This window comes from Pseudonocardia autotrophica (genome assembly GCF_003945385.1).
GTDB classification, from domain to species: Bacteria; Actinomycetota; Actinomycetes; order Mycobacteriales; family Pseudonocardiaceae; genus Pseudonocardia; species Pseudonocardia autotrophica.
This window is the reverse complement of record NZ_AP018920.1, coordinates 4445110-4501441: the sequence shown is the minus strand read 5'-3', so window position 1 is coordinate 4501441 and position 56332 is coordinate 4445110. Positions and strand designations below refer to the sequence as shown.

General features: G+C 73.3%; 56 protein-coding genes (2 of these 56 running past the window's edge). 37 read left to right on the top strand and 19 right to left on the bottom strand.

The features are described from left to right. The 5 genes from bioD to Pdca_RS21060 all read left to right on the top strand — a co-directional run. A protein-coding gene (bioD, locus tag Pdca_RS21080) for a dethiobiotin synthase (protein ID WP_085912975.1) crosses the window boundary here: on the top strand, positions 1-440 show its 3' portion. It extends 277 nt beyond the left edge of the window; 440 of the gene's 717 nt are visible here — the last part of the coding sequence; its start codon lies off the left edge, out of view; its stop codon occupies positions 438-440. After that, complete coding sequence (gene bioB / locus Pdca_RS21075) at positions 437-1444, top strand: biotin synthase BioB (RefSeq protein WP_085912976.1); 1008 nt, start codon at positions 437-439, stop codon at positions 1442-1444. Before bioD ends, bioB begins: the two co-directional genes overlap by 4 nt. After that, positions 1441-1659 (top strand): biotin synthase auxiliary protein BsaP, encoded by a 219-nt coding sequence (bsaP, locus tag Pdca_RS21070; RefSeq protein WP_085912977.1) that lies wholly within the window; start codon positions 1441-1443, stop codon positions 1657-1659. The genes bioB and bsaP overlap by 4 nt, the downstream gene beginning before the upstream one ends. 50 nt (positions 1660-1709) lie before the next feature. Then, the gene (locus Pdca_RS21065) at positions 1710-2246 is read left to right on the top strand and encodes a type II toxin-antitoxin system PemK/MazF family toxin (RefSeq protein WP_085912978.1); all 537 of its coding nucleotides are present in this window, start codon (positions 1710-1712) and stop codon (positions 2244-2246) included. A gap of 103 nt (positions 2247-2349) precedes the next feature. Beyond that, positions 2350-3975, top strand: coding sequence for an ABC-F family ATP-binding cassette domain-containing protein (locus Pdca_RS21060; protein WP_085913100.1), 1626 nt, complete (start codon positions 2350-2352; stop codon positions 3973-3975). A gap of 15 nt (positions 3976-3990) precedes the next feature. On the opposite strand, the gene Pdca_RS21055 is transcribed toward Pdca_RS21060, so the two are convergent. Beyond that, positions 3991-4674, bottom strand: a complete 684-nt coding sequence (locus tag Pdca_RS21055) for an LON peptidase substrate-binding domain-containing protein (protein ID WP_085912979.1) — start codon at positions 4672-4674, stop codon at positions 3991-3993. A 4-nt stretch (positions 4675-4678) separates the two neighbouring features. Next, on the bottom strand, positions 4679-5389 hold the full coding sequence (locus Pdca_RS21050; protein WP_085912980.1) for an NUDIX hydrolase: 711 nt from the start codon (positions 5387-5389) through the stop codon (positions 4679-4681). Between the two features lie 183 nt (positions 5390-5572). Here Pdca_RS21050 and nadA point away from each other — a divergent pair, with 183 nt between their 5' ends. From nadA to nadC, 3 genes are read left to right on the top strand one after another with little or no spacing between them, the layout of a single operon-like run. Next, on the top strand, positions 5573-6571 hold the full coding sequence (gene nadA, locus Pdca_RS21045; RefSeq protein ID WP_085912981.1) for a quinolinate synthase NadA: 999 nt from the start codon (positions 5573-5575) through the stop codon (positions 6569-6571). Further along, positions 6568-8154: an L-aspartate oxidase gene (locus Pdca_RS21040; RefSeq protein WP_085912982.1), complete on the top strand. Its 1587-nt coding sequence runs from the start codon at positions 6568-6570 to the stop codon at positions 8152-8154. Before nadA ends, Pdca_RS21040 begins: the two co-directional genes overlap by 4 nt. Continuing rightward, on the top strand, positions 8151-9101 hold the full coding sequence (nadC, locus tag Pdca_RS21035; RefSeq protein ID WP_085912983.1) for a carboxylating nicotinate-nucleotide diphosphorylase: 951 nt from the start codon (positions 8151-8153) through the stop codon (positions 9099-9101). The genes Pdca_RS21040 and nadC overlap by 4 nt, the downstream gene beginning before the upstream one ends. Before the next feature lie 47 nt (positions 9102-9148). Here the strand turns inward: nadC and Pdca_RS21030 are convergent, their stop codons facing one another. Beyond that, positions 9149-10384, bottom strand: a complete 1236-nt coding sequence (locus Pdca_RS21030; RefSeq protein ID WP_085912984.1) for a winged helix DNA-binding domain-containing protein — start codon at positions 10382-10384, stop codon at positions 9149-9151. Positions 10385-10437: 53 nt separating this feature from the next. Beyond that, positions 10438-10944 (bottom strand): Uma2 family endonuclease, encoded by a 507-nt coding sequence (locus tag Pdca_RS21025; RefSeq protein ID WP_085912985.1) that lies wholly within the window; start codon positions 10942-10944, stop codon positions 10438-10440. 249 nt (positions 10945-11193) lie between these two features. Between Pdca_RS21025 and hisD the strand changes: the two genes are divergently transcribed. Genes hisD through hisB form a run of 3 tightly spaced genes read left to right on the top strand, consistent with a single transcriptional unit; the run spans position 11194 to position 14236 of the window. Beyond that, positions 11194-12519, top strand: a complete 1326-nt coding sequence (hisD, locus tag Pdca_RS21020) for a histidinol dehydrogenase (RefSeq protein WP_085913101.1) — start codon at positions 11194-11196, stop codon at positions 12517-12519. Continuing rightward, positions 12516-13640 (top strand): histidinol-phosphate transaminase, encoded by a 1125-nt coding sequence (locus Pdca_RS21015; protein ID WP_085912986.1) that lies wholly within the window; start codon positions 12516-12518, stop codon positions 13638-13640. The genes hisD and Pdca_RS21015 overlap by 4 nt, the downstream gene beginning before the upstream one ends. Continuing rightward, on the top strand, positions 13637-14236 hold the full coding sequence (gene hisB, locus Pdca_RS21010; RefSeq protein WP_085912987.1) for an imidazoleglycerol-phosphate dehydratase HisB: 600 nt from the start codon (positions 13637-13639) through the stop codon (positions 14234-14236). The genes Pdca_RS21015 and hisB overlap by 4 nt, the downstream gene beginning before the upstream one ends. Positions 14237-14242: 6 nt before the next feature. On the opposite strand, the gene Pdca_RS21005 is transcribed toward hisB, so the two are convergent. Next, on the bottom strand, positions 14243-14896 hold the full coding sequence (locus Pdca_RS21005) for a response regulator transcription factor (RefSeq protein ID WP_085912988.1): 654 nt from the start codon (positions 14894-14896) through the stop codon (positions 14243-14245). Then, complete coding sequence (locus Pdca_RS21000; protein WP_085912989.1) at positions 14887-16086, bottom strand: sensor histidine kinase; 1200 nt, start codon at positions 16084-16086, stop codon at positions 14887-14889. The genes Pdca_RS21005 and Pdca_RS21000 overlap by 10 nt, the downstream gene beginning before the upstream one ends. A gap of 107 nt (positions 16087-16193) precedes the next feature. Between Pdca_RS21000 and Pdca_RS20995 the strand changes: the two genes are divergently transcribed. Both Pdca_RS20995 and Pdca_RS20990 read left to right on the top strand, forming a co-directional pair. Continuing rightward, positions 16194-16961, top strand: coding sequence for an ABC transporter ATP-binding protein (locus Pdca_RS20995; protein WP_085912990.1), 768 nt, complete (start codon positions 16194-16196; stop codon positions 16959-16961). Further along, a complete protein-coding gene (locus tag Pdca_RS20990; RefSeq protein WP_085912991.1) occupies positions 16958-19330 on the top strand; it encodes an ABC transporter permease in 2373 nt (790 codons plus the stop codon). Before Pdca_RS20995 ends, Pdca_RS20990 begins: the two co-directional genes overlap by 4 nt. On the opposite strand, the gene Pdca_RS20985 is transcribed toward Pdca_RS20990, so the two are convergent. After that, positions 19248-20123, bottom strand: coding sequence for a sulfurtransferase (locus Pdca_RS20985; RefSeq protein ID WP_232021095.1), 876 nt, complete (start codon positions 20121-20123; stop codon positions 19248-19250). The two genes, Pdca_RS20990 and Pdca_RS20985, sit on opposite strands and share 83 nt — an antisense overlap. Positions 20124-20757: 634 nt before the next feature. Between Pdca_RS20985 and hisH the strand changes: the two genes are divergently transcribed. The 4 genes from hisH to hisI all read left to right on the top strand — a co-directional run bounded on the left by hisH (position 20758) and on the right by hisI (position 23581). Beyond that, complete coding sequence (gene hisH, locus Pdca_RS20980; RefSeq protein WP_085912993.1) at positions 20758-21390, top strand: imidazole glycerol phosphate synthase subunit HisH; 633 nt, start codon at positions 20758-20760, stop codon at positions 21388-21390. A 303-nt stretch (positions 21391-21693) separates the two neighbouring features. Then, positions 21694-22440, top strand: a complete 747-nt coding sequence (gene priA, locus Pdca_RS20975) for a bifunctional 1-(5-phosphoribosyl)-5-((5-phosphoribosylamino)methylideneamino)imidazole-4-carboxamide isomerase/phosphoribosylanthranilate isomerase PriA (protein WP_085912994.1) — start codon at positions 21694-21696, stop codon at positions 22438-22440. Next, positions 22440-23213 (top strand): imidazole glycerol phosphate synthase subunit HisF, encoded by a 774-nt coding sequence (gene hisF / locus Pdca_RS20970; protein WP_085912995.1) that lies wholly within the window; start codon positions 22440-22442, stop codon positions 23211-23213. The genes priA and hisF overlap by 1 nt, the downstream gene beginning before the upstream one ends. Then, complete coding sequence (gene hisI, locus Pdca_RS20965) at positions 23210-23581, top strand: phosphoribosyl-AMP cyclohydrolase (RefSeq protein ID WP_085912996.1); 372 nt, start codon at positions 23210-23212, stop codon at positions 23579-23581. Before hisF ends, hisI begins: the two co-directional genes overlap by 4 nt. Here hisI and Pdca_RS20960 read toward each other — a convergent pair whose 3' ends face one another. From Pdca_RS20960 to Pdca_RS35690, 5 genes are all read right to left on the bottom strand, one after another. Beyond that, positions 23582-24463, bottom strand: a complete 882-nt coding sequence (locus tag Pdca_RS20960; protein ID WP_085912997.1) for an oxygenase MpaB family protein — start codon at positions 24461-24463, stop codon at positions 23582-23584. A gap of 50 nt (positions 24464-24513) precedes the next feature. Continuing rightward, positions 24514-25992, bottom strand: a complete 1479-nt coding sequence (locus tag Pdca_RS20955) for a sodium:solute symporter family protein (RefSeq protein WP_085912998.1) — start codon at positions 25990-25992, stop codon at positions 24514-24516. Then, positions 25989-26288, bottom strand: a complete 300-nt coding sequence (locus Pdca_RS20950) for a hypothetical protein (RefSeq protein WP_085912999.1) — start codon at positions 26286-26288, stop codon at positions 25989-25991. The genes Pdca_RS20955 and Pdca_RS20950 overlap by 4 nt, the downstream gene beginning before the upstream one ends. Positions 26289-26380: 92 nt before the next feature. Continuing rightward, positions 26381-27058, bottom strand: coding sequence for a GntR family transcriptional regulator (locus Pdca_RS20945; RefSeq protein WP_158092164.1), 678 nt, complete (start codon positions 27056-27058; stop codon positions 26381-26383). Between the two features lie 50 nt (positions 27059-27108). Continuing rightward, positions 27109-28011, bottom strand: a complete 903-nt coding sequence (locus tag Pdca_RS35690) for a hypothetical protein (protein ID WP_085913001.1) — start codon at positions 28009-28011, stop codon at positions 27109-27111. A gap of 108 nt (positions 28012-28119) precedes the next feature. Here Pdca_RS35690 and Pdca_RS20935 point away from each other — a divergent pair, with 108 nt between their 5' ends. The 8 genes from Pdca_RS20935 to Pdca_RS20900 all read left to right on the top strand — a co-directional run bounded on the left by Pdca_RS20935 (position 28120) and on the right by Pdca_RS20900 (position 35428). Beyond that, a complete protein-coding gene (locus Pdca_RS20935; protein WP_197719787.1) occupies positions 28120-29325 on the top strand; it encodes a sensor histidine kinase in 1206 nt (401 codons plus the stop codon). Next, positions 29322-29948 (top strand): response regulator, encoded by a 627-nt coding sequence (locus Pdca_RS20930; protein ID WP_125911500.1) that lies wholly within the window; start codon positions 29322-29324, stop codon positions 29946-29948. Before Pdca_RS20935 ends, Pdca_RS20930 begins: the two co-directional genes overlap by 4 nt. Positions 29949-30013: 65 nt before the next feature. Further along, entirely contained in the window at positions 30014-31588 is a 1575-nt protein-coding gene (locus tag Pdca_RS20925; protein ID WP_085913004.1) for an anthranilate synthase component I, read from the top strand. Then, on the top strand, positions 31585-32205 hold the full coding sequence (locus Pdca_RS20920; RefSeq protein ID WP_085913005.1) for a Trp biosynthesis-associated membrane protein: 621 nt from the start codon (positions 31585-31587) through the stop codon (positions 32203-32205). The genes Pdca_RS20925 and Pdca_RS20920 overlap by 4 nt, the downstream gene beginning before the upstream one ends. A 22-nt stretch (positions 32206-32227) precedes the next feature. Then, positions 32228-33094, top strand: a complete 867-nt coding sequence (trpC, locus tag Pdca_RS20915) for an indole-3-glycerol phosphate synthase TrpC (RefSeq protein ID WP_085913102.1) — start codon at positions 32228-32230, stop codon at positions 33092-33094. A 1-nt stretch (position 33095) separates the two neighbouring features. After that, complete coding sequence (lgt, locus tag Pdca_RS20910; RefSeq protein ID WP_085913006.1) at positions 33096-33992, top strand: prolipoprotein diacylglyceryl transferase; 897 nt, start codon at positions 33096-33098, stop codon at positions 33990-33992. Positions 33993-34434: 442 nt separating this feature from the next. Continuing rightward, positions 34435-34983, top strand: a complete 549-nt coding sequence (locus Pdca_RS20905) for a DUF3558 family protein (protein WP_158092165.1) — start codon at positions 34435-34437, stop codon at positions 34981-34983. Between the two features lie 70 nt (positions 34984-35053). Beyond that, positions 35054-35428 carry a hypothetical protein gene (locus tag Pdca_RS20900; RefSeq protein ID WP_232021094.1) on the top strand — a complete coding sequence of 125 codons (375 nt, stop codon included), beginning with the start codon at positions 35054-35056 and terminating at the stop codon, positions 35426-35428. Between the two features lie 131 nt (positions 35429-35559). Here Pdca_RS20900 and Pdca_RS20895 read toward each other — a convergent pair whose 3' ends face one another. Both Pdca_RS20895 and Pdca_RS20890 read right to left on the bottom strand, forming a co-directional pair. Beyond that, on the bottom strand, positions 35560-36201 hold the full coding sequence (locus Pdca_RS20895; RefSeq protein ID WP_085913104.1) for a DUF2461 domain-containing protein: 642 nt from the start codon (positions 36199-36201) through the stop codon (positions 35560-35562). 131 nt (positions 36202-36332) lie between these two features. Continuing rightward, complete coding sequence (locus Pdca_RS20890; RefSeq protein WP_125911499.1) at positions 36333-36599, bottom strand: hypothetical protein; 267 nt, start codon at positions 36597-36599, stop codon at positions 36333-36335. Positions 36600-37108: 509 nt separating this feature from the next. Between Pdca_RS20890 and Pdca_RS20885 the strand changes: the two genes are divergently transcribed. After that, positions 37109-37993, top strand: coding sequence for an aminoglycoside phosphotransferase family protein (locus tag Pdca_RS20885; RefSeq protein ID WP_085913009.1), 885 nt, complete (start codon positions 37109-37111; stop codon positions 37991-37993). Here the strand turns inward: Pdca_RS20885 and Pdca_RS20880 are convergent. Further along, complete coding sequence (locus Pdca_RS20880) at positions 37987-39387, bottom strand: NsdA family TPR-like regulatory protein (RefSeq protein WP_085913010.1); 1401 nt, start codon at positions 39385-39387, stop codon at positions 37987-37989. The genes Pdca_RS20885 and Pdca_RS20880 overlap by 7 nt on opposite strands. Before the next feature lie 254 nt (positions 39388-39641). Continuing rightward, positions 39642-39977, bottom strand: coding sequence for a VanZ family protein (locus Pdca_RS20875; protein ID WP_232021093.1), 336 nt, complete (start codon positions 39975-39977; stop codon positions 39642-39644). 158 nt (positions 39978-40135) lie between these two features. Between Pdca_RS20875 and pyk the strand changes: the two genes are divergently transcribed. From pyk to Pdca_RS20850, 5 genes are read left to right on the top strand one after another with little or no spacing between them, the layout of a single operon-like run. Continuing rightward, the gene (pyk, locus tag Pdca_RS20870; RefSeq protein WP_085913105.1) at positions 40136-41560 is read left to right on the top strand and encodes a pyruvate kinase; all 1425 of its coding nucleotides are present in this window, start codon (positions 40136-40138) and stop codon (positions 41558-41560) included. Positions 41561-41582: 22 nt separating this feature from the next. After that, on the top strand, positions 41583-42497 hold the full coding sequence (locus Pdca_RS20865) for an acyl-CoA thioesterase (RefSeq protein ID WP_085913012.1): 915 nt from the start codon (positions 41583-41585) through the stop codon (positions 42495-42497). Continuing rightward, complete coding sequence (locus tag Pdca_RS20860; protein ID WP_085913013.1) at positions 42494-43207, top strand: dienelactone hydrolase family protein; 714 nt, start codon at positions 42494-42496, stop codon at positions 43205-43207. Before Pdca_RS20865 ends, Pdca_RS20860 begins: the two co-directional genes overlap by 4 nt. Positions 43208-43231: 24 nt before the next feature. Next, a complete protein-coding gene (locus Pdca_RS20855) occupies positions 43232-44575 on the top strand; it encodes an O-acetylhomoserine aminocarboxypropyltransferase/cysteine synthase family protein (protein WP_085913014.1) in 1344 nt (447 codons plus the stop codon). After that, positions 44572-45063 carry a CoA-binding protein gene (locus tag Pdca_RS20850; protein WP_174824309.1) on the top strand — a complete coding sequence of 164 codons (492 nt, stop codon included), beginning with the start codon at positions 44572-44574 and terminating at the stop codon, positions 45061-45063. The genes Pdca_RS20855 and Pdca_RS20850 overlap by 4 nt, the downstream gene beginning before the upstream one ends. Here Pdca_RS20850 and Pdca_RS20845 read toward each other — a convergent pair. Genes Pdca_RS20845 through Pdca_RS20835 form a run of 3 tightly spaced genes read right to left on the bottom strand, consistent with a single transcriptional unit; the run spans position 45041 to position 49219 of the window. Further along, the gene (locus Pdca_RS20845; protein WP_125911498.1) at positions 45041-47155 is read right to left on the bottom strand and encodes an acetate--CoA ligase family protein; all 2115 of its coding nucleotides are present in this window, start codon (positions 47153-47155) and stop codon (positions 45041-45043) included. The genes Pdca_RS20850 and Pdca_RS20845 overlap by 23 nt on opposite strands. Then, on the bottom strand, positions 47148-47984 hold the full coding sequence (locus tag Pdca_RS20840) for a p-hydroxycinnamoyl CoA hydratase/lyase (RefSeq protein ID WP_085913107.1): 837 nt from the start codon (positions 47982-47984) through the stop codon (positions 47148-47150). The genes Pdca_RS20845 and Pdca_RS20840 overlap by 8 nt, the downstream gene beginning before the upstream one ends. Beyond that, entirely contained in the window at positions 47981-49219 is a 1239-nt protein-coding gene (locus Pdca_RS20835) for a cytochrome P450 (RefSeq protein WP_158092166.1), read from the bottom strand. Before Pdca_RS20835 ends, Pdca_RS20840 begins: the two co-directional genes overlap by 4 nt. Positions 49220-49633: 414 nt before the next feature. Between Pdca_RS20835 and Pdca_RS20830 the strand changes: the two genes are divergently transcribed. The 6 genes in view from Pdca_RS20830 to Pdca_RS20805 are tightly spaced (at most 47 nt apart) and all read left to right on the top strand, a layout consistent with a single transcriptional unit that may run on beyond the window. Next, on the top strand, positions 49634-51415 hold the full coding sequence (locus Pdca_RS20830) for an ABC transporter permease (RefSeq protein ID WP_125911497.1): 1782 nt from the start codon (positions 49634-49636) through the stop codon (positions 51413-51415). Beyond that, positions 51412-52569: an ABC transporter substrate-binding protein gene (locus Pdca_RS20825; protein WP_085913018.1), complete on the top strand. Its 1158-nt coding sequence runs from the start codon at positions 51412-51414 to the stop codon at positions 52567-52569. The genes Pdca_RS20830 and Pdca_RS20825 overlap by 4 nt, the downstream gene beginning before the upstream one ends. Positions 52570-52616: 47 nt before the next feature. Beyond that, complete coding sequence (locus Pdca_RS20820; protein ID WP_085913019.1) at positions 52617-53615, top strand: amidohydrolase family protein; 999 nt, start codon at positions 52617-52619, stop codon at positions 53613-53615. 28 nt (positions 53616-53643) lie between these two features. Beyond that, on the top strand, positions 53644-54669 hold the full coding sequence (locus tag Pdca_RS20815) for a DODA-type extradiol aromatic ring-opening family dioxygenase (RefSeq protein WP_085913020.1): 1026 nt from the start codon (positions 53644-53646) through the stop codon (positions 54667-54669). Continuing rightward, positions 54666-55823 carry an ABC transporter ATP-binding protein gene (locus Pdca_RS20810; RefSeq protein ID WP_125911496.1) on the top strand — a complete coding sequence of 386 codons (1158 nt, stop codon included), beginning with the start codon at positions 54666-54668 and terminating at the stop codon, positions 55821-55823. The genes Pdca_RS20815 and Pdca_RS20810 overlap by 4 nt, the downstream gene beginning before the upstream one ends. Continuing rightward, positions 55820-56332: the 5' portion of an RraA family protein gene (locus Pdca_RS20805; RefSeq protein WP_085913021.1), read on the top strand. The gene runs 162 nt beyond the window's last position; 513 of the gene's 675 nt are visible here — the first part of the coding sequence; it begins with the start codon at positions 55820-55822; its stop codon lies beyond the right edge, outside the window. Before Pdca_RS20810 ends, Pdca_RS20805 begins: the two co-directional genes overlap by 4 nt.

Sequence of the window (56332 nt, the reverse complement as noted above, 5' to 3'; positions counted from 1 at the left end):
TGACCCCGGACGACGCGGCCGCCGCCGCCCGCGAACTGGCCCGCGACCACGACCTGGTGCTGGTCGAGGGGGCCGGCGGGCTGCTCGTCCGGTTCGACGACGACGGCGGCACCCTCGCCGATGTCGCCCGCTCGCTCGGTGCACCGGTCGTGGTGGTCGCCGCGGCGGGTCTGGGCACGCTGAACCACACCGGCCTGACCGTCGAGGCGCTGCACGCGCGCGGGCTGGTCTGCGCGGGGGTCGTCGTCGGGGAGTGGCCGGACACGCCCGACCTCGCTGCCCGGTGCAATCTCGCCGATCTTCCGGCGACGACCGGGGTACCGCTGCTCGGCGCCCTGCCGGCCGGTCTCGGTGCCGCCACACCGGACGGGTTCGGGACCGTTGCGTGGCACACACTGGGCGCGATGCCGCTGGGCCGCTGGCAGGATGCCGGATCATGACGACCGCCCGGACCGACGTCCTCACCGTCGCGCGCGCCCAGGTCCTCGACCAGGGCACCGGCCTCACCCCGGCCCAGGTGCGCGAGGTGCTCGACCTTCCCGACGACCGCCTCGACGATCTGCTGGAGCTCGCCCACGAGGTGCGGATGCGCTGGTGCGGGCCGGACGTCGAGGTGGAGGGGATCATCTCGCTGAAGACCGGCGGCTGCCCGGAGGACTGCCACTTCTGCTCCCAGTCCGGGCTGTTCGCCTCGCCGGTCCGCTCGGCCTGGCTGGACATCCCGATGCTGGTGGAGGCCGCCAAGCAGACCGCGAAGACCGGGGCGACCGAGTTCTGCATCGTCGCCGCCGTCCGCGGGCCGGACGAGCGGCTGATGGCCCAGGTCGCCGCCGGGATCCAGGCGATCCGCGACGAGATCGACATCAACATCGCCTGCTCGCTGGGCATGCTGACCCAGGAGCAGGTCGACGAGCTCGCCGCGATGGGCGTGCACCGCTACAACCACAACCTGGAGACCGCCCGCTCGCACTTCCCGAACGTCGTCACCACGCACACATGGGAGGAGCGCTGGGGCACCCTGCGGATGGTGCGCGAGGCCGGGATGGAGGTGTGCTGCGGCGGCATCGTCGGGATGGGGGAGACCCTGGACCAGCGCGCCGAGTTCGCCGGTCAGCTCGCCGAGCTGGAGCCCGACGAGGTGCCGCTGAACTTCCTCAACCCGCGCCCGGGGACGCCGTTCGGGGATCTCGAGCCGATGTCCGGACCGGATGCGCTGCGCACCGTCGCCGCGTTCCGGCTGGCCCTGCCGCGCACGATCCTGCGGTTCGCCGGTGGCCGGGAGATCACCCTCGGCGATCTCGGCGCGCGCAAGGGCCTGCTCGGCGGGATCAACGCCGTCATCGTCGGGAACTACCTGACCACCCTGGGCCGGCCCGCCGAGTCCGACATCGACCTGCTCGGTGAGCTGGAGATGCCGATCAAGGCTCTGAACGAGTCGTTGTGAGCGCGCCGGCCACGGCCCACCCGCGGGAGGCGGGCGGGCCGTACTGCGACCAGTGCGGGGAGCCGTCGGCCGGGTCGTCGCACGCGCGCTGTGCCGGGCGCCGCGAGCTGGAGCCGCCACGGTTCTGCCCGACCTGCGCGCGGCGGATGGTGGTGCAGGTCGATCCGGTCGGCTGGAACGCCCGCTGTTCGCGACACGGTGAGATCAGCGCCTGACGGCGCGCCCCGGCACCGGGACCGGGGCCGGGTACGGCAGGCTGACCGGCATGGCGATCAACTGGGGCCCGCTGCTGCGCAAGGCCGCCGACCTGGCGTTCCGGCTGCTGAAGGACTCGCAGAAGCAGCAGCGCCGGCAGCCGCAGCGGACCCGGTCCGCGCGGCCGTCGGCGCCACCCGCGGCGGGCGGCCGGGTCCGCGCTGCACCCACCGGTGACCGCGCCCGCCAGGTCGTCTACGCCCCCGAGCCGGACGGGTCCGCCGACCCGGGCGAGATCGTCTGGACCTGGGTGCCCTACGAGGAGGACCCGAACCAGGGCAAGGACCGCCCGCTGCTGGTCGTCGGCCGGTCCGGCGAGGATCTGCTCGCGCTGATGCTGTCCAGCCAGGACCGGCGGGCCGGCGACCCGGACTGGGTCGGCATCGGTTCCGGGGCGTGGGACCGGGAGGGCCGGGACTCCTACATCCGGCTGGACCGGGTGCTGGAGATCGACGAGCACGGGATCCGCCGGGAGGGCGCGGTGCTCGACCGCAGCCGCTTCGACCGGGTGGCGACCGAGCTGAGAAACCGTTACGGCTGGCGCTGAGCACGGTGTAGGGTCCGGATCATCATGAGGCTCTGACGACGTCCCCGACCGCGGCCGTGGCTCTCGCCCCCGCCGGTCGTCCTCCGTGTTCCGGAGCGTCGTCGTGTCTTCCGCTGTTGATCTGCAGGCCCTCACCGCGCACGGCCTGACCCACTCCTACGCCACCCGGGCGGGCCGGCCACCGGTGCTCGACGGCGTCGATCTCACGGTCGCCCCCGGCGCCCGGATCGGCCTGGTCGGGGAGAACGGCACCGGCAAGTCGACGCTGCTGCGCCTGCTCGCCGGCGTCGAGCGGCCGGACGCCGGGCAGGTGCACGCGCCCGCCGATCTGGTGTACCTGCCGCAGGAGCCTGCGCTCGACGCCGGCGGCACCGTCGGCGGTCTGCTCGACGACGCGCTGCGCCCGCTGCACGACGCGGTCGCCGAGCTGGAACGCCTCGCCGCCGCGCTGGCCGACGACCCGTCCGCGGCGGCCGGCTACGACCGGATGCTGGCCTGGGCGGTGGCGCACGACGCCTGGGACGCCGACCGTCGCGCCGAGGTCACCGCGGGTGCGCTCGGCGTCGCGGGCCTGGACCGGGACCGGGCGGTCGGGACGCTGTCCGGTGGGCAGCGCACCCGGCTCGCGATGGCGGCGGCACTGGTCCGCCGCCCGGCCTGCCTGCTCCTGGACGAGCCCACCAACCACCTCGACGACGATGCGCTCGACCTGCTGGAACGCTCACTGACCGAGCTGCCCGGGGTGGTGGTGGCGGCGAGCCACGACCGGACGTTCCTGGACCGGGTCTGCACCGGCCTGCTGGACCTCGACGCCGGCGCGCTCGGTACCGACGGGCACGGCGGCCGCCGGTTCGGCGGGTCGTTCACCGAGTACCTGCAGGCACAGGCGGCGAGCCGACAGCGCTGGGAGGAGACCTTCGCCGCTCAGCAGGAGGAGATCGATCGGCTCCGGGACCGTTCCCGGATCTCGATGTCGGCGATCGCGCCCGGCCGCGGCCCGCGGGACAACGACAAGTTCATCCACGCGTTCAAGGGGGCGAACGTGGAACGCACCCGGGCCCGCCGGGTGCACGACGCGCAGCGCCGGCTGGAGATCGCCGAGCGGGACGCGCTGCCGAAGCCGCCGCAGCCGTTGCGGTTCGCCGGCCGGCTGACCGGGGACGACGCCGGGGCAGGCCTCGCGGTGCAGGTCCGCGATCTGGTCGTCGAGCACCGGCTGCGGCTCGACCGGCTGGATCTGCCCGCCGGTTCCGGATTGCTGGTCACCGGCCCGAACGGATCGGGCAAGTCCACCCTGCTGGCGGTGCTGCACCGGGATCTCGCGCCGTCGTCCGGTGTGGTGGACGTGCGGGCGCGGCGGGTCGGGCTGCTCACCCAGGACCCGGAGATCGGATCGCCGGAGCGCACCGCCGCGCAGGCCTATGCCGCGCTGCTGGGGCCGGACCTCGCCGAGCGGGTGCCGCTGCGCGAGCTGGGCCTGCTGCATCCGCGCGAGCACGGCACCCGGGTCGGCGATCTGAGCCTCGGTCAGCGGCGGCGGCTGGCACTGGCCGTCGCGGTCGCCGACGCGCCCGACCTGCTGCTGCTCGACGAGCCGACCAACCACGTCTCGCTGCGGCTGGCCGGTGAGCTGGAGGAGGCACTCGGGTCGGCGCCGGGGACGGTGCTGGTCACCTCGCACGACCGGTGGCTGCGACGCCGGTGGGACGGGGCGGTGCTGGAGCTGTAGTACTCGCTCGAAGCACTAGTTGGCGCTGTGCTCGTCGGTGAAGGTGCCGTGCGGCGCCGGCACCGCGCGGAGCCGGTCCAGCAGCCCGCGCTCGCGGGCGAGCAGCCGGCGCACCTCGCGCAGCCGCTGCACCGGATCGGTCTGTTCCAGCAGGTCCTGCCGGTCTGTCAGCGGGAGCAGACAGTCCTCGGCGAGCAGGTGGGCGAGCTCGGCGGTGGGTGTGTCCTCGCCCGGCTCGGACCAGTCACCGGTCCGCCAGGCGGTCCCGCAGTAGCTGCGGTGCGCCGCCCGCGCCGCCCGCTCCAGCATCGTGACCAGGCGCGGATCGGTCCCGCCGGTGGGCGTTCGGTCGGGCAGGAACTCGACGGTCCCGCACATGTACGACCGGCTGTCCCGGTCGGCGTCGAGCAGCCGGAACCGGCGTCCGCCGCGGGTGACCACGTCGTACCGCCCGTCCGGCAGCCGGCGCGCGTCGAGCAGTACCGCGGTGCAGCCGACCCGGTGCATCCCGTCCGTGCCGGACCGGTCGGGGGAATGCCCCTCGCGGACCGCGACCACGCCGAACTCCTTGTCCGGAACGACGCCGGTGATCAGATCGACGGTGAGCTGCCGGTAGCGGGGCTCGAAGATGTGCAGGGGGAGCGCCGCGCCGGGCATCAGCACCGTTCCCAGCGGGAACAGCGGAATCGTCGCGGACACCGGTTCACGGTAATACGGCGTCGGCCGGACCGCCCGACCGCCGCTCGGCCCCGCCCGGTGCGGGCGGTCGGAGCACGGCGAAGGCGTCGGTCACCCGCAGCGTGCGGTCGGTGAACCGGAACAGCGCGGCGGGACGTCCACCGGCCCGGCCCGGCGGCTCCGTGTCACCGGTGGGCTCGAGGAGATCCCGCCGGGTCAGGACGCGTTGCAGGTTGGTCGCCGAGACCGGATGCCCGAGCGCTGCGACGTAGTGGTCGCGCAGCGCCGAGATGGTGAACGCCGCCGGCGCGATGGCGAACCCGAGGTTGGTGTAGGAGAGCTTGGCGCGCAGGCGTTCCCGTGCGGAGTCGACGATGCCGGCGTGGTCGAACGCGGTCGCCGGGAGCGCGTCGATCTCGTGCCATGCGGTGTCCGGGGGCAGCTCCGGATCGGCGTCGGAGGGCACCAGCCCGAGGAAGGCGGTCGCGATCGTCCGGGGGCCGGGGGTGCGGTGCGGATCGGAGAACACCGACAGCTGCTCGACGTGGGCGACCTCGCGGACGTCGACCTTCTCGGCGAGCTGGCGCCGGACCGAGGTCTCGACGTCCTCGTCGGAGGCCAGTCGCCCGCCGGGCAGCGACCACCGCCCGGCGTCGGGTGCGAGCGCGCGTTGCCACAGCAGAACCCGGAGGCTGCCGTCCCGGATTCCGAGCACGGCGGCGAGCACCTCGTGCATGGCCGGCAGCGACGTCACGGGACGAGCCTAGGCCGCGCCCGGCACAGCACGGGCGGGTGACGGCCGGGTGGCCGGAAGGTGAGGTCCCGGTCACGCGGTGGGTGTCTGCGCGGCGGGCCCGGTGCTACGATCCACCCAGTTTCCGCTCACTAGGCGAAAACCTGATCTGCCCGGGAGGGCGAGATGACCGGAACGCTGACGGCACCGGGGGCGACAGCGGTCGACCCGGCCTGGGCCGACGAGGTCCGCACACTGGCGCGCAAGCGCGACGCGGTCCTGCTGGCGCACAACTACCAGCTGCCCGAGATCCAGGACATCGCTGACCACGTGGGGGACTCGCTCGCGCTGTCCCGGATCGCGGCCTCCTCGGAGGCGTCGACGATCGTGTTCTGCGGCGTGCACTTCATGGCCGAGACCGCGAAGATCCTCGCCCCGGACAAGACGGTGCTGATCCCGGACGCGCGCGCCGGCTGCTCGCTGGCCGACTCGATCACCGTCGAGCAGCTGCAGGAGTGGAAGGCCGAGCACCCCGGTGCGGTCGTCGTCTCCTACGTGAACACCACCGCCGCGGTCAAGGCCGAGACCGACGTGTGCTGCACCTCGTCGAACGCGGTGGAGGTCGTCGACTCGATCCCGCGCGACCGCGAGGTGCTGTTCCTGCCCGACCAGTTCCTCGGCGCGCACGTCCGCCGGGTGCTCGACCGGGAGAACATGCACGTCTGGGCCGGTGAGTGCCACGTGCACGCCGGCATCAACGGCCGCCAGCTCGCCGACCAGGCGACCGCGCACCCCGATGCCGACCTGTTCGTGCACCCGGAGTGCGGCTGCGCGACGTCGGCCCTCTACCTGGCGGGCACCGGCGCGGTGCCGGAGAGCCAGGTGAAGATCCTCTCCACCGGCGGCATGATCGACGCCGCCCGCGCGACCGGCGCGAAGGAGGTACTCGTGGCGACCGAGGTCGGCATGCTGCACCAGCTCCGCCGGGCCGCACCGGATATCGAGTTCCGGGCGGTGAACGACCGGGCGTCCTGCACCTACATGAAGATGATCACGCCGGAGGCGCTGCTGCGCTCGGTCCGGCACGGCACCGACGAGGTGCACGTCGATCCCGATCTCGCCGCGCGCGGCCGGGCCGCGGTGCAGCGGATGATCGAGATCGGCAACCCGGGGAGCGCCGAGTGACCTGGGAGGCAGGAGCCGATCTGGTCGTCGTCGGCTCCGGGGTGGCCGGGCTGACCGCGGCCCTGGACGCTGCCGCCGCCGGGCTGCGCACCGTCGTCGTCACCAAGGACGGCATCGGCGAGGGCTCCACCCGCTGGGCCCAGGGCGGGGTCGCCGTGGTGCTCGGCGACATCGCGGGCGACAGCCTCGAGGCACACGTCGCGGACACCCTCGGTGCGGGCGGCGGGCTCAACGAGCTCGCCGCGGTGGACACCGTCGTCCGCGGTGGTCCGGACGCGGTCCGCAGGCTCCGCGAACGCGGCGCCCTGTTCGACGCCCGCGGTGCCCGCCTGGAACGGACCCGCGAGGGCGGCCACTCCGCGCTGCGGGTGGTGCACGCCGGTGGCGACGCGACCGGCGCCGAGATCGAGCGTGCGCTGGTCGAGGCAGCCCGCTCCGAGGGGCTGACCGTGCTCGACGGGCACGTCGCGGTGGACGCGCTGCGCGATGCCGCCGGCCGGGTGGTCGGCCTGTCGGTGCTGGACGGCGACGGCCGCGCCGGGATGCTGCGCGCACCGGCGGTGCTGCTGGCCTCCGGCGGCTACGGCCAGCTCTACGCCTCCACCACGAACCCGGCGACGGCCACCGGCGACGGTGTCGCGCTGGCCCTGCGGGCCGGGGCGACCGCATCGGACCTGGAGTTCGTGCAGTTCCACCCGACGGTGCTGTGGTCCGGTCCCGGGTCGGACACCGCGGGCCGGCGGCCGCTGGTCACCGAGGCGGTCCGCGGCGAGGGTGCGGTGCTGCGCGACCGCACCGGGTACGCCTTCATGGCCGCCGTGCACGAGCGCGCCGACCTGGCCCCGCGTGATGTCGTCGCCGCCGCGATCACCCGGCGGATGATCGAGACCGGCACCGACTGCGTCTATCTGGACGCGACCGGGCTGGACGGGTTCGCCCGCCGCTTCCCGACCGTGCACGCCTCCTGTGCCGCGGTCGGGATCGACCCCGCGACCGACCCGATACCGGTCACCCCGGCCGCGCACTACGCCTGCGGCGGGGTCGTCGCCGACACCGACGGCCGGACCGGGGTGCCCGGGCTGTACGCGGCCGGCGAGGTGGCGCGGACCGGCCTGCACGGCGCGAACCGGCTGGCGTCCAACTCGCTGCTGGAGGGGCTCGTGGTGGGCGAACGCGCGGTGCGGGCGGTGCTCGCCGATCGCGGGCTCGCCGCGCTGTCCGCGCCGGTCGAGCCGACTCCGGCGCTGCCGGTCGCCGACCGGACGGTGGTGCAGCGGGCGATGACCACCTGCGCCGGGATCGGCCGGGACGCGACCGGGCTGGCGACCGCGTCCGACGCGATCGAGGCGGCCACCGTCACCGCAGCCCCGGTCGGCCGCGCCGGCGTGGAGGACGCCGCGCTGACCCTGCTGGCCCAGGCTGTGCTCACCGCGGCGGGCACCCGGCGGGAGACCCGCGGCTGTCACGTGCGCACCGACTTCCCGGACCGCGACGACGTGCACCAGCGGGCCTCGCTGCCGATCCGGCTGGACGGCTCCGGACGGCCGATGGTGGTCGCCGACGCGCTGGTGGGTGCGGCGTGACCGCCCGGATCGCGGCCGGGGTCGGCGGGAACGCCGAGATCGGTGTCCCGGACCCGGACGATCTCGACCGGGTGGTGCGCACCGCGCTCGCCGAGGACCTGCGCTACGGGCCGGACGCGACGACCAGGGCCACGGTCCGCACCGACGCGATGGCCCACGCCGCGTTCACCCCGCGCGCCGACGGCGTCCTCGCCGGGCTCCCCGCGGTGCACGCGGTGCTGCACGCCGTGCTCGGCGACGGGATCGGCCCGGGCACCGGGCAGGTGCAGTACGAGGTCGGCTACTCGATCGGCTCCACCGCGGCCGACGGGGACCGGCTGGTGGCAGGCGAACCGGCGCTGGTCGTGTACGGGCCGGTGCAGGGGCTGCTCACCGCGGAGCGGACCGCGCTGAACCTGCTGTGTCACCTGTCCGGGATCGCGACCGCGACCCGGGCCTGGGTGGACGCCGTCGACGGCACCGGTGCCCGGATCCGGGACACCCGCAAGACACTGCCCGGGCTGCGGCTGCTGGAGAAGTACGCCGTCCGCTGCGGTGGCGGGACCAACCACCGGCTCGGGCTGGGCGACGCCGTGCTGATCAAGGACAACCACGTGGCGGCCGCCGGATCGGTGGGTGCGGCGCTGGCCGCGGCCCGCGCCGCCGCCCCGGACCTGCCGTGCGAGGTGGAGGTCGACTCGCTGGAGCAGCTCGACGAGGTTCTCGGGTCGGCCGCCGAGCTGGTGTTGCTGGACAACTTCACGGTCGCCGACACCGCGGCCGCCGTCCGCCGCCGGGACGCCGCGGCGGCCGCCTCCGGGCACCGCACGCTGCTGGAGTCCTCCGGGGGGTTGGCGCTGGCGAACGCACGGGACTACGCGGAGACCGGTGTCGACTTCCTCGCGGTGGGTGCACTGACGCACTCGGTGACGGCGCTGGATCTCGGACTGGATCTCGTCCCGCGGTGACGCCGGGACCGGGCGGGGCCGGGCCCGCCCGGCCCCGCGCCGCGGGGTCACCGCCCGAGCAGTTCCTTCTGCACCGGCGCCGGGTAGCGGACCGAGAATCGGACGTCGCCGAGCAGCTCGCGGATCCGCTGCGCGGCGGCGTCGATCCCGGCGAGCACGGCGGGGCCGGGATCTGCGCCGGGGGCGGTGCCGGAATCCGTGCCGGCAGCCGTGCCCCGGGAACACAGCCGGGTCGCGATCGTGCCGTCCGGGCGCTGCACCCAGCTCCCGGCGATCCGCCCGTCGACCCAGATGGCCGGGCCGCCGTTGCCGTTGCGGTCGAACAGCAGCGCCGCCGCCTCCGGACCGAGGTACCAGTCGCGGGCCTTCCAGCCCATCGTCGTCGGATCGAGGCCGGGCAGCAGCGCCACCGACGGCCCCGGGTCGTCGACCGGGTCGACGTCGTCGGGCAGCAGCCGGCCGGTGCCGCCGCCGTCGAGCGAGACGGGCACGGCGCCGACGTCGGCCAGCGCGGCCTTCGTGGTCGCGACCGTCCAGCCCGCCCACCAGCGGAGGTCGTCGCGGGTGGCGGGGCCGAACGCCCGCAGGTACGCACGCGCCAGCCCGGCCGCCGCGGTACGCCGGTCGACCGGCTCGCCGAGCCCCCCGGGCAGCCAGTTCCCGGCGGCGGCCCAGCGGTACTGGCCGTTGATCCAGGTCCCGGTCGGGCGGGCGCGCAGTACCCGGCCCTCGAACCCGAGGATCAGCAGCACCCGGGTGTGCGCCGGGTAGCTGCCCGGACCGATCTGCACCGCCGTCCCGGACAGTTCCGGGAGTGCGGTGCCGATCTCACGGGCGGTGGTCGGGCCACGCTCGGTCAGCAGAGCGAGCACGCTCCGGGCGGCGTCGTCGAACCAGGCGGGCGGATCGGCGATCCCGGCGGCGCCGAGCTGGGTCATCAGGTCACGCCGCTGCACGGCGGCGACGTCGACCGTGGCGGCGTGGTGGGCCAGCGCGGCGTGCCGGTGGCCGAACACCCACAGCGTGCGGCGCATCGCGTGGTGGCGGAGCAGGGTGCGGTCGTCGTAGAGCGCGGCCGAGACCGCCTCGAGGGTGGGGGTGTGCATCCGCGCGGCCGCCGACAGATAGACGGTGACCGGGTCGGTGGAGTGCAGCGCGACCAGATCATCGGCGACGGCGACGACGTCGTCGGTCCGGGTGTGCGGGACCAGCCGGTGCCGGACGACCAGCCGGGCCCGGCGCTCGGCATCGTCCACGTGCCGGACGGGCTCAGCGGTGCTCATGGCCGGAGGGTGCCACGGGGCACCGACAGTCACGGCCCCGACGGGGACGTCCGTCAGCCGGGGAGCCGGCGGGCGGCCAGCAGGGCGGCCAGGTTCGTGGTGAGCGGCACCGGCGCGTCGAGCACCAGCTCCTCGCCGGGACGGGCCCGGGCCGTCTCCACCCAGCGGCCGTCGCGCAGCGCGTAGCCGGTGGCGTCCGGCCCGGCGGCGGTGAGATCGATCCGCAGCAGGTGCCCGATCCCGGCGGCCGCGTACAGCGCGGGTTTCACCTGGTCCGCCGTGCTCTGCCGGTTCGCCCGGTCGATCGCAGTGTTGATCCCGACCACCAGCCGTACATGGCGGGCCTCCCACACCACCGCATCCGGGTCGATGCCGGGCCCGGCATCGACCACCGCGAGATCCGGGATGAGGATCCGGTCCGGCCCGAGCCGCACGTTCACCGCCTCGAACACGTCGAGATCGTCCGGGCGGGCGCGTTCGAAGAGGTAACAGAGCCGGAAGGACAGCTTCCGGTGCGGGCTGCCCGGGCTCGGGCTCACGAGGAGCCCCCCGTCGAGCAGCTAGATCCGGCGCCGGTCGTCGGGCAGCTGGAGGAAGCCGTCCTCGGTCCAGTGCTCGGGCGCGTCCGGCTCGGGGCCGTAGACGGGTGCGGCCATCGGCTGATCACCTCCGGGGCGTCGGGGTCCACGGTGGCAGCATCGACCGGGGGTACGACAGTTCCGGCGGATCCGGCGCCGGCAGATCCGGTGACGGGCGGTGATCCCCGGCGGGTCGAATTCCTGTCGGACCCCCGCCGTACCCTGGGGACCATGCTCCGTCGTCTCGACCTGCGACCCGACGCTCTACCCCGGCCGGCCGTCCTGCGCGCCACGATGCCGCGTGCCGAGCTCGACGTCGACGGGGCGCTCGCCGCCGTGCGACCGCTGGTCGAGGCCGTGCGGGAGCATGGCGCGCAGGCGGCGCTGGATGCCACCGAGCGGTTCGACCGGGTCCGCCCGGACACGGTGCGGGTCCCGGCGGCCGCGCTGGCCGGCGCGCTGCGCGATCTCGACCCGGCCGTCCGTGCGGCACTGGAGACCTCGATCGAGCGGGCCCGGGTGGTGCACCTCGAGCAGCGCCGGGCCGACGTCGTCACCCGGGTGGTGCCGGGCGGCACCGTCACCGAGCGGTTCGTCCCGGTCCGCCGGGTCGGGCTGTACGCGCCGGGCGGATTGGCCGTCTACCCGTCGAGCGTGATCATGAACGTGGTCCCGGCGCAGGCCGCGGGAGTCGAGTCGCTGGTCGTGGCCTCGCCCGCACAGGCCGAGTTCGGTGGCCTGCCGCACCCGACGATCCTGGCCGCGGCGGCCCTGCTCGGCGTCGACGAGGTGTGGGCGGTCGGCGGCGCGCAGTGCGTCGCGCTGCTCGCCTACGGCGGCACCGACACCGACGGCGGTGAGCTGGAGCCGGTCGACATGGTCACCGGCCCCGGCAACATCTACGTCACCGCCGCGAAGCGGATGCTGCGCGGTGTCGTCGGGATCGACGCCGAGGCAGGCACCACCGAGATCGCGATCCTGGCCGACGACACGGCCGACGCCGGGCACGTCGCCGCCGACCTGATCTCACAGGCCGAGCACGACCCGAACGCGGCATCGGTGCTGGTCACCCACTCCGAGGAGCTGCTCGCCCAAGTCGAGATCGAGCTGGAGAAGCGGGTCGGGGCGACCAAGCACAGCGAGCGGGTCCGCACCGCACTGACCGGGCCGCAGTCCGGGGTGGTCCTGGTCCGCTCGATCGACGACGGGCTCGCCGTCGTCGACGCCTACGCCGCCGAGCACCTGGAGATCCAGACCGCCGACGCGGCCGCGGTCGCCGCCCGGGTCCGCAACGCCGGCGCGATCTTCGTCGGCGCGTACTCGCCGGTGTCGCTGGGCGACTACTGCGCCGGATCGAACCACGTGCTCCCGACCGGCGGCTGCGCCCGGCACTCCGGCGGACTGTCGACCTCGACGTTCCTGCGCGGGGTACACATCGTCGACTACACGGCCGAGGCGCTGCGCGAGGTCGCCGAGCGCGTGGTCACCCTGGCGAACGCCGAGGATCTCCCCGCGCACGGCGAGGCCGTCACCGCCCGCTTCGAGGGGGAGGCATGAGCACGCCGGGGGAAGGGGTCCGGCTCGAGGACCTGCCGCTGCGCGCCGACCTGCGCGGGAAGAGCCCCTACGGGGCGCCGCAGCTCGACGTCGCGGTCCGGCTCAACACCAACGAGAACCCGTACCCGCCGCCGCCCGAGCTGGTCGCCGATGTCGGCGCCGCCTGCGAGGAGGCGGCCCGCGAGCTGCACCGCTACCCGGACCGGGATGCGGTGGCCCTGCGCGCCGATCTCGCCGCCTACCTGACCCGGCAGACCGGGGTGGCGCTGAGCGAGCGGAACCTGTGGGCCGCGAACGGCTCGAACGAGATCCTGCAGCAGCTCCTGCAGGCGTTCGGCGGGCCGGGTCGGACCGCTCTCGGGTTCGTGCCCAGCTACTCGATGCACCCGATCATCGCCTCGGGCACGCAGACCGAGTTCGTGCCGGTCCCGCGCCGGGCGGACTTCTCGATCGACATCGACGCCGCCGTCGCCGTGCTGTCGGAGCGCGCGCCGGACATCACCTTCGTCACCAGCCCGAACAACCCGACCGGGCAGTCGATCGCCCCCGCCGACCTGGCCCGCCTGGTCGACGCCGCACCCGGGCTGGTGATCGTCGACGAGGCCTACGCCGAGTTCGCCGAGGCCACCGGGCGGCCCAGCGCGACCACGCTGCTGGCGAGCCACGGGCACAAGCTGGTCGTCTCGCGCACCATGAGCAAGGCCTTCGCCTTCGCCGGCGGGCGGCTCGGCTATCTCGCCGCGGCACCGGCGGTCGTCGACGCGATCGCGCTGGTCCGGCTGCCCTACCACCTGTCCGTGCTGGCGCAGGCGTCCGCACGGGCTGCGCTGCGGCACGCCGATGCGACCCTCGGCTCGGTGGCGCTGCTGGCCGCCGAGCGGGACCGTGTCTGCGCGGAGCTGGCCGCCGCCGGGTACGACGTGATCCGGTCCGACGCCAACTTCGTGCTGTTCGGCCGGTTCGCCGACGCCGGGCGGGCCTGGAAGGGCTTCCTCGAGCAGGGTGTGCTGATCCGCGACGTGGGTATCCCGGAGCGGTTGCGGGTCACGATCGGCACCCCCGAGGAGAACGACGTCTTCCTCCAGGTCGCAGGTGACCTCGCCATCAAGGAGCTGTTGTGAGCAGAGTGGGTCGCGTCGAACGCGTCACCAAGGAGACCCGGATCGTCGTCGAGATCGACCTCGACGGCACCGGAACCACCGACATCGACACCAAGGTCCCGTTCTACGACCACATGCTGGACGCGTTCGGCAAGCACGGCTCCTTCGACCTGTCGGTGCAGGCCACCGGGGACATCGAGATCGACTCGCACCACACCGTCGAGGACGTCGCGATCGTGCTCGGCCAGGCGATCCGGCAGGCGCTGGGCGACAAGAAGGGCATCCGCCGGTTCGGCGACGCCTGGATCCCGATGGACGAGGCGCTGGCACACGCGGTCGTCGACGTGTCCGGGCGGCCGTACACGGTGTGCACCGGCGAGCCGGAGATGATGCGCGGCTTCGTCGTCGGCGGGCACTACCCGACCGTGCTGAACAAGCACGTGTTCGAGTCGCTGGCCTTCCACGGGCACCTCGCACTGCACGTGCGGGTGCTCGACGGGCGGGATCCGCACCACATCACCGAGGCGGAGTTCAAGGCCGTCGCCCGCGCGCTGCGCGCGGCCACCGAGTCCGATCCGCGGGTCAGCGGGGTGCCGTCGACCAAGGGCGCGCTGTAGCGGGGATCAGCCCGGCCCGCCCGAGCGCAGCCAGGCCAGCACCGCCAGCACCCGGCGGTGCCCGCCGGCCTCGGCGGGCAGGTCCAGCTTGGTGAACAGCGACCGGACGTGCTTGCTCACCGCGGCGCCGGACAGCACGAGCAGCTCCGCGATCTCGCCGTTCGACCTGCCCTGGGCCATCAGGTCCAGCACCTCCCGCTCCCGCGGGGACAGCCGCGACACCGGGTCCCGGCGCCGCCGGACCAGCTGGTGCACCACCTCCGGATCCAGCACCGTGCCCCCGCCGGCGACCTGCGCCGCGGCCGCCGCGAACCCGGTGACGTCGGCCACCCGGTCCTTCAACAGGTAGCCGATACCGGTCCCGCCTCCGGTGTCGAGCAGCGCCTCCGCCGCGACCGGCTGCACGTACTGGGAGAGCACCAGTACCGGCAGCGTGGGGTCGTCGGTGCGCAGCGTGACCGCCGCCCGCAATCCGCTGTCGTCGTCACCGGCGGGCATCCGGACATCGGTCAGCACCAGGTCCGGACGCTCGTGGCGGACCGCGCCGAGCAGGGCCGGGGCGTCCCCGACGGCGGCCACGACAGTGTGCCCGAACCGTTCCAGCAGCGCGACCAGCCCCTCGCGCATGAGCACGGCGTCCTCGGCGACGGTCACCCGCACGGCAGCTCCACCCGCAGCAGCGTCGGTCCGCCCGCCGGGCTGGACAGCCGGAACCGGCCGCCGGCCAGCGCGACCCGTTCGGCCAGCCCGTCCAGCCCGGATCCGGCGGCCGGATCGGCGCCGCCCCGGCCGTCGTCGCGGATCTCGAGGATCACCTGGTCGGCGTGTGAACGGCCGGAGACCGACGCCGCGCCGGCGCCACTGTGCCGGGCGATGTTGGTGAGCGCCTCGGTGAGGACGAAGTAGGCGGTGCTGGCGATCTCCGGGGGAAGACGATCGGGCAACCGCAGGTCCGCCTCGACCGGGACCGGGCAGCGCCGCGCCTGCTCGGTCACGGCGGCGGCGAGCCCGTGGTCGGCGAGCATCCGCGGGTCCAGGCCCCGGATCAGGTCGCGCAGCTCACCGAGCGCGAGGCCGAGCTGCTCGCGGGCGTCGTCCAGCCGGGCCGCCGGGGCCGAGTTGTCGTCGACGTCGAGCCGGGCCAGCCCGAGCGACACCCCCACCGCGACCAGCCGTTGCTGGGCCCCGTCGTGCAGATCCCGTTCGATGCGGGCCCGTTCGGTCTCGAACGCCCCGACCAGCCGGGCCCGGGTGGTCGCGACGTCGGCGAGCCCGGCGCCGAGCTCGGTGCCGCGGGGACCGAGCACGGTGCGGGTGAGCGCGGCCCGGGCGCCGGCCCACGCAGTGATCGTCCACGGTGCGGCGACCAGCAGCAGCACCCCGACGATCACCAGCGGCCACGCAGCGGGATCGTCCGCGGGGGAGCCGAACAGCAGCACCGGCAGCACGAAGGAGCAGCCGAGTACGCAGGCGTCCAGCCCGGCGAGCCCGGTCGCGGAGAGCAGGGCGAACCCGATCTCCCGCCAGGTCGACGGTGCCCGCCACCGGGATCCGGGGGGCCGGGACGGAGCGGGCAGCGGCTCGTCGACCAGCCGGATCCGGTGCCGCTCCAGCACGGCCAGCAGCGGGCCCACCGCGATGGTCGCCGCGACGAGCAGCACCGCCGTGGAGACGGCGAGCGGGACCCCGCCGAGCACCAGTCCCGCGGACGGGACCGCGAACACCCCCACCACGACGACGCCGAGCGCGGCACCGGTGATCAGGTAGGCCAGTGACCGCCACGGCCATGCAGTGAGCAGGAACCGCAGCGGTCGTTGGTCCATCGCCTGCCAGGCCGTTGCGATCCGCACACCGAGAACGTAGGAGATCCCCGGTGCCTGCGCGGTAGTGCCAGGGCTACCCGGAACGTCGCGCCCGGGTGACCGCGCACGCCCGGAGTTCGCGGTCGACTCGGACCATGCACCCCACACCGTCCAAAGAGCGGCCGCCGGCACTCGAGCTGGTGGCCCTCCGGCGCCTGCACCGGTCCACCGGGTCCGCCCCGGTCCATGCCCTCGACGACGTCTCGCTACGCCTGTACCCCGGGATCCTGACCGCACTGATGGGCCCGTCCGGTTCGGGCAAGTCGACCCTGCTGCACTGCGCCGCCGGGCTGGACACTCCGACGTCGGGCCGGGTGCTGCTGGGCGGGACCGATGTCGGTGCGCTGTCCGAACGCCGTCGCACCCTGCTGCGCCGGGAACGGATCGGTGTCGTGTTCCAGGCCTACAACCTGGTCGCCTCGCTCACCGCCGCCCAGAACATCGCGCTCCCGGCCCGGCTCGCCGGGCGGCGGGTGTCGGCGGGGGCCGTGCGGGCGGCGCTGGACACCGTCGGGCTCGCCGACCGGGCCGCGCACCGGCCCGCGCAGCTGTCCGGCGGCCAGCAGCAGCGGGTCGCGATCGCCCGGGCCGTGCTGACGCGGACCGAGGTGCTGGTCGCCGACGAGCCGACCGGCTCGCTCGACTCGTCGTCGGCGGCGGCGGTGCTCGCACTGCTCCGCCGGTGCACCGAGCAGGGCACGGCGACGCTGCTGGTCACCCACGATCCGGTCGCCGCCGCACGGGCCGACGAGGTCGTGGTGCTCCGGGACGGCCGGGTGGCCGACCGGTTCGGGGTGCCCGACACGTCCGACGCGGCCGCCACGATCGCGCAGCGCCTCGCCGGGATCGGGGCGTCCCGATGATCGCCTGGGCGAACCTGCGTGTCCGCTGGCGGGAGCTGCTGGCGACGGTGCTCGCCGTCGGCACCGGGGTCGCGCTGATCGGTGCGGTACTGCTCACCGCGTCCGCCGCCCGGCCCCCGGTGCAGGAGCGTTTCGCAGCGACCGCGGCGCTGGTCGTGCCGCCGACGGTGGTGGCGTCGCACACCCCCCGGACGGATCGCCGGATCCCCTGGTCGTCCGCGGAGGCCGACGCGACGGCGGCCCGGCTGGGCACCGGACCGGGGGTGACCGGGGTGGTGATCGACCGATCGTTCCCGGCCGTCCCGATGCCCGGAGGCCGTCCGGCCGGTGATCCGGAGGACCGCGCGGGCGGGCACGGGATCGCGAGCCTCGCGCTGGGCGGGTACCGGATCGAGGGGAGCGCACCGCGCGGTCCGGACGAGATGGTTGTCGGGCGCGATCTCGGAGCCGGGCCGGGGACGACGCTGCCGGTGCTGTTCGCCGACGCGACCCGCCCGATGCGGGTCACCGGGGTGACCGACGGGCCGGGTGTGTACGTCGCCGACGAGGTGGCGGCCCGGCTCGCCCCCGGGGTCCGGACGATCGGGGTGCTGGGCGCCGTCCCACCGGCGCCGCCGGGGACGACCGTGCTGACCGGTGACGACCGGGGGGCCGTCGAGCCGGTGCAGGACTCCCGGCTGCGCCACCGGGGCACCCAGCTGCTCGTCGCACTCGGGCTGCTCACCGGGGTGACGACCGTCGTCGTCGTGTCGGCGGCGCTGTCGACCACCGTCGACGGCCGCCGCAGGGAGCTCGGGTTGCTGCGCGCCGTCGGTGCGACCCCGGGACAGATCCGGCGGACGGTGCTGGGGGAGGCCGCACTCGCCGGCGCCGCCGGGGCACTGCTCGGCACCGCCGGGGGTATCTGCCTGGCGCCGGCGCTGCACCGACTGCTCGTCGCGGCGGAGGCCGCCCGAGGAGTCGAGGCGGTCCCGCCGTCGGTGCCGTCGCTGGCCGTGGCCGCCGCGGCCGGAGTGCTGCTGTCGCTCGGCGGCGGTCTCGCCGCGTCCCGGCGGGCGGCGCGGGCCGCGCCGCCGGGGGCCGTCCCGGGCCGCACGGACGGCGAGCCGGCCGGCCGGTCGCGGACGGTCGGCGGATGCGCGGCGCTCGCCGTGGGGGCGGGGATGGCGGTCGCCACCGCGGGCGCCGCCGGCGACGACCGGGTAGGTCTCGCACTCGGAACCGGGGCGACACTGGTGATCGCGGCGGCGTTGCTGGCACCGGCCGTGCTCGGGCTGCTCGTGCGGGCCCGGCGGCCCGCCCGGGCGGCCGCGATCGCGGCGCCGGTGATCGTCGCCGTCGGGTTCGCGGTGCTGATCGGCGGATTGACGGACACGATGGCGGCCGCGTATCCCGCGGAGCGGGCGGCCGTGCTGGCCGGGACGGTGACCGTGGAGCAGGATGCCGCGCCGGGTCTGTCCGACGACACCGCCCGCGCCCTCATGGTGCCCGGCGCCCGCGTCCCGTTGCCCACCGTGCTCGTCGTGACCGGGCCGGCCGGACCGGTCGCGGTGGACGCGGTCGGGACCGACGGTGCGGTGGTCCCCGGCACGACGGTGCTGTCCGAGCCGATGGCGGACCGGCTCGGCGTCGCGGCCGGCGACCGGTTGCCCGCCCGATTCGCCGACGGGACCGACGTCGAACTGCGGATCGCGGCGGTGTCGGCGCCGGACGAGCGCCGCGGTGATGTCGCCGTCGCCCGGTCCGACGTCCGCGCACACGACCCGACGGCGCTCACCGACACCGCGTTCCTGCCGGTCGGTGCGGTGCCGGACCGGCTGCCGCCCGGGACGGTCGTCCGGGACGCCCACGCGCACGCCGTCGCCGAGTACGCGATCGACGCCCGCCTCACGACGGTGCTGGCGCTGCTGCTGGTCGCCGTCTCCGCCGGGTACGGCGGGCTCGCCGCCGTGAACACGGTCGTGACGGTCGTCCGGACCCGCCGGGACGATCTCGCGCTGCTCGGGGCGGTGGGCGCGACCCGCGGACAGCTGATCGGGATCGTCGGTGCCGAGACGGGCGCCGCGGCACTGCTCGGAGCGGTGCTGGGCGTGCTGGTCACGGCGCCGCCGCTGGCCGCGGTCGCGTCCGGGCTCGCGGTCGCCACCGGGCAGCCGGTGACGGCGGTCGTCGATCCCGGCACCGTGTTCCTCGCGATCGGGGTGTGCACGGTGGCGGCGGTGGGGGTGGCGGCGCTGTCGACGGGCCGGGCGACTCGCCGGGAGGGACCCGGCGGCGCCCGCTGGGTCAGCCGGTCTCGACCGGGAGCGTGGCGTCGGCCGTCCACTCCGACAGCGACCCGTCGTAGACGGCGACCTCCGCCCCGCTGACGACGTACGCGGCGAACGCGGGGAGAGTCGCGGCGATCCCGCCACCGCAGTAGGTGACCGTCCGCTCGGCGTCGAGGATGCCGGCCTGGTGCAGCTTCGCGGCCAGCCCGTCCTTGTCGAGGAACCGCCCGGTGGCCGGGTCGAGCAGCTCGAACAGCGGCAGGTTCGTGCTGCCGGGGATGCGTCCGCGACGGCTGTAGGGGCTGATCTCCTGCTCGCCCCGGTAGGTCGCCGGATCGAGGGCGTTGACCACCACACCGGGACCGTCGCCGGTGCTGAGCCGGCGCACCTCGTCGGTGGTGGCGATCAGCTCGGGCCGCGGGCGCGGGGTGAAGGTCGCGGATGCGGGGGCCGGCTCGCCGGACTCCGTCGGGTGCCCGGCCGCGGTCCAGGCCGCCAGCCCGCCGTCGAGCACGGACACCGCGTCGTGACCGAACGCGCGCAGCAACCACCAGAACCGGGTGGCCCAGGCGTTGCCCGCGGTGTCGTAGGCGACGACGTGTGTGCCGGCGCCGATGCCCAGCGCCCCGGCCGCCGCGGCGAACTGCTCGGCGGTCGGGACGGTCAGCGAGAACCGCCCGGCCGGGTCGGAGAACGCACCGGGGATGTCGGCGAACACCGCGCCGGGAACGTGCGCCGTGCGGAAACCCTCGATGTCGGGTGTGACCTGGTAGGGCTCACCCTCGGCGGTGGTGGCGAGCCGGGTGCTGGCATCGACGATCAGGACGTCGGGCCGGTCAGCGGCGGCTGCGAGATCGTCGGCGGAGACGAGCGGGGGCAGGATCGGGGACACGGTTGTGCTCCTTCGGGGACGGGATGGGGCGTGGTCCGGCGGGGAAGCCGGGCGGTGTGGTTGCGGAGTGGGTCGTCGTGCTGGGCCGGGTGATCGGCGGGGCGTCGTGGAGCCGGGCCGGGCGATCGCTGGGTGGGGTGTCGTGCTGGCCGGGCGATGGCGGGTCGTCGTGGATCCGGGCCGGATGATCGCCGGGTGGGGCATCGTGCCGGGCCGGGCGATGCCGGGCGGGGCGTCGAGCCGGGCCGGGCGACCGAGGGGCCGGGAATCCTGCCGGGCCGGAGCACCCGGGTGCGGTACCGATCGGCTCGTGGCGCCGGGTCAGCGGTGTGCACCCCAGCGCTGGACGCACCGGCCCCGGAGCCGGATGGGCCCCGGCTCAGCTCGGACAAGCGGCCGCGTGGACCCGCATCAGGTCGACCCAGCGCCGCCGGGTCCGGCACGGGCGCAGGTGCCCGCCCGGCCGCCGATCGGGGCGGGGGAGCGGAGCATCGGCCACGAACCGAGGCTAGGCCCGCCGCGTCGGTGCCGACAAGCGCGCCGTGGCGGTGTTCACCCGCGGCGTCGACGGTGTTCGTGCGGGGCCCTCGACCGCGGCCGGGAGCGTCCCGGACGGGAGACTAGGCTGGTCCGCGTGGCACGGATCGTCGTCCTCGACTACGGATCGGGAAATCTCCGCTCGGCCGAGCGGGCGCTGGAACGCGTCGGCGCGGACGTCACCGTCACCTCCGACTTCGACACCGCGGCCGAGGCCGACGGACTGGTCGTCCCGGGTGTCGGCGCGTTCGCGGCCTGCATGCGCGGCCTGCACGAGGTCCGCGGTCCGCAACTGATCGGGCGCCGCCTCGCCGGCGGTCGCCCGGTGCTCGGCATCTGCGTCGGGATGCAGGTGATGTTCGAGCGCGGCGTCGAGTTCGACGAGGACACCGCGGGTTGCGGGGAGTGGCCGGGCACCGTCGAACGGATCCGGGCGGACGTGCTGCCGCACATGGGCTGGAACACCGTCCGGGCCCCAGAGGGCAGCACCCTGTTCGCCGGCCTCGACGCAGAGACCCGTTTCTACTTCGTGCACTCGTTCGGCGTCCGGCGCTGGGAGCTCCAGGAGTCGCACGCGATCGCCCCGCCGACGGTGACCTGGACCCGGCACGGTGAGGACGTCGTCGCCGCCGTGGAGAACGGCACGCTCGCGGCGACCCAGTTCCACCCGGAGAAATCCGGCGACGCCGGCGCCACCGTCCTCGAGAACTGGCTGAAGTCGATCAGCTGACCGGACCTGGCCCGGCCCGGGCCCCGCATCCGCACGGGTTCACTTCGTTCGCACGGGATCGGATCCCGTGCGAACAAGGCGATCCCGTGCGAACGCGGCGACCCCGCGGCGACCCCGTGCGAAGGCGTGCGGGACCGCAGGCGGGCACCGATCGCCGCGTCGGCGCCGCCGAGCAGGGCGGGCTCGTCGGTCTGCAGGGCGAAGGACCGGGCGACCGAACCCCGACCGAGCCCCCGGCCCCGGGTCACGGAAGGGCGGGACGCCGCCGGAGGACACCGCGGAGCCCGCTCGTAGGCTGGACCGGTGAGTTTCACGTTGCTTCCCGCGGTGGACGTGGCCGACGGCGCAGCCGTCCGGCTGGTACAGGGCGAGGCCGGTACCGAGACCGGCTACGGCGAGCCCTTGGAGGCCGCGCTGACCTGGCAGCGCGACGGCGCCGAGTGGATCCATCTGGTGGACCTGGACGCCGCGTTCGGCCGCGGCTCGAACGCCGCGCTGCTGGCCGAGGTGGTCGGTCGGCTGGACGTGAAGGTCGAGCTGTCCGGCGGCATCCGGGACGACGAGTCCCTGGACCGTGCGCTGTCCACCGGCGCCGCCCGGCTCAACCTGGGCACCGCCGCGCTGGAGCAGCCGCAGTGGTGCGCGAAGGTGCTCGCCGAGCACGGTGAGCGGATCGCGATCGGGCTGGACGTCAAGATGATCGACGGCAGGCGCCGGGTCGCGTCCCGCGGCTGGACGGCCGACGGCGGCGACCTCTGGGAGACCCTCGCCCGTCTCGACGGCGACGGCGCCGCCCGCTACGTCGTCACCGACGTCTCCAAGGACGGCACCCTGACCGGTCCGAACGTCGAGCTGCTCACCGAGGTCGCGAACGCCACGAGCGCCCCGGTCGTCGCGTCGGGCGGCATCTCGGAGGTGTCCGACCTGGTCCGGCTGGCCGAGGTGGCGGCGAGCGGGGTGAACATCGAGGGCTCGATCATCGGCAAGGCGCTCTACGCCGGCCGGTTCACGCTGCCCGAGGCCCTCGATGCCGTGCGGAAGGTGGGCTGATGGGCGTCGCGGTCCGCGTCATCCCGTGCCTGGACGTCGATGCCGGGCGCGTGGTGAAGGGCGTCAACTTCAAGGAGCTGCGCGACGCCGGCGACCCGGTCGAGATGGCCAGGGTGTACGACGCCGAGGGCGCCGACGAGCTGACCTTCCTCGACGTCACCGCGTCCTCCGCGGGACGCGGGACGATGATGGACGTGGTCCGCCGGACCGCCGAGCAGGTGTTCATCCCGCTGACCGTCGGTGGCGGCATCCGCACCCCCGACGACGTCGACCGGATGCTGCGCGCAGGCGCGGACAAGGTCGGCGTGAACACCGCCGCGATCGCGCGTCCCGAGCTGCTGCACGAGATGTCGCGCCGGTTCGGCTCGCAGTGCATCGTGCTCTCGGTCGACGCCCGGCGGGTGCCCGACGGCGAGCGGCCGCAGCCCTCGGGCTACGAGGTGACCACGCACGGCGGGCGCCGCTCGGCCGGGGTGGACGCGGTGGAGTGGGCGGCCCGCGGCCAGGAGCTGGGGGTCGGCGAGATCCTGCTCAACTCGATGGACGCCGACGGCACCCGGGCCGGTTTCGATCTGGAGATGATCGAGGCCGTCCGTAAGGTGGTGGACGTGCCGGTGATCGCCTCCGGCGGCGCCGGGACCGTGGACCACTTCACCCCGGCGGTGCGGGCCGGCGCGGACGCGGTGCTCGCGGCGAGCGTCTTCCACTTCGGGACCTTGCGGATCGGCGAGGTGAAGGACGCGATGCGGACCGGCGGAGTGGAGGTTCGGTGAGCACAGCGAGCGTCCGGGTCACCGACTCGGAACTGGACCCGGCGATCGCGGCCCGGCTCAAGCGGGACGCCGACGGCCTGGTGTGCGCGGTCGTCCAGTCCCGGGCCGGTGAGGTGCTGATGGTCGGCTGGATGGACGACGAGGCGTTGCACCGCACCCTGACCACCGGCCGCGGCACCTACTGGTCGCGGTCCCGGCAGGAGTACTGGGTCAAGGGCGACACCTCGGGGCACGTCCAGCACGTGCACGAGGTCCGGCTGGACTGCGACGGCGATGCGCTGCTGGTCGTCGTCGACCAGGAGGGTCCGGCCTGCCACACCGGGACCCGGACCTGCTTCGACACCGACGTCCTGCTCGCCGGGGAGTGATCAGCCGGTGGTCACCCAGCGGATCCCGGCGGTGATCAGCGTCCCGCCGGCCCGGACCACGGTGGCCTCGGTGACCGGCAGCCATGGCAGCCGCAGCGGCAGCCGGGCCCAGCGCGGCAGCAGCCCGACCGACGCGGCGGCCAGCACCCCGTAGGGCACCCGCGCCGACAACGGCAGCGGCGGCTGGAGCAGCAGGAACCGGGCCGCGTCCCGGGCCTCGGGGGTACCCGCCAGCTCCGGTCGGTAGCGGTCGATCTGCTCGGCCAGCTCGGCGGCGCTCTCCGGCGGGTCCGGGACACCGAGCGCCCGGGCGACCCGCGCGGTGTCGGCGACGTAGCCGTCCCGGCCGTCGGCGTCCAGCGGTTCCTTGCCGTAGCGGTCGTGCGCGGCGAGGAAGCTGTCGATCTCGGCGATGTGCACCCAGCGCAGCAGGTGCGGGTCGGACGCGGAGTAGTGGCGCCCGTCCGGCGCGACGCCCTGCACCGAGGCGTGCGCCCGCTTGATCCGCTCGATCACCCGCTGCGCCTCGTCGGCCGGGCCGAACGTGGTGGCGGCGAGGAAGTAGGAGGTGCGCTGCAGGCGTCCCCACGGGTCGCCGCGGAACCCGGAGTGCCCGGCGACACCGGCCATCGCGAGCGGATGCAGGGATTGCAGCAGCAGCGCCCGGAGCCCGCCGACGAACATCGACGCGTCGCCGTGCACCCGGCGGATCGGGGCGTCCTCGGCGAACCAGCGCGGCCCGTCGGCGCCGAGGATCCGGGCCCGCCGATCGGATCCCTCGTCCCCGGCGACCCGGGAGAAGACCGCCGAACCGGCCCGCGACCGCAGGATCGCGAGCCGGTCGGTGACGGCGCCGGGGAGCCGGGGGGTGAGATCGACCATCCGTCCAGTGTGCGGGCCCGGCGCGGGCCCGGCCAGACGGATCAGTCGGATCAGGCGGTCGCGGTCACGTCGTCACGGCTGCGGCCGCGGGTGAGCAGCAGCGAACCGATCACGCAGATGGTGACGTTCGCGGCCAGCCCGACGAGCCCGGCCGGAACGCCGTAGAACGGACCCCAGCCGATCAGCGTCGTGCCACCGGCGACGACGGCGCCCGTGAGCATCCCCCAGAACGTCGGTCCGGCCGACATCCGCTTCCAGTACAGCCCGAGGATGAACACCGGCGCGAGCTGCACGATCAGCTCGAACTTCAGCACGAAGATGCTGAACAGCGTTCCCGGCGGGTTCCAGGCGATCGCCAGCAGGGCGAACACCATCGCGACGCCGACCAGCTTGCCGACCAGCACCTTGCGCTTGTCGGAGGCCTCGGGGGCGATGTAGCGGCCGTAGAGGTCACTCGACACGACCGAGGAGAACGCCAGCACCGCGGAGTCGGCGGTGGACACGATCGCGCAGACGATGCCGCCGAACAGCAGGATCATCAGCAGGTAGAACAGCACGTTGGTGGCGGCGACCTCGTTGGCGATGAGGCCGACGAGCTGCTCGGAGGCCGCGGTGTCCAGCCCGGGGAACAGCTGGATGCCCGCGATGCCGACGACGAAGACCACACCGGTGGTGACCAGCGGCATCCACGCCATGAACGCGAGCGAGCGCTTGAGCGTGCGCTCGCTGCGGGCGGAGTACACCCGCTGGATGGCGTGCGGGTACACGGCGGCGCCGAAGCCGATCATGACGATCATCGCGAACCAGTTGATCGCGTCCGAGGTCTCCGGCACGCCGACCAGCTCCGGCGAGGTCTCGGTCAGGTAGGTCGTGAGCGTCCCGAGCCCGCCGGTCAGGTAGACCGCACCGGCCAGCAGCGCACCGATGCCGACGAGCATCGCGGTGCCCTGCATGACGTCGGTCATCGCGATCGCGCGCATCCCGCCGGTCCACGAGTAGGCCAGCATGACGACGATGAACCCGACGACGCCGATCTCGTAGGGGATCGTCTCCCCGGTCAGCCCGGCGATGCCGTGCCCCATCGCGACGAGCTGTTCGAGGACGTAGTTGCCCAGGCCCCAGAGCATCAGCGCGATCGTCAGCAGGCTGAGCCGGGTGCTGCCGAAGCGGTCCCGCACGAAGTCGGTCGGGGTGACGAAGCCCTTCTGCTTGGCGAGGACGTAGAGCCGGGGCGCGAACAGCAGGTACACCGCGATGACCGCGATCATGAACGGCACCGACTGCCACCAGAGGAAGCCCTCGCGGTAGGCCTGCGGCGGGTAGCCCACCACCGAGTTCCCGCTGTACTGCGTGGCGTAGAGGGTGAAGAACAGCGTCACCATGCCGAGGCCGCCGCCCGCGGTGAAGTAGCCGCGTGCGGTGCCGGTGCCGCCGCTGCGCCCGGCATACCAGCCGATCACCAGCATGATGACGGCGTAGGCGCAGAGGATCGCGACGCCGCTGGGGCCCGCGAAGATCAGGTCGTTCATCGGTCGTCACCCCGCTCCGCTGCTGCTTCCGCTGCTGCCGCCGTCTCGGCCGGTTCGGCGATGTTCCAGCGGCGCATGCAGATCCATGACACGAACCCGGCGAACGCGAGCGTGCTGGCGACCGAGATCGCGAACCAGAACGGCACCCCGAACACCAGCGGCTCGATCAGCCCGGTCGGATACCAGACCGGGGTTCCGGCGAGCACGATCACCAGCAGCACGGCGAACAGCCAGGGTGAGCGGATCGGTTCGCGTTCCCCGGGCGGGGTCGTCGGTTCGGATGGGGGATGGTCCACGTCAGGCACTCCTCGGCGGCGTCGTCGGGGGGTCGGTTCGGTGTCGGGCGGGATCGGAGGCGCCGGATCAGGAGCGCCGGATCAGGGCCGGATCAGGACGGCCGGGACTCGGCGGTGACCGCGTCCCGGACGACCTCCCGGGCGGCCCGCAGGTGGGCGGTCATGACGGCGCGGGCCCAGTCGGCGTCGCCGGCCTCGATCGCGGCGACGAGATCCCGGTGCTGTGCGAAGCTGCGGTCGAGCCGGGCGGGGGTGTAGCGCCGGATGGTGCTCTGCACGAGCGGAGCCTCGACGACACGGGCGACGAGCTCCGGCAGCACCCGCCGTCCACCCGCGCGGTGCACCTCCCGGTGGAACTCCAGGTTCAACCGGGTGATCGCGGGATAGTCCGGTGGGGTCCGCAGCGCCTCCATGAGGTCGCAGAGCTCGTGCAGCCGGTCGAGATCGGCACGCCCGGAGACGGCGGCGCGGGCGGCGGCGTGCCCCTCCAGTACGACCCGCAGGTCGAAGAGCTCGTCGAGATCGTCGGCGTCCCAGCCGACGACGACGGCACCGCGCCGTGGCGCGATCTCGGCGAGCCCGTCGGCGGCGAGCCTGCGGATCGCCTCCCGCACCGGGGTCCGGCTGGTGCCCTGAGCGGCGGCGATCTCCTCCTCGCGCAACCAGGCGCCCGCCGGGCGGAGCCCGTCCAGGATCTCCGCCCGGAGGGTGGCGTGCACCCGGTCCGCCGCCTGTTCTCCGGCGCCCGGGACGACGTCGTCCCCGGTCACACGACCACCTCCTACGATTGTGCACAAGATAGAGGCGGATTAGGCGGTTATCAACCGTTGACGGCCGATTTGCGCGGTGCGGAGGTCGCGATTGTGTACGAGACAGTGGATCCGCTGACGGCGATGAGGGCCGCCACGGCGAGCGCGAACCCGCTGAGCAGGCCGGTCAGGTCGGCGAGCCCGAGCAGTGCCCCACTGCCCCCGGCCGTGGTGGTCATCGCGGTCGCGGCGGCCCAGAGCCCTGCGGCGAAGGGCGCCGAGCTCCCGGCCCAGGCCGCGATCACGGTCGACGGGCCGGCCCGCCCGGCGGCGAGTGCGAGCACCGCGACGACCCCGGTGACGGCCAGTCCCGCGTGCACCACGCCGACCGCGACCCCGGTGAACGAGCCGGACCCGGCGGCGTCGATCAGCTGCAATGCCGCCGAGACCGTTCCGAAGACGGCGCCACCGCCCGCGGTCGCGCGCAGCAGGGCGCGCACCGGCTCGGGCACCGGCGACGGGGTGACGGCCGCCCGCCACCAGCGGTCCCGCACGAACAGCGCGAACGCGGCGAGCAGGAAGACCCCTTGGACGGCGAATCCGGAGTAGACCGTCGGGGTGACCCAGCCGGCGATCCCGTCAGCCGGGTCGGAGGTGACCAGCGGGACGAGCGGGGCGACCAGCACGGTGGGCAGCAGCAGCCCGGTCCCGACCCAGCCGGGCAGCAGGACGACCACGGCGGGCGCGCGCAGCGCCCACCGGGTCCCGAGCACCGCGGCCAGGCCGCTCACGCAGATGGCGAGCAGCACGGTGACGGCGTTGGCGACGAGGAACGAGGTGTCCTGCAGCAGGTTCGGGTCCTCGATCCCGAGCGGGTTCCCGCTCAGCCAGGAGATCTTCAGCCAGAGATAGGGCAGCGTGCCGGCGGCGGCTCCGAGGCCGAGTACCCGGCGGGCGGTGATGGTGTCGGTCATGTCGTCGAGACTGCGCGGCCCGGGGCCGGCGCGGATCCCGCCGGCGAGGGGACCTGCTCCCCCGTGGGAGGGAGCCCGTGACGTCGCCGATCTGCGACGATCTCCGTCGTGACAGCAGGACGGGCCGCGCGGCGGGCACTGCACGTCCTGCTGGGCGCGGTGGTACTGCTGCCCTACGCCGGACTGGCCTGGCTGCTGGCCGGCATCGTGGCCTCCGGCGTGGGCCCGGTCGCGGTGACCCTGCTGGTGGGACCGGCCGTGCTGGTGGGCGCCGGGGTGCTGGTGCTGCCCGGGGTCCGTGAGCTGGCGACCGCCGCCGCCCGCACGCTGCTCGACCCGGCACCGGGCGAGCTGCCGGAGCCCGCTCCCGCACCCGGCGCCGGCGGACGGGTCCGGGCCGCCGGGTGGCTGCTGTTCTGCGTCGTCTGCGGGACGCTCGGCGCCGCGACGGTGCTGCTGGTGATCCCGCAGTCGGTCGGCCTGCTGAGCGCTCCCTGGCAGCCGCTGCCGGGGCTGCCGACCGGGGCCGACGCCTGGTGGACCCCGGTCGCCGGTCTGGCCCTGCTGCCGGTGGCCGTCGTCGTCCCGGTGCTGCTGGGCGGCCTGCAGGCTCGGCTCGCGCCGCGCATGCTCGGCCCCACCCCCGCCGAGCGGCTCGCCGCCGAGCTGCTGCGCACCCGGGAGCGCGCCGACCGGCAGGCCGGGCGGGCCCGGCTGGCCCGCGAGCTGCACGATTCGGTCGGGCACGCGCTGACCGTGACCACGCTGCAGGCCGGTGCGGCGGCGACCGTGCTCGACTCCGATCCGGCGTTCGTCCGGCGGGCGCTGGAGAGCATCGCCGAGACCGGCCGCGCCGCGCTCGACGATCTCGATCACGTACTCGGCGTGCTCCGGGACGACGAGGGCGGCGGGCCCGCGTCGTCCGCCCCGGTGCGCGACCTGGACGCGCTCGACGGTCTGCTGGCCGGAGCCCGCACCGCGGGCATGGACCTGTCCGCCGAGGTGGACAGCGTCGCGGGCATCCCGGCGACGGTCTCCCGGGAGCTCTACCGGCTGGCCCAGGAGGCCCTGACGAACGCCCTGCGGCACGCCGATCCGGGACCGGTCGAGCTGTGCCTGCGCCGCGGCCCGGACGGTGTGGAACTGCGGGTGGTCAATCCGGCGGGCGGCCAGGGACCGGGCACACGGCAGGGCCGGGGACTCGCCGGTGCGGCCGAACGGGTGGCGCTGCTCGGTGGCACGCTGAGCGCCGCCCCGCACGGCGGACGCTGGGTGCTGCGGGCGAGCCTGCCGGTGCAGGGGGGTGCCCGATGACCGTCCGGGTGCTGCTGGTGGACGACGAGGAACTGGTCCGCACCGGCCTGCGGGCCGTCATCGGGGCCGAGCCCGATCTGGAGGTCGTCGGCCTGGTCCGGCGGCTGCGACCGGACGTCGTCCTGATGGACGTGCGGATGCCCGCGGTGGACGGGATCACCGCGACCCGCGAGCTGCTTCGCCGGCCGGATCCGCCGCGGGTGCTCGTGCTGACCACGTTCGGCCACGACCGCTACGTCTACGACGCACTGCGCGCCGGCGCCACCGGCTTCCTGCTGAAGCGGACCCCGCCGCGCGACATCGTCCGGGCGGTGCACACGGTCGTGACGGGGGAGTCGCTGCTGTTCCCGGCCGCGGTCCGGGAGCTGGTGGCCGGCTTCGCGGGTGACGGCGGCGACCGGCTGGCCGGTGCCGGGCTCACCGCCCGCGAGGGCGACGTGCTGCGCCTGGTGGCCCGTGGCCTGTCCAACGCCGAGATCGCCGCCGAGCTGCACCTCGGTGTCGAGACGATCAAGACGCACGTCGCCGGTGTGCTGGCGAAGACCGGCTCGCGGGACCGCACCCAGGCCGTCGTCGCCGCCTACGAGTCCGGCTTCGTCGACCCGCGGTTCCCGGCCGGGTGAGCGCCTGTGCGGGCCGGGCTTCACCCCGCCGTCCGCGTCCGGCGGGCTCGGGGACAATGGGTCGCATGACCGCGAGCTCCACCACCACGTCCGTCCCCGTGGCCGCGTTGGGTGCGGTGAGCCCGAGTCGCGAGGAGTTCCACGAGCTCGCCCGCGAGCACCGGGTCATCCCGGTGAGCCGTCGGCTGCTCGCCGACGACGAGACCCCGGTCGGGGTCTACCGCAAGCTCGCGCAGGGGGCCGCCGGGACGTTCCTGCTCGAGTCCGCCGAGAACGGGCGGTCCTGGTCGCGCTGGTCGTTCGTCGGGGCCCGCAGCGCCGCCGCGCTGACCGCTGTGGACGGCGAGCTGCGCTGGACGGGTGAGGTCCCGGACGGGCTGCCGACGACCGGCGACCCGCTGGAGGCACTGCGCTCGGTGATCACCGAGCTGCACTCCGAGCCACTGCCCGGGCTGCCGCCGCTGACCGGCGGGATGGTCGGTTACCTGGGCTACGACATCGTCCGCCGGGTGGAGCGGATCGCCGACCCGGACACCCCGGCCGTCGACGACCTGCAGCTCCCCGAGCTGGTGATGCTGCTGGCCACCGACCTGGCGGCGCTCGACCACCACGAGGGCACGATCACGCTGATCGCCAACGCGATCAACTGGGATGCCACCGACGCCCGGGTCGACCAGGCCTACGACGACGCGGTCGCCCGGCTGGACCGGATGACCGGCGAGCTGGCGGCGCCCGCGGCGAGCACGGTGGCGATGTACCGGCCGGGCGAGCCGGAGTTCACCCGCCGTCGCACCCCGGAGCAGCATCACGCCGCGATCGAGGTCGCGAAGGAGCAGATCCGGGCCGGCGAGGCCTTCCAGATCGTGCTGTCCCAGCGGTTCGAGATGCCGTGCGCGGCCGATCCGCTCGAGGTGTACCGGGTGCTGCGCACGACGAACCCGAGCCCGTACATGTACCTGCTGAGGCTGGAGGACGCCGCCGGTGGCGAGCCGTTCTCGATCGTCGGGTCCAGCCCGGAGGCGCTGGTCACGGTGCTCGACGGGCGCGCGACCACGCACCCGATCGCGGGCACCCGCTGGCGCGGTGCCACCGAGGAGGAGGACCAGCAGCTGGAGAAGGACCTGCGCGGCGACGAGAAGGAACGCGCCGAGCACCTCATGCTGGTCGACCTGGGCCGCAACGACCTGGGCCGGGTCTGCGAGCCGGGCACGGTGACGGTCCGGAACTTCTTCGAGATCGAGCGCTACAGCCACGTCATGCACCTGGTGTCCACGGTGACCGGGCTGCTGCGCGCGGGCCGGACCGCCTTCGACGCCGTCCTCGCCTGCTTCCCGGCCGGCACCCTGTCCGGCGCGCCGAAGGTGCGCGCGATGCAGGTGATCGACCGGTTGGAGCCGACCCGGCGCGGGCAGTACGGCGGCATCGTCGGCTACCTGGACTTCGCCGGTAACGCCGACACCGCGATCGCGATCCGCACGGCGCTGATCCGCAGCGGCACGGCGTACGTGCAGGCAGGCGGCGGGATCGTCGCCGATTCGGATCCGGCCGCTGAGGACGCGGAGTGCCTGAACAAGGCCAGGGCGGTGCTCTCCGCCGTCGCGGCGGCCGGTTCGCTGCGACCGCCCGAGGGCAGCGCATGACGGCCGGCGGAGCCGTCCGCGACGACCGTCGCGGCCTCGGGATCGTGGTGCTCGGGCTGCTGCTCGGAGCCGCGGCACTGTGGGGCTCGGGGACGGCGCCGTGGTTCACCGTCGACGTGCCGACCGCGACCCGCGGCACGGTGGCGGCCTCGGCGACCGGCGCCCAGCTGCAGCCGAGCGTCACCGCGGTGGCGGCACTGCTGGTCGCCGCGGTGGCGGCACTGATCGCGCTGTCCGGGATCGCGCGGCGGCTGCTCGGCGTGCTGGTGGTGCTCGGTGCGGGTGCGGCCGTCGCGCTGACCGTGCGCCTGGTCGCGGTGCCCCCGACCCCGGCCGAGCTCGCCTCCGCGCGGGCCGGATTGAACACCGGCGGAGCGCCGGAGGGCATCGGCGCGGTCGAGGCGACACCCTGGCCGTGGCTGGCGGTGGCCGGTGGTGTGATCGCGCTGATCGCCGCCGTGCTGCTGGTGATCCGGGAGCCCCGGCTGCCGAAGCTCGGCTCCCGTTACGCCGCACCTGGGGCGAAAGCCCCGGAGACGGACCCGGACCGGGCGGCCTGGGAGCGGCTCGACGCGGGCGGCGACCCGACCGTCGGGCCGCGTGAGAGCGACAACTAGCATGACGCCGACGACCGGGCCGATGGCCGGTGGAGGAGGATTCGACGCGGTGGGCCAGAACGAGAACGGCGGGCCGGTGCCCAGCGTACTGGAGTCCATCGTGGACGGTGTCCGCGCGGACCTCGCCGAACGCGAACGCGCCGTCGACCTGGCGGAGATCAAGCGCCGGGCGGCAGCGGCCGCCCCGCCCCGCGACGCGATGGCGGCGATGCGCGAGCCGGGTGTCGGTGTCATCGCCGAGGTGAAGCGGGCCAGCCCCTCCAAGGGTGCGCTGGCCGACATCGCGGATCCCGCGGAGCTGGCCGAGGCCTACGCCGCGAACGGCGCCCGGATGATCAGTGTGCTCACCGAGGAGCGCCGCTTCGGCGGCTCGCTCGCCGACCTCGACGCGGTGCGCGCGCGGGTCGACGTCCCGGTGCTGCGCAAGGACTTCATCGTGACGCCGTACCAGGTGCACGAGGCCAGGGCGCACGGCGCCGACGTGGTGCTGCTGATCGTCGCCGCGCTGGAGCAGCCGGTGCTGGCGTCGCTGTTGGACCGGGTCGAGTCGCTCGGAATGACCCCGCTGGTCGAGGTGCACACCGAGGAGGAGTGTGACCGCGCGCTGGAGGCCGGGGCGACGCTGATCGGGGTGAACTCGCGCAACCTGCACACGCTCGAGGTGAACCGCTCGGTGTTCGGCCAGATCGCGCCCGGCCTGCCGTCGAACGTGATCAAGGTGGCCGAGTCCGGCGTCCGCGGCCCGGGTGACCTGCTCACCTACGCCGGCTGGGGCGCCGACGCGGTGCTCGTCGGCGAGGGCCTGGTCACCAGCGGTGACCCGGCGGCTGCGGTGCGTGGGCTGGTCGCGGCGGGCTTCCACCCGTCCTGCAGCCGCACCGGGGCCTGAGATGCTCACGACCGTCCTCGCGTCCATCCCCAGCCCGGACCGCGGGGTGTGGCACCTCGGTCCGATCCCGATCCGGGCGTACGCGCTGTGCATCATCGCCGGTATCGCGGTCGCGTTGTGGTGGGGCGAGCGCAGGCTGGTCGCCCGCGGCGGGCGGCCCGGCACGGTGCTCGACGTCGCCGTGTGGGCGGTCCCCTTCGGCCTGCTCGGGGGCCGGCTCTACCACGTCGCCACCGACTGGCACGTCTACTTCGGGCCCGGCGGTGACCCCTGGGGTGCGCTGGCGATCTGGAACGGCGGGCTGGGCATCTGGGGCGCGGTCGCGCTCGGCGGTGTCGGAGCCTGGATCGGCTGCCGGCGCTACGGCGTGCCGCTGCCGGTGTTCGCCGACGCCGTCGCCCCGGGCATCGTGGTGGCGCAGGCGATCGGGCGGCTCGGGAACTGGTTCAACCAGGAGCTGTACGGCGGGCCGACCACCCTGCCCTGGGGGCTGGAGATCTACCGGCGGGTCGACCCGGGGACCGGGTTGGAGGACCCGATCGGCGGTGTCGTGCTGGACCCGACGCCGATCGCGATCGTGCATCCCACGTTCCTCTACGAGCTGCTGTGGAATCTCGTCGTCGCCGCGCTCGTCGTGTACGCGGACCGGCGGTTCCGGCTCGGCCACGGCCGTGCGTTCGCCGTCTACGTCGCGGGCTACACCTTCGGCCGGTTCTTCATCGAGCTGATGCGCACCGACCCCGCCACCCGGGTCCTCGGCGACCTGCGGATCAACGTGGTCGTGTCCGCCGTGCTGTTCGCCGGAGCGATCGCGTACCTGGTGCTCGCACCGAAGGGGCGCGAGGAATTCTCCCAGCCGGATCCGGAGGAGAGTCCCGCGACCAAGGAGGGCGCGTGAGGGGTGGGACAGCAACCGCCCACGCTGCTGGCAAAGCGTGGTTCGCCGGCGACCACCGACACGCTCGTCCACTCATCGTGTAAGAGCACCTGCCCTTCGTCGAGCCCCGGAACCGGGACGTCCGCGAGAGTGAACAGGTCGGCTGCCACGTTGGGATCGGGGCACGCGAACAGCCGTAACTCGCGTGATCGGACGGGAATCCGAGTCGTACTCATGGGCTCTCCTGCGGCGCTCTATCGACAACTGGGCATGGTGCGGACGACGCTGTCCAGGAATGCGGACGTCTGGTGGCCAGCCACTACGGCCGGGACTCCGACGGCACGGGAGCAGAGGTGATAGCGCTCGCGCGTAAGTGAGGGGTGGACGCCGGTTCCGCCGAACGCCCCTGCCGGGGTACGCCCGGCACTAGTCTGTGGATCTCCCGAGATCCCCGGAGGACCAGGTGTCCCGTCCCGCCCCACTCTTGTCCGCCCTGGTCACCGTGGGTGCTCTGCTCGCCGGGTGTGGGAGCGGCGCCGCGGATCCGGCGAGTCCCTTCCCGGAGCGACCGGCCGACATCGACGTGTCCACCGTCGACATGTGCCGGGCGCTCACCGTGGGGGAGCAGGCCGAGCTGGGTGTCGAGCCGGGGGAGGCCAGTACCAGGGAGCTGTCCAACGGGCCGACCCGCATCTGTGGGTGGATCAACTACGACGACGGCTACAGCTACGGCGTCCAGACGATCGCCGACGGTGCGGTGGTCGCGGTGGGCGGTGCCGACTCCACCGTCGATGTCCTCGACGGGTACGGGGTGGTCGTCGAGTCGACGGACGGGACGTCGATGCCGTTGTGCACCCTCTACGTCGACGTCTCCGACGTGGAGGCGATCCGGGTCCAGGTGCGTGCGACCAAGGACGATGCGAGCGGCATCCCGTCGTTCGACACGGTGTGCGGCCGGGCCCGGGACGTCGCATCGAAGGCGATCCGGAATCTCGGCGCGGCAGCGCCCTGATCGTTCACGGGAGTGAACCGGTTCCCCGGAGCGGGCCTCGCGGGCGGTCGAGCTTCCTACGGTCGCCGGTATGGACATCGACGCACGACTGCCCCGTGGGACCGCCTCGGACAGCCTGATGACGCAGATCGACATCGGTAACGTGCTGCAGGTCCGAGATGCCCTCGCCGAACAGTCCCGGTCCATCCGGCAGGCGCTCCGCGCTGCGGACTCGCTCAGGCACATCGACCGCTGCGGCGATGACCCGGTGTCGAGGGACGCGCAGAAAATGTTCCAGCGCGAGATCGGAGAGATCTTCGCGGCCCAGAAGGCACACATGGCCGAGCTGGACGAGGCGTGCGACCGGCTGGGTGAGGCAGCCCGGCAATACGGTTTGGTCGAGGACGAGGCTGTCGACTCGTTCCGCTCCACCGGTGTCCCGCAGGGCGACCGGGCTGGGGGATAGGGCAACCGCAGGCACTGGCGCTGCCCTCGGGCCCATGCGGCGGACTCCCGACCCGATCGAGACCGCCGGCCACCGGATCGGCCCGAACGAGCGCCGCTGCGTGGGTAGGACGGTAACCGACAGGGGCAGGCTCAACCTTCGTCGATGTCCACTCCGACGTGGGCATTGAGCCATTCCGCAAGCGGCGCAAGTCGATGCCAGGCATCGGCGACGCGCTCGTCGAGGCCTGGTGCGTGCAGATCGTCGGCGGGCGGCCAGGAGCACCACACGTAGAGACTCCGGTGGCGCAGCAGGTCGAGCCGTGGGTGATCGGCGGACACGCCACGGGGCCGGGTCTTGAGCCGTTGCCCGGCGACGGTGAAACCCTCGTTGAGGAGCGACGTGACGATCCGTGCCAGCTCCGGCCCGCGATGGTCGTCGTCGACCGCAGCGCGGTAACGCGCCACCTGCGTCGGGACCATCGCGTAGTAGCCCGTGGCGACCATCAGTCCGTCTGCTGAGACCTGCACGTAGTTGGCCCCGGCCGTGGCGCCGCACTGGGTCTTGTACGGCTCCCGGCCCGGCGAGAACCGTAGGTCTCGGTACGGCCGGAACACCTTGCCCGCGCCGAACTCGGGTTCCAGGTCCGCGAGGAGGTCCAGCATCGGCGCACGGACCTGCGCTTCGTAGATCGCGCGATTATCGGTCCAGTACGCCTTCGAGTTGTCGGCTTCGAGCCCCTCGTAGAAGTCGACCACCGCTTCTCCGAAACCGCGGAAACGCTTGCCGGACATGGCGGTCACCGTACTCCGGCCAGGGGCGGGGCCTGCTCCGCGGCCGGGCTCGGGAAGCCGGGCAACCGTTGACCGCTCCGCTGCGGCCCGCAGCGCCGGAGACGCGGTCTCGCCACGTCCTGAACAGGGAGTCAGAGGGAGCGCCGGTGCGCCGCTGCGGGACCGCAGCCGTCGAGTGCGAACAACCGGACGTTGCACGGGTGGCGCGGGTTTCCGTGCTGTGACCAGCACTTCTTGCAGTGGCCGGTCCCATCGTCGACGTGCTCGGCGAGCAGCCGTCGCACGGCGCCGGGTTGCCTGCGGAAGAGCTCTGCGGCGACCGGTCGCCACGCCCGTCCCGTCGGCTCCACAACAGGTCGGGCACCGCGTCGCTCCCGGTGTCCGTCGTCGATCGTCATCCGGCGTCCGTGCATGGCCGGCCGGCTCCGCCCGGACCATCGCGTGCGCGACCGATCTGCGGTTCGCCCGTACCGGGACGTGTCGGCTCGCCGACGACGCAACCGGAATCCGGCGTTGCGCTTCGAGTCCACCCGCGCAGCCGACGACGCAGACGACCCGACCAGGTAGGTCGCGGTGCGGTTCCACGGACGCCCCACGGGGTGCGGACGTTCTCCGGTCGATGACGGTGGTATCGGTCCGGCCCGGAGGTCGATGCAGGCTGGGCCGGCCGAGCCGGCGATCCGACGACGTGAGGCACTCCTCGAGCGTCGACGGAGTGGTATCCCCTCAACAGGGCACACGTGGGGGCACAGTTGGACGGTCGCCGTCTCGTGAATCACCACGGAGGGCTTTGGCCTAGACTGCCTCGATCGACGAGTTCGGCGAGAATCGGACCCGACCCGCCCAGGTCGCCGAACGTCCTGCCATCGACGCCGTCTCGGACAATTGTGAGCTTGGTGGAGTGCCCGTGCCCGTTTCGGATTCCCGAGCTCGAACTGCGCTGATCGAAGCGTCCGGACTGGCGGGTCTACCGACCGAGCTCGTCGAGCTGGTACGGGTCGGATCGAATTCGGTGTATCGGATCGACTCGGATTTCATCGGTCGCGTCGCTCCGGACCTGACTTTCCGGGCGAACGCCGAGCGGCAGGTGCGGGTGGCACGCTGGCTGGAACGGATCGGCTTCCCGGCCACCCGCGCGCTGCCCGTCGAACAGCCGATCGAGGCGTCCGGCCGGGTGGTGACGCTGTGGGGATCAGTCTGCCGGAACGACGTGTACGCACCCATCGGCGACGTCGCGCGACTGATCCGCGACCTGCACAGCCTTGACGTTCCGTCGGATATCGACCTCCCCGCGCTGCGACCGTTCGGCGCCCCCGGCGATCAGCTGCCTGCCCTGCCGGATCTGTCCGCGGTCAACAGTGCCTTCCTCCGGGAGCGGATCGAATGGGCGCGCGAGGCATTCCCGTTGTTGCCGTTCACGCTTCCTCGCGGTGTGATCCACGGGGACGCGAATGTCGGCAACGTGCTTCTCGGGGACGACGGGCAGGCGGTACTCATCGACCTGGACAGCTTCGCCGTCGGCGCGCGTGAATGGGATCTGATCCAAACCGCGCTGTTCCATGACCGGCTCGGCTGGCACACATGCGAGGAATACCGAACGTTCGTCGAGGTCTACGGGTACGACCTGACGACGTGGGAGGGGTACTCCGCCCTCGCCGACATGCGGGAGATCGCCATGACGACGTGGCTCGGCCGCAAGGCCGGCGAGTCCGCGGCGACGTCGGAGGAAGCGGAGAAGCGGATCACCGCCATCCGGACCGGCGCGAGCCGACGGGACTGGGGCGCCTACTGAGCCACGCTCGCCGGCGGTGACCACAGCCGGGCGGCCCGCACCCGGCCGACGAACTCTCGCGCGACACCGCTGGTCCGGTACCGGGCGAGACGCTCGCGGAACTCGGTGACGTAGCTGTGGCACCGGACCGAGTCCAGGCCCTCACCGGCCGTGATCGCCTGCTCCGCGACACGGCACCCTTCCTCGACATCGCCCTGGTCGAGGTGTGCATGGGCAAGGACCATCGACACGAAGAAGTCACTGCGCGCGCAGGAGCCGGATGCCGAGTCGAGTGCCTGGGTCGCGTGCTCGATCGCCGGCGCCGGACGGCCGAGGTCCCGTTGGCAGTGCCCCAACTCGGCGGCCAGCTCGGCGCCGTCGAAGTAGCCGATCCACTCCGGTCCTTCACCGGGGGTGTGTCGCCCGAAGTGTCGGACGGCGTCGTCCATCGCGCGCTCGCACGCGCTCGCGTCACCGATCCGGGCCAGGGCGCGTGCCTCCATGACGTGGAAATGCGCCGTCAGGATCGGCACGGCACCGTTGTCGGTCCCGAGCCGCGCCGCGCGAGCCATGGCGGCCGCTTCCCGGTGTCGGCCCAGGAAACTCGCCTGATGACTCATCGCGTCCAGGATGCTCGCGGACAGCAGGCGATCCTGTCCCGCATCGGCGAGACCTAGAGCCTGGATGAAGTAGCGCTGCGCGAGTCCGTGACGACCGGCGTCGTAGGACATCCACGCGGCGAGCTGCGTCAGCTCGCCGGCCGCGGAGAACAGCCGCTCTCTGACGTCCGCCCGTCCTTCGGATCTCAGGAGTTTCGGGAGAACGGTCCGGAGGTAGTGCACCAGTGCTGTGCGCGCATGAGCCCCGCCGAACATGCCGTCCAGCCGGTCGAACGTCTGCCGCATCGTTCGGAGCCGGTCCACATCGGATGCGCCGATCCGGACGGTGGCGTCCGATCCGATGACGGGGTGTCGGCTCCCGACCAGCCACGCCAGCGCCGCATCGTTCCACGCCGCGATGCATTCGGTCGTCTCGCCGAACCGCGCGGCGCCGGAGAGGTCGGCTTCCAGAAGCTCGACGAGCGTCGTCACCCCCTGCTCGGGGTCGTCCGGGTACGACAGTCCGACATCAGGTGACACGGTGTACGACACACGGAAGCCGAGCTCGTCGGGGGAGACGATGCGGCCGAGTCGCGTCCCGAGCGCTTCCCGGATGGCGTCGTGGGTCACCTCGTCGCGCGGGGTGACCCCGTTGAGCCACCGGCTGACGTAGGTGTGCGTGTAACTGCGCCCCGCCGTGCGAGCGGCCGCCGTCTCGTTGACGGCCCGCGTGAAGCGCTTCCGACCGATCGTGCCGCCGCGGTCCAGGAACCCGGCGTCGGTCATCAGCGCGACAAGACGCTCGTTCGTCGGCACCGACCAATCACCTCCGTCCGGCGGCTACCCCGGTGTGGCCCCCGCTGCGACCTGTCGACGGCACGCCCGGAGATCTGCCTCGATGCCACGGCACCGGAACAGTTGTCGAGACCCGGACCCTATCGTCGTGAGGCAGTCCCGTCAGGCCGCTCGAGCTGATGCCCGTCGTTCCCGGAACGCCGGACGACCCCACGCCTGCCGGTGAACAGGTCACCGCCTCCGGACGGCCGCGGAGCACTCCTCCGGACGAGCCTTCACACAGCCCGGGCCCTGAATCGGTCCAGTGCCGCGTAGAGCCCCAGCCCCAGCACGGCGCCCGCGACGTCGGTGAGCCCGTCGAGCAGGTCCCCGCTGCGACCCAGCGGCAGCAATGCCTGCAGTACCTCGGAGGCCGCCGCGTACACCGTGAGGCCCGCCAGCAGTGGCCACGGGCGGATCCCCGCGGTCCGCCCGGTGAACGCGAGCAGCGCGAACAATGCCAGGTGAACGACCTTGTCGGTGCCCGGTGGCGCGGTCGGCACCCCGGCCGCGGGGGTGAAGAGCACCACCAGGCTCAGCAGCAGCGCGAGGACGAACGGCTGGACACGCACCGGCTCAGTCTGCCGGTCGATCCGGCGGGCCGAGCCGCCCGGTCCGGCAGTCGGGTGGCGGTCGGGTGGCTACCGGTCGGCTGCACGGCGCGAACCGGACACCGACAGGCCGTGCCGCCGGAACCTGATCGTTCCAGAACGGGGCTAGGGTGGGCGCCGTGACACGTCGAACCAAGATCGTCTGCACCATCGGTCCGGCCACCGCGACGCCGGACCGGATCCGGGACCTCGTCGACGCCGGGATGGACGTGGCGCGGCTGAATTTCAGCCACGGCGACCGCGAGGACCACAAGCGCGTCTACGACCTGATCCGCGCCGCGGCCGACGCGACCGGCCGCGCGGTCGGGATCCTGGCCGACCTGCAGGGCCCGAAGATCCGGCTCGGCCGCTTCACCGACGGCCCCACCGAGTGGCGCACCGGCGAGGAGATCCGGATCACCGTCGACGACGTCGCCGGCACCCACGACCGCGTCTCCACCACCTACAAGGGCCTCGCGCAGGATGCGAAGGTCGACGACCGGCTGCTCGTCGACGACGGCAAGGTCGGCCTGCGGGTCGTCGCCATCGAGGGCAACGACGTCGTCTGCCGGGTCACCGAGGGCGGCCCGGTCTCGGACAACAAGGGCCTGAACCTGCCGGGCATGAACATCACGGTGCCCGCGCTCAGCGACAAGGACGTCTCCGACCTCGAGTTCGCGCTGTCGCTGCGGGTCGATGTCGTCGCGCTCTCGTTCGTCCGCAGCCCCGCGGACATCGACCTCGTCCACAAGATCATGGACAACACCGGCCGCGGCCGGGTCCCGGTGATCGCCAAGCTGGAGAAGCCGGAGGCCGTCGACAACCTGGAGGCCATCGTCCTGGCCTTCGACGGGATCATGGTCGCCCGCGGTGACCTCGGCGTCGAGCTGCCGCTGCAGAACGTGCCGCTGGTGCAGAAGCGGGCCATCCAGATCGCCCGGGAGAACGCCAAGCCGGTCATCGTCGCGACCCAGATGCTGGACTCGATGATCTCCAACTCGCGTCCGACCCGGGCCGAGACCTCGGACGTGGCGAACGCGGTGCTCGACGGCACCGACGCCGTCATGCTGTCCGGCGAGACCAGCGTCGGGCGGTACCCGATCAAGACCGTCCGGACGATGGCCGAGATCGTCGAGGCCGTCGAGGCCGGCCCGGCGACCGTCCCGCCGCTGAACCACGTTCCGCGCACGAAGCGGGGTGTGCTGTCCTACGCCGCCCGCGACATCGGCGAGCGGCTCTCGGCGCGGGCGCTGGTCGCGTTCTCCCAGTCCGGGGACACCGTGCGCCGGCTCGCCCGGCTGCACACCCGGCTGCCGCTGCTGGCCTTCACCCCGGAGCCCGCGGTGCGCAGCCAGCTCGCGATGACCTGGGGCGTGGAGACGTTCCTGGTCGACCGGGTCGACTCCACCGACGCCATGGTCCGCCAGGTCGATCACGCGATCCTGTCGATCGGCCGGTTCAAGGCAGGTGACCTGGTGGTGATCGTCGCCGGCTCGCCGCCCGCCACGGTCGGCTCGACCAACCTGATCCGGGTGCACCGCCTCGGCGAGGACGACCACGCCTGAGGAACCGGCATACTCCGTCCCCGTGAGCGCCCAACCCGAACCCGCGCCCGGACCGACCGCCGTCGACGGTGTGCCGCGCGGCCAGGCCGTACTCGACGACCTGGTCGCGTTGCTCGACCTGGAACGCCTGGAGGACAACCTCTTCCGTGGGGTCAGCCCGCCGGTGTCGCTGCCCAGGGTGTTCGGTGGGCAGGTGGCCGGGCAGGCGCTCGTCGCGGCCGGCCGGACGGTCCCCGAGGACCGGGGGGTGCACTCGCTGCACGCCTACTTCATCCGGCCGGGGGACCCGAGCATCCCGATCGTCTACGAGACCGAGCGGGTGCGCGACGGCCGCTCCTTCACCACCCGCAGGGTGCTGGCGGTCCAGCGCGGTGAGGCGATCTTCGCGCTGTCCGCGTCGTTCCAGCTGGAGCAGCACGGGCTGGTGCACTCCGAGCCGATGCCGGTCGGTCTGCCCGCCCCGGACGAGCTCGACGACCTGGGCGCCCGGGCGGTGCGCGGCGAGAGCAGCTGGATGTCCGGTCTGCCCCGGCCGCTGGACATCCGGCTGATCGGCGAGCCGCCGCGGTCGCGCAGCACGGGGCCGAGCGAGGAGCCGACCCGGCTCTGGCTGCGCGCCGACGGCGAGCTGCCCGACGAGCGATTGCTGCACGTCTGCCTGCTCACCTACGCCAGCGACCTGACCTTGCTCGGCTCGGTACTCGCCCGGCACCCGGCGCCCACCGGCGAGGTGCAGATGGCCAGCCTGGACCACGCGATGTGGTTCCACGAGCCGTTCCGGGCCGACGAGTGGCTGCTCTACGAGTGCTACTCGCCCGCCGCGTCCGGTGGCCGCGGCCTGGCCAGGGGCCGTTTCTTCACCGAGGACGGCCGGATGGTCGCCACCACCATGCAGGAGGGCCTGGTCCGGGTCCCGGGTTCGGGGGAGCGGCGATGACGGTCGAGGCGGATGTGTCGATCCCCAGCGTGAACGGTGGCCGGCTGCCCGGCTTCCTGGCTCGCCCGGACGGCGGCGACACGCCCGGCCCGGCGCTCGTGATGATCTACGAGTTGTTCGGGATGACCCCGGAGATGCGCCGGATCGCCCGGGACCTCGCCCGCGAGGGCTACACCGTGCTGATCCCGGACCTGTTCGCCCGCGGCCGGGTGAAGCCGCTGTGCGTGGCGTCCACGATGACCACGATGGCGACCGGCCGGGGTGCCGCGCTGGGCGACTGCGAGTCGGCGCGGCGCTGGCTCGCCGAGCAGCCCACGGTCGACGCCGACCGGATCGGCGTGATCGGGTTCTGTATGGGCGGCGGGTTCGCGCTGCTGCTGTCGGGCACCGGATTGTACCGGGTGGCGGTGCCGTTCTACGGCCGTACCGCCGCGCGGGTCGAGCCGCTCTGCCCGGTGGTGGCCAGCTTCGGCGGCCGTGACCTGGAGTTCCGGGACGGCTACCCGCAGCGGCTGGAGGCCGATCTCGCCGAGCGCGGGATCCCGCACGACGTGAAGGTCTATCCCGACGCCGGGCACTCGTTCATGACCCGGACGCCGGGCGCCACCGGATCGGTCGCCGCCCGGACGCCGATGCACCTGGAGTACCACGAGCCGTCCGCGACCGACGCGACCGCGCGGGTGTTGACCTTCCTCACGGAGCACCTGTGACGCGACCCGGGCCGTGAGGGCAGGATGGGCCGGGTGAGCGAGAGCCAGCAGCAGGACCGGGCCTGGGGCTTCCGCACCCGGGCCGTGCACGCCGGGACGGTGCCGGACGAGGCGACCGGATCGCGGGCCGTACCGATCCACCAGACCACCAGCTACGTCTTCCGCGACAGCGACGATGCGGCGGCGCTGTTCGCGCTGCAGAAGTACGGCCTGATCTACTCCCGGATCGCGAACCCGACGGTCTCCGCGCTGGAGGAGCGCCTCGCCAGCCTGGACGGCGGCATCGGCGCGGTCTGCACGGCCAGCGGCCAGTCCGCCGAGTTCCTGACCTTCGCCGCGCTCGCCGGAGCCGGCGACCACGTCGTGGCCGCGGCCGGGCTCTACGGCGGAACGATCACCCAGCTGGACGTGACGCTGCGCCGATTCGGGGTGGACACGACGTTCGTCCCGGGCACCGATCCGGCCGACTACGCCGCCGCGATCCGGCCGGAGACCCGGTTCGTGTTCGCCGAGATCGTCTCGAACCCGGGCGGTGAGGTGGCCGACGTCGCCGGGCTGGCCGAGGTCGCCCATGCGGCCGGGCTGCCGCTGATCGTGGACGCCACACTGGCGACGCCCTTCCTGTGCCGGCCGATCGAGCACGGCGCGGACATCGTGATCCACTCGGTCACCAAGTTCCTCGGCGGGCACGGCACCACGCTCGGCGGCGTCGTGATCGAGGCCGGGACGTTCGACTGGGGCAACGGCAACTTCCCCGGGATGACCGAGCCGGTCCCGTCCTACGGCGGGCTGAGCTGGTGGGGGAACTTCAAGGAACTCGGCTTCCTGACGAAGCTGCGGGCCGAGCAGCTGCGTGACGTCGGCGCGACGCTGTCGGCGCACTCGGCGTTCCTGCTGTTGCAGGGGGTGGAGACGCTGCCGCAGCGGATGGCGGCGCACGTCGCGAACGCGCAGCGGATCGCCGAGTGGCTGGAGGCCGATCCGCGGGTCTCCTACGTCACCTACCCGGGTCTGCCGTCGCACCCGCACCACGAGCGGGCCGCGCAGTACCTGCCGGACGGGCCCGGCGCGGTGTTCTCCTTCGGGGTCGCCGACCGGAGCTCGCCGGACGGGCAGGGCGGCCGGGCCGCCGGCTCCCGGTTCATCGAGGCGGTGCAGCTGTGCAGCCACCTCGCGAACGTCGGCGACGCCCGCACACTCGTGCTGCACCCGGCGTCGACGACCCACCAGCAGCTCACCCCGCAGCAGCTGGAGCAGGCCGGGGTGCCGGGGGACATGATCCGTATCTCGGTCGGGCTGGAGGACCCCGAGGACATCCTCTGGGACCTCGACCAGGCCCTCACCGCAGCGACCAAGGAGATCCCGTGACCTCGGAGACGACCTGGGAGAACCCGCCCGCCGTCCGGCGGCAGCAGATCCTGCGCGAGACCCGCAGCGTCGCGATCGTCGGTGCCTCGGCGAACCCGTCGCGGGCCAGCAACTTCGTCGCCACCTACCTGCTCGCCTCCACCGGGTACGAGGTGTACTTCGTCAACCCGAACGCGACCGAGATCCTCGGCAGGCCGGTGCACCGGTCGCTGGCCGAGCTGCCGGTCGTGCCGGACCTCGTCGACGTGTTCCGCAAGCCCGCCGAGCTGGCGGGCGTGCTCGACGAGGTGCTGTCCCTGGATCCGCTGCCGCGCACCTTCTGGCTGCAGTTCGGGCTGTTCGACACCGACCTGGCAGGCCGGGCGGAGGAGGCCGGCCTGGAAGTGGTGATGGACCGCTGCCTCAAGGTCGAGCACGCCCGGTTCGCCGGTGGGCTGCACCTGGCCGGGTTCAACACCGGGGTGATCAGCTCCCGACGACGGGGCTGACGGCGCCGGTCGCGGTGAGCTGCAGCAGCGCGTCCAGGACGACCGGTGCTCCGTCGGCGGTGATCGCGACCGGATTGAGGTCCAGCCCGGTGAGCGCGTCCCCGCAGTCCCAGGCGATCCGGGACACGGTGACGACGAGTGTGGTGAGTGCGGCCGGGTCGACCGGGGGACGGCCGCGGGCTCCGCGCAGCACCGCGGCCGCGCGGAGCTCGTCGATCATCTCGGGGACGTCGGCCGGATCGAGGGGCACCGCGCGCAGCGCGACGTCGTGCAGGATCTCGGTCCACGTCCCGCCCAGCCCGAGTGCCAGCACCGGGCCGAGGTCCGGATCGCGGTGCACCCCGACGATCAGCTCCAGCACGGGATCGACCATCGGTGACACGGTGACCCCGTCCAGCCGGGCCGAGGGCATCGCCCGGGCCGCGGCACCGGTCACCGCGTCGAACGCGGCGCGGACCCCGTCGGCGTCGCGCAGGTCGAGCGCGACCCCGCCGATCTCGGTCTTGTGGGCGATGTCCGGTGAGCTGATCTTGAGCGCGACCGGGCGATCGAGCGCGCCGGCGTGCTGGATCGCTTCCTCGGCGGTACGGGCGAGTCGCTGCTCCACCGTGGCGATCCCGCACCGCTGCAACCAGCTCAGCGTCGCGTGCTCGGACGGTGCGCCGCTCGGGAGGTCGTGTGCCGCCGCGCCGGCCGGTTCCGGCAGGTTCCGGGGCCGGGCCCGGCGGAAGCGGGACAACCGCTCCAGGGTCGCCACCGCCTCGCCCGGCGACCGGAACACCGGCAGCCCGCCGTCGCGCTGCCGCCGACGCTGGGGCGCCCCCTCCTCGCCGCCGAGGATGAACGACAGGACCGGTTTGTCCCCCGCGGCTGCCACCTCGGCGAGGCGGTCGGCCAGCGCGAGTCCGTAGTCGCCCGCACCGCTCGGGGTCCCGACGAGTACCGCGTCGACGTCGTCACCGTCCTGGGCCACGGCGAGGACATCGGCGAGCGCGAACCGGTGACGCATCGCCTGGGCGGTGAGATCGAGCGGGTTGTGCACCGCGGCCAGGTCGGGCAGGTAGGGCCGGATCCGTTCCCGGGCTGCGGGGCTGAACGGGGGGAGTTCCATACCGAGCTCGTCGGCGCGGTCGGCGGCGATCACCGCCGCGCCGCCGGAGCTGGTGACGACCGCGAACCGGCGTCCCGCCGGGAACCGGCCGGCCAGGGCCGCGGTGACGGTCGGGCCGATGTCCTCCAGGTCGTCGACCTCCAGCACACCGTGCTGGCGCAGCACGGCCCGCAACACCGGGTAGGAGCCGGCGAGCGCGCCGGTGTGCGACCGCGCGACCGAGCTCCCGGACGCGGTGCGGCCCAGCTTGAGTGCGACCAGCGGCTTGCCGAGCGCGTGCAGCCGCCGGCAGGCGGCGAGGAACCGCTCGCCGTCCCGGATCTGCTCGAACACCGTGACGACCACCCGGACGTCGTCCTGCTCGGCGAAGTGCTCGATCAGGTCGGTGACCGAGACGTCCGCCTCGTTGCCGGTCGCGACGCCGTGACCGAGCGGCAGATCGTGATCGAGCAGCCGGTCACAGAGCGATGCCATCCCGGATCCGCTCTGGGTGACCACCGCGACCGCACCGGTGGTCCGCTCCGGCGTGCGCCCGGTCCAGACGAAGCTGAGCGGCAGCCCGCGCCGGTAGTCGTGCAGGCCGATCGTGTTGGGCCCGAGCAGCAGCATGCCGTGCGCGCGGGCGGTGTCGGCGAGCTCCCGCTGTCGCCGGGCGCCGTCCTCGCCGGTCTCGGCGAAACCGGCGCTGATGACCACGGCCGCCCCGGTACCCCGCCGCCCGGCGGCCTCGACGGCGGCCGGGACGGCCGCCGCGGGGGTCAGGATCAGCGCGACGTCCGGCGCGACCGGCAGCTCGGCCACGTCCGGGTAGCAGCGCAGCCCGCCGATCCCGTTCCGCCGGGGATTGACCGGGAACACCTCGATCCCGGTGCCGGCGGCGAGCAGATTGCGTACCGGCCGGCCGGGCAGTGAGTCGAGCGTGCCGGACGCGCCGATCACCGCGACGCTGCGTGGTGCCAGCAGCGGGCCCAGCTCACGCATCGGACGCCGGCCCCGGCCGGGCGTAGGCACCCAGACCCGGGCGGAACGACTTCTCGTCGAGGAACTGGCTCATCCCGCGCGACCGGCCGTTCTCCGGGTCCCGGGTGCGGAGCTGCACGGCCTTCGCGCCGATGTAGTCCCACGCCTGCTCGTAGTCCATGGTCAGCGAGTGCCGGTAGACCTCCTTCGCCGACCGCAGGACGTGCGGATTGAGCCCGCGCAGGCGACCGACCAGCTCGGCGACGGCAGCGTCCAGCTCGGCCCGCGGCACCGAGCTGGTGACCAGGCCGATCTCGGCGGCCCGGCGCCCGTCGAACGTCTCGCCGGTGAGGATGTAGTGCATCGCGTGCCGGTAGCCCATCGCGAGCGCGACGTCTTTGGTGACCAGCCCGGCCGGAATGATGCCCCAGTTGACCTCGGACAGCCCGAACCGTGCCTCGTCGGCGGCGATCGCGAGGTCACAGGAGACGAGTGGCTGGAACCCGCCGCCGAAGCACCACCCGTTGACCGCGGCGATCGTCACCTGCGGCAGGTAGCGCAGCAGCTTGTACTGCCACTGCCAGGCGGTGTCCCGGGCGGCCTCGAACGCGATCGGGTCGTGCTGGGTCTCCCGGAAGTACTCCTTGAGGTCCATCCCCGCGGTGAAGGCCTCTCCGGCGCCGGTCAGCACGAGTACGTCGATGTCGGGATCGCGCCGGATGCCGTCGAGCGCGGACACCATCTCCTGGTTGAGCCGGGGGCTCATCGCGTTCCGCTTCTCGGGGCGGTCGAGCGTCACCGTCGCCACCCGGTCGTCGACGTCGATCCTGATGCACTTGTAGCTCGTCATCGGGTCGGTCCCCACTCCTGTGCGGCTCGGTCCGGTTCGTTCCGGAAGGTCAGGCGGGCCGGCAGACTCACCGGCCCGTGGTTGACGAAGCTCGCCCCGTACCGGATCTCATCGGGGGCCACCCTCAGTTCGAGCGAGGCGAGCCGCTCCAGCAGCGTCTCGACGACGACCCGGCCCTCCAGCCGGGCCAGTGACGCCCCGATACAGGCGTGGGCGCCCTTGCCGAAGGCGAGGTGCGCCGCGGGATTGGGCCGGTCGAGCTGCATGTGCGGGCACTGCGGCCAGGCGTCGTCGTCCCGGTTCGCCGACGCGTACAGCACGAAGACCCGGGACCCCTCGGGGACGGGCACGCCGCCGATCTCGGTGTCGGTGGTGACGAACCGGTAGAAGCCCTGGATCGGCGACTCGAGCCGCAGCGACTCCTCGACGAACGGGGTGACCAGGCCGCGATCGGCGCGTAGCCGGTCGGCCGTGGACGGGTCGATGGCGAGCAGGGCGATGCTGCTCGACAGGTGGTGGGTCGTGGTGATGTTGCCGGCGATCAGCAGCTCGGCCACGAAGCTCACGCACTGGTGGCGGGTCAGCTCCCCGGCGGCCTCGGCGGCGGCGATCTGGGCGAGCACGCTCGACTCCGGATGCTCGTCGCGGCGGTCGAGCAGCGCCGAGACGTAGCCGGCGAACTCGGCCTGGACCTGGTCACGGCGCACCGGGTCGACGTCGTGGTTGCCGACCGAGCTGGTGATCTCCTCCGACCAGGCCCGGAACCGGTCGACGTCGTCCTGCGGGACGCCCAGCACCAGCGCGATCACCCGCACCGGCAGCAGAGCGGCCAGGTCGCGTACGAGATCGACATCCGGGAGGTCCCGCAACCGCTCGACGTGCTGCTCGGCGATCTCGCGGACCCGGGGTTCCCAGACCGCGATCCGGGCAGGTGTGAACGCCCGGTTGACGATCTTGCGGCGATGCGCGTGCACCGGGTCGTCGGACAGTAGGAGCAGCGGCGACAGGGTGGGCCGGTCCGGGTCGGCGGGCGGCGGGATCCGGCCGACGGTGTTGCGGGAGGAGAACACGCTCTGGTCTCGGAGCACCCGGACCACGTCGTCGTGCCGGGCGACGACGTAGGCGTCGATCTCGGGGGCGTGATGCACGCCGCGGCGGCGCAGCTCCTCGTAGGTGTCGGCCGGACAGCGCAGGGTGTCCTGGTCGAGTGCGACGAGCTGGGACAGCGCAGGCACGGGCACCTCCGGTGGTGTCGATCCTGGGACCCGCAGGACCTGCGGGCGGGGGCGATGGCGGTACCGCGGGCCCGGATCCGTACCCGGTCCGTGTTGTGGCGTGGCCCACGTCCGGCTGCGACGCTACCGCGCAGTGTCCCGATAAGTGCAACAGGATCGGACATTATTCCGCAATGAGGAATCCAATTGGATTCGATATAGCGGAATTTCACCGTGGTCAGGTTCCCTTGGGCGAATTGTGCTCTAGCGTCCTGCGTCACACTCCCGGGTTGCACCGGTGGTGGAGATCCACGGCGAACCAACGGTGAGGAGCCTCATGACCGACGTCGCGTCGTCCGCCCCGGGGGTTCGGTCGTGGTGACCGCACGGCGGACCCGCCGGCCGAGCACCGGTCCGTTCACCACCGCGCGGGGCATGCTCCCGCTGATCCTGGTCTGCGGGTTCCTGTTCGCCGTACCGATCGGGATGCTGGTGATCGGTGCGTTCCGGAACGCACCGCCGGGGCTCCCGGCGCAGTGGTCGCTGGAGGCGTTCCGGACCACCTACACCGATCCCGCGTCGTACTCCACGCTGCAGAACTCGATCCTGCTCGCCGGTGGCGGGACACTGCTCTCCACCGTCGTCGCGCTGCTGCTCGCCTTCCTCGTCACCCGCACGAACACCCCGTTGCGCGGTGTGGTGACAGCGGCGATGGTGCTGGTCGTCGCCCTGCCGCCGCTGTTCTACGCGATCAGCTGGGGAATGCTGGGCAACGCCACCACCGGGCTGCTCAACACGACCTGGCGGAGCCTCGCCGGCACCGACGGCGTGCTCTTCGACGCCAACTCGTGGGCCGGACTGTTGCTGGTCTCGACGGTGAAGGGCGCCGCCTTCAGCTACCTGCTGCTACTCGGGCCGTTCCGGGCCATCGACCGCAGCCTGGAGGAGGCCGCGCAGGTCTCGGGGGCCGGCCGGCTGCGCACCTTGCTCGGCATCGACCTGGTCGTGCTGGCCCCGGCCATCACCGGTGTCGTGATCCTCAGCTTCGTGATCGGCCTCGAGTCGTTCGACGTCCCGCTGTTCCTGGGCACCCCCGCTGGGATCGACGTGTTCTCCACCCAGATCTACGGACAGATCACGAACATGACGCCGGCGAACTACGGCGGGGCCAGCGCGCTCTCGCTGCTGCTGGTCGTCGTGGTGATGGCTCTGGTGGCGATCCAGTGGAAAGTGCTGGGCAGGCGCAACTACACCACGGTGTCCGGCAAGAGCTACCGCACCGAGGTCTGGAACATCGGCCCGTGGCGCTGGGCCGGCACCGCCTTCATCGCCGTCTACCTGCTGCTCGCGATCCTGCTCCCGCTGCTGCAGCTGGTCCTGGGCAGTCTGCAACCGTTCTTCGGCGGCACCGTGTACTCGCTGACCAACTACGAGCAGCTGCTCAGCGACCCGAGCACGGTCACCGCACTGCGCACCACCCTGCTGGTGGCGCTGGTGGGCGGCCTGATCGCGATGGCGCTCGCCCTGCTGGTGGTCTACGCCATCGCGCACAACGAGTCGCGCTGGCGGCGGGTCCTCGACCTGCTGACCTGGCTGCCCTGGGCGGTGCCCGGGGTGGTGCTGGGCCTCGGGATGGCCTGGATGTACGTGAGCATCCCCGGGCTGCGCAACCTCTACGGGTCGGTGGTGGTCGTGATGACCGGTCTGGTGGTCACCGCCATCCCGATCGCGACCAGGGCGGTCCAGCCCGCGGTCGGGCAGATCACCCGGGAGCTGGAGGAGGCGTCGCGGGTCAGCGGTGCCTCGCCACTGCGGATGTTCGCCGGGATCGTGCTGCCGCTGATCATGCCGAGCTTCCTGGCCGGCTGGTTCGTCGTCGCGATCGTGATCTCCGGGAACCTCGCGATCCCGATCCTGCTGTCCTCTGCGCAGAACCCGACGGTCCCGCTGCTGGTCTACGAGCTCTACACGCAGGGACAGGCGTCGCGGGCGGCGGCGCTGTTCACCATCGTGCTCGCCGCGCTGCTGGTCGGGCTGGTGGTGATGGGCGGCGGGGCGCGTCTGCTGCGTCGCCGGTTCGGCCCGGCGCCCACGGCGGCCACCGCACCTCCTGACGACCCCGCGCACCCACCGCCACCCGGCGGCGGGGCCCCGGACCCGCACGACGTCGCCGCCGGCATCCCCGGCACCACCCACACGGAAGGACCCCGGAGATGACCACGCTGACGAGGAGAAGGCAGCTGTCGCTCGGCGCGCTCGTGTGCGCCGCAGTTCTCACACTGGCCGCCTGCGGCGGGGGAGCGACCGATCCCGCCTCCGGCGACGCCGCGGTCGGCGCGGCCGGCGAGGGGACCGTCGACGCCGCTGCCGCCGAGGCGCTCGGTGGCGAGGAAGCGGTGGCCGAGATGCAGGCGCTGTATGCGGCCGCGACCGAGTCCGGGCGCACGTCGGTCACGATCTACGGGCCGGGGGAGCGGGACAAGGAGCCGCTCTACGCGATGTTCGCGCAGCGGTTCCCCGGTATCGACGTGACCGGGGTGTATCTGCTCGGGCCGGAGTTCGACGGGCGTATCCAGGCCGAGTTCGCGAGCGGCCAGCATGTGGCGGACATGGTGCAGGCCGGGGACACCTCGGTGACCGCGCACATCGACCAGGGCCGCTACGCCGAGTTCCGCCCGGTGACGGCCGAGGAGCTCGACCCGGGATTCTCCGACGAGGGCGGCCACGCGGCCGCGGCATCCGGCAGCGCGTTCGGCATCGCCTACAACACGAACCTGCTTCCCGCCGAGCAGGCCCCGAAGGGCTGGAACGACCTGCTCGATCCCGCCTACACCGGGATGATGACCTCCGACGAGACCACCAAGTTCGGTGGCGCGTTCGGGACGCTGAGCCATCTCATCTGGGACGAACGCTACGACGACGCCTTCCTGGAGGGGCTCGCCGGCCAGCAGATCGCACCCCAGGCGAGCGCTCCGGTGGCGGGCAACGCGGTCGCCGCCGGGCAGCACGCGATCAATCCGTTCTATCCCTACAGCTTCTTTCTGCGCGACTCCGAGCAGGGCGCGCCGGTGGAGTTCGTCTTCCCGACCGAGGGCGGCGTGCACATCTCCCCGCACTACCTCGCGCTGATCGAGGGGGCGCCCAATCCCGATGCGGCGAAGCTGCTGATCACCTGGCTGTTCACCCCGGAGGCACAGCAGGCGGCCGGCGAGGTCGGCTACTTCCCGCTGATGCCCGGCAGCTCGGCTCCCGGCGGCTACCCCTCGGTCGACGAGCTGGACCTGCTCAAGCACTTCCCGCTCGCCGACGTCGGTGACATCACCTCGTCGAACCTCGCCCGGGTCCAGGCGGCCTGGGGAGCGGCCGGCTGAACCCCGCCGGCGCCGTCCGCCCCGAACGACCCCTCCCTGGAGGATCCATGAAGATCGACGTACACGGTCACCTCAGCGCACCCGAGTCCCTCTACGCCTACAAGGCAGGACTGCTCGCCCACCGCGGTGCGCACGGGCGCGGCGGCGCCGGGGTCACCGACGAGACCCTGCGCGCCGCGCTCACCACCCCGAACAAGAGTTTCGGGAACCGGTCCCACCTCGATCACCTCGACGAGGCGGGGGTGGACGTCCAGCTGATCTCGCCGCGGCCCTACCAGATGATGCACAGCGAGCAGGGCCGGCTCGTCGAGTGGTTCACCGCCGAGACCAACGATGTCATCGCGGCCACCTGCCGGCTGGAGCCGGACCGGTTCCGGGGTGTCGCCGGTCTCCCGCAGAGCCCGGAGCTGGACCCGGCCCGGTGGGCGGCCGAGCTGCACCGGTGCGTCACCGAGCTCGGATTCGTCGGCGGGATGCTCAATCCCGACCCGCACGAGGGCAGCGCACAGCCGCCTGCGCTGGGCGACCGCTACTGGTACCCGGTCTGGGAGGCGGCCTGCGCGCTCGACGTGCCGCTGCTCATCCACTCGGCGGGATGCCGTCCGCCCGCCAGGGAGACCTACTCCCTGCACTTCATCCAGGAGGAGACGCTCGCCGTCATCGGCCTGCTGAACTCGGCGGTGTTCGACGACTTCCCGGATCTCAAGATCATCGTGTCGCACGGCGGCGGCGCGATCCCGTACCAGCGCGGCCGCTTCGGGCCGGGCGCGCTGCGCAAGGGCACCACCTTCGCCGAGCAGCTCCGCAAGCTGCACTACGACACCTGCCTCTACAGCCGGGACTCCATCGAGCTGCTGCTGCGCGCCGTCGGGGTGGACCGCTGCCTGTTCGGCACCGAGAAGCCGGGCACCGGATCGATGGTCGATCCGGAGACGGGGCGCTGGATCGACGACATCCACCTGCTGATCGACGACATCGACTGGCTCGGCGACGGCGAGCGTAAACAGCTGTTCGAGTCGAACGCCCGCGAGCTGTTCCGCATCTGAGACGACCGGGAAGGAGAGGCGACGACAGATGGCACGGATCGCACTGGGCATCGGCACCTCGCACGCACCCCAGCTGACCCTCCCGCCTGCCGGGTGGGGCCGCCGGGCGGTGGCCGATCGGCGCAACCCGACGCTGGTCTACCAGGGGGAGGAGCACGGGTTCGACGATCTCGTACTGCTGCGGGACACGTCGTTCGCCGCCGAACTGGAACCCGCCCACCAGGCCGAGCGGCACCGGCGCTCCCGGGCTGCGATCGACGAGCTCGGCCGGTTCGTGCGGGAATCCGGTGTCGACGTTCTGGTCATCGTCTCCAGCGACCACAAGGAGACCTTCACCGACGAGCTGCTGCCGCAGTTCGCCGTCTACTGGGGGGAGACCGTCGCACACGAACCGTTCGATCAGGACGCGCTCGACGCCATGCCTCCCGGCCTGGCCGAGGCCGAGATCGCGAACGTCCCGGAGACGAGCACGGTCCGGCGCTGCCACCAGGAGCTGGCGCTGCACCTGATCCGGGAGACCAGCGCCGCCGGGTTCGATCCCGGGGCGTCCGGGACGCTGCCCGCCGGCCGCTACGGCGACCACGGCATCCCGCACGGCTGGGGCTTCGTGCTGCAGCAGGTGCTCGGCGGGGACGCCGACATCCCGTTCGTGCCGGTGTTCGTCAACACCTTCTGGGAACCGAACCCGCCCGGTGCCCGGCGTTGCCACGACTTCGGCATCGCGCTCGGGGCGGCGATCCGGTCGTTTCCGCCGGACATCCGGGTCGGGCTGGTCGCCTCCGGCGGGCTGAGCCACTTCGTCGTCGACGAGGAACTCGACCGCCGCTTCCTGGACGCGCTGGTGACCGGCGACGAGGACGTGTTGCGGGAGCTGCCCGCGCAGGTGCTCCGGGCGGGCACCTCGGAGCTGCGGAACTGGATCGTCGTCGCCGGTGCGACCTCGGGGACCGGATTGCGGGCGCGGGTCGTCGACTATCAGCCCTGCTACCGCTCGGAGGCGGGCACCGGCTGCGGCATGGGCTTCGTGACCTGGGCGGAAGGAGCACACACATGAGCAGCGTCAGGATCAGCGGGCTGGTGAAGGAGTTCGACGGGGCGAAGGCCGTGGAACACCTGGACCTGGACATCGCCGCGGGCGAGTTCGTCACGCTGCTCGGCCCGTCCGGGTGCGGCAAGACGACGACCCTGCGGTGCCTGGCCGGGCTGGAGGTACCGACCCGCGGTGAGATCACCATCGCGGGGCGGGCCGTCTACTCCGAGCAGGAGTCGACGTTCGTCCCGCCGGACAAGCGCGACATCGGGATGGTCTTCCAGAGCTACGGGCTGTGGCCGCACATGACGGTCGGCGGCAACGTCGGCTACCCGCTCAAGCTGGCCAAGGTGCCGCGGGCGCAGGCCAGGACCCAGGTGCTGGAGATGCTCGAACGGGTCGGCCTGTCCGACCGGGCCGACCAGATGGCGACGTCGCTGTCCGGTGGGCAGCAGCAGCGGGTCGCGCTGGCCAGGGCGATGGTCCGGCGGCCCACCCTGATGCTGTTCGACGAGCCCCTGTCCAACCTGGACGCCAAGCTCCGACTGTCCATGCGGACCCAGCTGCGTGAGCTGCACGAGTCGATGCGCACCACCTCGGTGTACGTGACCCACGACCAGGAGGAGGCCATCGCGCTCGCCGATCGCGTGGTCGTCATGAACAAGGGCCTCATCGAGCAGGTCGGCTCCCCGCGGGAGCTCTACACCAGGCCGGTCAGCGCGTTCGTCGCCGACTTCATGGGGTTCCAGAACATCCTGACCGGCTCGGTCGGGGACTCCGTCGCCGGTGGCTACACGGTCGTCGTCGCCGGGACGACGGCGACGGTGCGGGTCGCGGGCGAGCCACCGGGGCCGCCCGGGACCGGGGTGGTGGTGGCCTTCCGCGCCGCACACGTCCGGGTCGAGCGGCCGGGACCCGACGCCGCCCGGCGGCTGCCGGGCCGGGTCCGGTCCTGCACCTACCTCGGCAGCTGCCTGCGGGTGCTGGTCGATCTCGGCGGGGTACCGGTGCGCGCCCAGGTCGACGAGAGCGACACCGGCCGGTTCGGCCCGGACGACCTGGCACCGGGCCGCGAGGTGCACCTCGCGGTTCCGCCCGAGCGGGTCGTCCCACTACCCGCCGAGACCTTCGGCACCGGTGCCGGCCAGTACCGGCCCAGCCAGGTGATCGCCGGATGAGCGGCCGGGAGACCGATCCGCTCACCCGGTTGCCGGGGCTCGACAGCTGCGCCGTCTCCGACGCGCTGGACACGCTCGGGCTGCCCGGTGCGACCACCGGCATCGGCCCGCTCTGGCCGGTGTCCGAGCCGGTCGCGGGCCGGGTCCGGACGGTGCTCGCCGGGCCGCCGTCGTCGAGTGGGCCCGCTCGGCACATCGCGGCCGAGGCCATCGGGGCCGCCGGCGCGGGGGACGTCCTGGTGATCGCCAACGGCGGCCGGCTCGACGTCTCCTGCTGGGGCGGCATCCTCACCGTCGCCGCCGCCCACCGGGGGATCTCCGGGGTGGTCGTCGACGGCGCGATGCGCGACATCGCGGAGTGTGAGGAGCACGGATTCCCGGTGTTCGGCCGAGCCGTCGTCCCGGTCAGTGCACGCGGCCGGATCGTCCAGGTCGCGATGGGCGGGCCGATCAGGGTCGCCGGGGTCGACGTGGCCGATGGCGACCTGGTCCTCGCCGACCGCAGCGGA

Coding starts and splice junctions, on each gene's coding strand:
- bioB (WP_085912976.1), top strand. CDS start 437: ATGACGACCGCCCGGACCGACGTCCTCACCGTCGCGCGCGCCCAGGTC.
- Pdca_RS21065 (WP_085912978.1), top strand. CDS start 1,710: ATGGCGATCAACTGGGGCCCGCTGCTGCGCAAGGCCGCCGACCTGGCG.
- Pdca_RS21050 (WP_085912980.1), bottom strand. CDS start 5,389: ATGCACGAGGTGCTCGCCGCCGTGCTCGGAATCCGGGACGGCAGCCTC.
- nadA (WP_085912981.1), top strand. CDS start 5,573: ATGACCGGAACGCTGACGGCACCGGGGGCGACAGCGGTCGACCCGGCC.
- Pdca_RS21030 (WP_085912984.1), bottom strand. CDS start 10,384: ATGAGCACCGCTGAGCCCGTCCGGCACGTGGACGATGCCGAGCGCCGG.
- hisD (WP_085913101.1), top strand. CDS start 11,194: ATGCTCCGTCGTCTCGACCTGCGACCCGACGCTCTACCCCGGCCGGCC.
- Pdca_RS21015 (WP_085912986.1), top strand. CDS start 12,516: ATGAGCACGCCGGGGGAAGGGGTCCGGCTCGAGGACCTGCCGCTGCGC.
- Pdca_RS20995 (WP_085912990.1), top strand. CDS start 16,194: ATGCACCCCACACCGTCCAAAGAGCGGCCGCCGGCACTCGAGCTGGTG.
- Pdca_RS20990 (WP_085912991.1), top strand. CDS start 16,958: ATGATCGCCTGGGCGAACCTGCGTGTCCGCTGGCGGGAGCTGCTGGCG.
- hisF (WP_085912995.1), top strand. CDS start 22,440: ATGGGCGTCGCGGTCCGCGTCATCCCGTGCCTGGACGTCGATGCCGGG.
- Pdca_RS20960 (WP_085912997.1), bottom strand. CDS start 24,463: ATGGTCGATCTCACCCCCCGGCTCCCCGGCGCCGTCACCGACCGGCTC.
- Pdca_RS20955 (WP_085912998.1), bottom strand. CDS start 25,992: ATGAACGACCTGATCTTCGCGGGCCCCAGCGGCGTCGCGATCCTCTGC.
- Pdca_RS35690 (WP_085913001.1), bottom strand. CDS start 28,011: ATGACCGACACCATCACCGCCCGCCGGGTACTCGGCCTCGGAGCCGCC.
- Pdca_RS20930 (WP_125911500.1), top strand. CDS start 29,322: ATGACCGTCCGGGTGCTGCTGGTGGACGACGAGGAACTGGTCCGCACC.
- Pdca_RS20925 (WP_085913004.1), top strand. CDS start 30,014: ATGACCGCGAGCTCCACCACCACGTCCGTCCCCGTGGCCGCGTTGGGT.
- Pdca_RS20920 (WP_085913005.1), top strand. CDS start 31,585: ATGACGGCCGGCGGAGCCGTCCGCGACGACCGTCGCGGCCTCGGGATC.
- trpC (WP_085913102.1), top strand. CDS start 32,228: ATGGCCGGTGGAGGAGGATTCGACGCGGTGGGCCAGAACGAGAACGGC.
- lgt (WP_085913006.1), top strand. CDS start 33,096: ATGCTCACGACCGTCCTCGCGTCCATCCCCAGCCCGGACCGCGGGGTG.
- Pdca_RS20900 (WP_232021094.1), top strand. CDS start 35,054: ATGGACATCGACGCACGACTGCCCCGTGGGACCGCCTCGGACAGCCTG.
- Pdca_RS20895 (WP_085913104.1), bottom strand. CDS start 36,201: ATGTCCGGCAAGCGTTTCCGCGGTTTCGGAGAAGCGGTGGTCGACTTC.
- Pdca_RS20890 (WP_125911499.1), bottom strand. CDS start 36,599: ATGACGATCGACGACGGACACCGGGAGCGACGCGGTGCCCGACCTGTT.
- Pdca_RS20860 (WP_085913013.1), top strand. CDS start 42,494: ATGACGGTCGAGGCGGATGTGTCGATCCCCAGCGTGAACGGTGGCCGG.
- Pdca_RS20855 (WP_085913014.1), top strand. CDS start 43,232: ATGGGCCGGGTGAGCGAGAGCCAGCAGCAGGACCGGGCCTGGGGCTTC.
- Pdca_RS20845 (WP_125911498.1), bottom strand. CDS start 47,155: ATGCGTGAGCTGGGCCCGCTGCTGGCACCACGCAGCGTCGCGGTGATC.
- Pdca_RS20840 (WP_085913107.1), bottom strand. CDS start 47,984: ATGACGAGCTACAAGTGCATCAGGATCGACGTCGACGACCGGGTGGCG.
- Pdca_RS20830 (WP_125911497.1), top strand. CDS start 49,634: ATGCTCCCGCTGATCCTGGTCTGCGGGTTCCTGTTCGCCGTACCGATC.
- Pdca_RS20825 (WP_085913018.1), top strand. CDS start 51,412: ATGACCACGCTGACGAGGAGAAGGCAGCTGTCGCTCGGCGCGCTCGTG.
- Pdca_RS20820 (WP_085913019.1), top strand. CDS start 52,617: ATGAAGATCGACGTACACGGTCACCTCAGCGCACCCGAGTCCCTCTAC.
- Pdca_RS20815 (WP_085913020.1), top strand. CDS start 53,644: ATGGCACGGATCGCACTGGGCATCGGCACCTCGCACGCACCCCAGCTG.
- Pdca_RS20810 (WP_125911496.1), top strand. CDS start 54,666: ATGAGCAGCGTCAGGATCAGCGGGCTGGTGAAGGAGTTCGACGGGGCG.